Here is a 48415-nt window from a genome sequence, read left to right as displayed (position 1 = left end):
CCTCTGATGCTGCCGATAAAGCAGCTTCTGATGCGGTGAAGCAAGCCTCTGATGCTGCCGATAAAGCAGCTTCTGATGCGGTGGAAGAAACTTCGGATGTTGCGGAGTACAAAGGAATTATTTTAGAGAATCAACAGGCTTTATTTCAAGGTTATGATTTAGATAAGCTTTTGCATAAGATACAAGGGGTGCTTGAGCATAACAATTTGAAAAATGTTAATAAGCAGTTTCACCGGCTTTTTGATAAAAAAGATTCTGTTGTTTATACTTGTTCCCTTGAAAAGTCCGCTTTGGATGAAAAGTCTCAGAATGTGAAAAGAGACATAGAGCAAAAGCATAGTGAGGCTAATCAGAGTGCAGATGATACGCTTTCTTCTTCTAAAGTTTTGTATAAAGAGGGTTATGATTTTATTCGTTCTGCCAACTATGTTGAAGCTGAAAAAAACTTCTGTACTTTTCAAAGTCGTTACAAAAAAGATTCTTTGAGTGATGATGCTTTGTTTTGGTTGGCAGAATCTTTATTGGGACAAAAGCGCTATCATGAAGCGGCACAAGTTTATCTTACTGCATGGTATGCAGATAAAAAGAAACTCTATACTTCTGAAATTTTGCTAAAATTAGCAAGAAGTATGGTTGCTCTTGAGGTGAATAAAGAGGAGTGTGCTCTTTTTGCAAAAAAATCAGGACATCATCAAGTGTTAGAGTCTGTATTTTGTAAATCTGCAAAATAAGCAGCGAGGTCGTTTTTGGTGTGCGTTGGACTGGCAAGAAATCTCTTTAAAACATCGGATTTTATTCAGTGTCAAAAGGTGATTCTTGCCGTCTCAGGGGGGAGCGATTCTTTAGCTTTGATGTTTTTGGTCAAAGAGTATTTGGAAAATCTCCTTGCTCCTCCGGAAATGATTGCGGTAACTGTTGATCATCAATTGCGTAGAGAATCGGCATGTGAAGCAGAAACTGTTGCGGAAATTTGTCGTACTCATCAAATTAAACATATCACTGTGCGGTGGGAAGGCGAAAAACCAAAGACGCATATTGCTTCTAGTGCTCGTGTCGCACGCTATGATCTCTTGGTTAAAGAGGCACAAAAACAAGGTACATCACTTATTATGACAGGGCATACGCTCAATGATCAGGTTGAAACCTATCAAATGCGGTATCAACGTTGCCAAAAAAATAGAGGTGCTTTGCACTGTGCTGCTGATGGTATGCGTAATAAGGATCTTGTAGGCAGTTTTGTTGGCGTTTTGCACAGGGAAATTGAAGGCACCCGTGATAAGGGGCTTGTCGAAGGAACGAAAAAAAATATTGACGAAAAAAGCTATGGAGCTTTCTATGAACGTGGTTTATCCTGTATTCCACGTGAGGCAGTGTTGCATGGAAAAGTGCGCTTGATTCGGCCACTCCTTGGTGTAAAACGTCAAACATTACGGACCTATTTACGCTTGAAAGGAAAAACATGGATTGAGGATCCAACCAATGAAAATTATAATTTTGAACGCGTGCGTGTGCGTCATTCTCTTCATCCCGAAAAGCTGGCTGATATTGCTAAAAAAATAAATGAAGCTGCATTGCAACGTCGTCAACAAGCGCAAAATAGTGCCAATTTGATTTTAGCTCTGAATATTACTGTGCAACATGGACATTGTTTTATCGTAAAGCCTGCGCCATTCTTACAGAAACATGCCAATTTTCCTTTCGTTGTAGGGCTCTTTGCGGTGCTGATGGGAGGAGGACTTTATTTGCTCCCTAATCAGAAATTAAGCATGCTTGTTCAAAAACTCTGTCTCCATTCTCCAGAAAAAAGACGCTTTACTTATGCGGGCTCTGTTATTGAATATAATAAAGGGGGAATTGCTTTGTGGCGTGAAGGACGAAATATGAGAGAGGCTATCGTTGAACCTGAAAAAACTTTTATATGGGATGGACGCTATCAGATTACAAATCATGGATCTGAAGCTATAAAAGTTGGAGCTGCAAATTTAAAACAGCTGAAATCTTTATTAAAAAATAACCATTTTGATCTTAAAAAACTTCATTTTCCCTCTTTACAATCACTGCTTATGATCTCAAATAACAAAGGATGTGATATTCCAGAGTTGATTTCTCAAGCAGTTGTTCATAAAAATATTACCATAAAGAGGATTATGGCACCTTTCAATTGGATGTTCTCACAGGAAGATGCGGCGCTGGTGAATGTTGTAGAACCTTTTTTTAACATTGAAGTAAAAATATAAAGAAAAATTACTCTAAAAGAGAATAAACAGCTTCTCATCCCTTGGCAAGGGGCTAACAAGGTTATATGTTAAAGGAAACTGTGTAATCTATATTTGATTAAGTGGGCTGAATATGAATTCTAATTACCGCTCTCTCCTTATTTGGGGAGTTATCGCTTTGATTTTGATTGTGTCATTTTCTCTCTTTAATGGAGATAGTCAACATTCTGGGGGCGGAGAGGTCTCCTATTCTGAATTTTTGCAAAAAGTTGAGAATAATGAAGTGAAGGCGGTGACTATTCAAGGTCAAAAGTTAACAGGACAGACCATTGAACATAGAGCTATTTCAACCTATGCTCCACGAGATCCAGATTTGATACAAAAATTGGAAAGCAAAAACGTCAATGTTAAAGCTATTCCTGAAAATTCTGGAAATAGTATCTTCCTTAATCTTCTCTTTTCCTTGTTGCCTGTTATTATTATTGTGGGAGCGTGGGTCTTTTTTATGCGGCAAATGCAAAATGGATCACGTGGGGCCATGGGATTTGGAAAATCAAAAGCAAGATTGCTTAATGAAGCACAAGGACGTGTTACCTTTAAAGATGTTGCCGGGGTGGAAGAAGCAAAGCAAGACCTGCAAGAAATTGTTGAATTTTTGCGTGAGCCACAAAAATTTCAACGTTTAGGAGGGCGTATTCCACGCGGTGTTTTGCTCGTTGGTCCTCCAGGAACTGGTAAAACTTTACTAGCACGCTCTGTGGCAGGTGAAGCTAATGTACCATTCTTCACTATTTCAGGATCTGATTTTGTTGAAATGTTCGTAGGTGTTGGCGCAAGTCGGGTTCGTGATATGTTCGAACAGGCTAAAAAAAATGCGCCTTGTATTATCTTTATCGATGAAATCGATGCTGTTGGTCGCCATCGCGGTGCTGGATTAGGTGGTGGAAACGATGAACGCGAGCAGACCTTAAATCAGTTGCTTGTCGAAATGGATGGGTTTGAACCAAATGAAAGTATTATTCTTATTGCTGCAACAAACCGTCCCGATGTTCTTGATCCCGCTTTATTGAGACCAGGACGTTTTGATCGGCAAGTTGTGGTGCCAAATCCTGATGTTTCTGGGCGTGAACAAATCTTGAAAGTGCATGTGCGTAATGTGCCTTTAGCGCCTAACGTTGATCTGAAAATTTTGGCAAGGGGAACTCCAGGGTTTTCTGGGGCAGATCTGATGAATCTGGTCAATGAAGCGGCTCTTATGGCTGCCAGCCGTAATAAGAGAGTCGTGACAATGCAAGAATTCGAAGATGCAAAAGATAAGGTGATGATGGGGGCTGAACGTCGCTCAACCGCTATGACACAAGAAGAAAAAGAGCTCACCGCCTATCATGAGGCAGGACATGCTATTGTAGCGCTCAATGTCCCTGTTGCTGATCCTGTCCACAAAGCAACTATCGTGCCAAGGGGAAGGGCATTGGGAATGGTGATGCAATTGCCTGAAGGAGATCGCTATTCTATGAGTTATCGCTGGATGATTTCTCGTTTGGCAATTATGATGGGGGGACGGGTGGCTGAAGAATTGAAGTTTGGAAAAGAAAATATCACATCTGGGGCTTCTTCAGATATTGAACAAGCAACCAAATTAGCTCGTGCAATGATCACACGATGGGGATTTTCCGATCTACTGGGAAATGTGGCTTATGGCGATAACCAAGATGAAGTCTTTTTAGGGCATTCTGTAGCAAGAACACAAAATATCTCTGAAGAAACTGCCCGTATGATTGATATGGAAGTGCGTAAGCTTATTGATGATGCCTATAAAAGTGCGACAAACATTTTGAAAACAAAAAAACAAGAATGGTTTGCTTTAGCACAAGGCTTGTTAGAATATGAGACTTTAACGGGAGCTGAAATTGACGAAGTCATTGCAGGAAAACCTCCTTCACGCACACAGAGAGATGATAGTGCTGCGCTACGGGGATCCTCTGTTCCAAAAACTGGAATAGTAAAGGCAGAAATAGAAGGTAAAGATGAAAAAAACGCTGAAACAGAATCTGAAATAGAGCCTAAAACAGAGATCAATAAACGTGAGAAAAGCACTGCACAGGGAGATGTTGAGGAAAAAACAGAAAAATCCAGTGATGGTGAGCCTAAGGGAGGACAGTCTAAAAAAGCGAAAGCTGATGAGGATGAGAAAAAAGCGCAAAGCACAAAAAATAAAACAAAGTCAGTAAACAGTTCTAAAAGTAAAAGCAGTGCTGAAAAAAAATCAGATATTGTGGAACATGATAAAGAAAAATAAAAGTCTTTATAATAACGCTTGAGTGACTATGTTTGGGAGATAGTTCTCAGAAAGAATTCTTTGAAAAAGGCGCAAGCAAAGCTTGCGCCTTTAATGTAATATTGGAAAAAATATGAAAAAAAGCAAAAAATTAAGCAAAGACGTTTATATTATGAAGGATTTAACAGAGTACAACGTGTGGTTGTCTTGATAATGTCCTGAGGGGTGAGTTTATCCTTTGGTTGTTGTGTGAGGGAATTCGTTGTGGGAAGCATGTCTGGGAGATTATTGCTTTATGTGTGAGATGTAGAAGCATAATTTCTTGAGAAGAATGAGAGGTGTGTTCTAGATGGTGAATAGAGTGAGGGGCTTTAATTATTTAAAAAGATGAAGGTTTTATCAATAATCCCATTATATATGCAGAGAGCAAATTATCGTATCAAGAGGGCTGTGAGATTTTTAAAAAAAAGCCAAGGAAAGAGGGATATATTAAAGGAAAGAGGTATGGTGCAAAAATATTTTGGTACAGATGGAATTCGGGGAAAAGCCAATTCATTTCCCATGACACCTGACTTTGCCATGAAGGTGGGGATGGCTGTAGGGGTTTTATTCCGATCACAACATCAATCACATCGTGTGGTGATTGGTAAGGATACACGATTGTCTGGTTATATGTTGGAAAACGCTTTGGTTTCAGGATTAACTGCTGCCGGGATGGAAGTTTTTTTATTGGGACCTGTGCCAACACCTGCTGTTGCAATGCTTTGCCGCTCTTTACGCGCGGATCTTGGGGTGATGATTTCTGCTTCTCATAATCCTTTCTATGATAATGGAATTAAACTTTTTGGTCCGGATGGTTTTAAACTTTCAGATGATATGGAAGAAAAAATTGAACAATTAATCGATACAGACCTTTCAAAATCTTTAGCAAGTTCTGCCGAAATTGGTTACGCAAAACGGGTTGAGGGGGATATTTATCGTTATATTGAATATGCCAAAAGAACTTTGCCGCGTGATGTGCGTTTAGATTCTTTGCGTATTGTTGTGGATTGTGCCAATGGAGCCGCTTATAAAGCTGCTCCACGTGCTTTATGGGAATTGGGGGCTGAGGTTTTTGCCATTCATGATGAGCCCAATGGTATAAATATTAATCAAAAATGTGGATCAACCGATTTAAGCTCTTTAAAACGAAAAGTGCACGAAGTGCGTGCTGATGTAGGAATTGCTCTCGATGGAGATGGAGATCGTGTCCTTATTGTTGATGAAAAAGCACAAACAATTGATGGAGATCAGTTAATTGCGGTGATTGCTGAAAATTGGCATAAAATGGGACGGTTACGGTGCAATGGTGTTGTAACAACGATTATGTCAAATCTTGGATTGGAGCGTTTCTTGAACGGTAAAGGGTTACATCTTGTAAGAACAAATGTTGGAGATCGTTATGTTGTCGATGCTATGCGTCAAAAGGGATATAATGTTGGTGGTGAGGCTTCTGGGCATATTGTGCTCAGTGATTTTGGTACAACGGGTGATGGGCTGGTGGCTGCGTTGCAGATTTTAGCATGTATGAAGGAAAACCAAACCTCTATGAGCCAATTGTGTAAACGGTTTGAACCTGTCCCGCAAATTTTAAAAAATGTAAGGGTTAAAAATAAAAATGTATTGAAAAAAAATCCAGTCAAAATAGCAATTGATCAAGCAAAGCAACAGTTGGGAAAAGAAGCACGATTGGTGATACGTGCCTCTGGAACTGAGCCGGTTATCCGCTTTATGGCTGAAGGTGATACACGTGAAGTGTTGGAGACGGTCGTAACAGAGTTGATGGATGTTGTTACCCATCATGATACACGAGTGAGTGCTTGAGCTTTAAGGAATCTTGAGTCTTTTGCGGAAAGCTATCTAGCATTGACACAAGATTTTTAATAGGTGGTATGAGCTGTTTTTGCAAGCGTGTTGGTGAGCCGTGTAATGGTGAAAGGTGAGGCGCGGGAAGGTTTTCAAGATATTTTGAGAAAAGCTATTTTTGAGAGGGGATGCTCTTGAGGGGAATTTGGAAAAGTTGCTGGTTGAGGAGAGGGACAAAAGGGGATTTTCTTAGCAGGGTGTTTTGGTAAAAAAATAGGGGTGGATGGTTTGTTTTTCTGGAACAAAGGAAAAGGCCTCTCTCTCTACATGGTGGCTGGGTGTAGGGGAAACGAAAAATTTGGGATGCCTGTGCCCGTGTAGGAGGTGATGTCAAGTTATTACCTATCATGATAGGCCTGTGGGCGTTTGTGCTTTGAGAGAATGTTAAGGTATTGGGATTGCCTTAGCGTTCTTTATGATAATGTATCGACAAATTCAGACCAAAGTAGCTTTAAATAGTAAGCTAAAAAGGCAATATGCTATTATAAATCCGTGAAAAAAGCAATAAAAGAGGCATGATGCTCTTATAGACAAATATAATCTTTTATAGACGGTCATGTTTATCTTAGCTTGTGAATTTATGAGAAAGGGTTCTTAAGACACTTTAGAGGCATTTTAATCGTTCGTTTAAAAACTTGTTAAATATCGCTTCCATTTTTTTAAATGCTCTATCTCACTGGTGGTCTTACGTTTTCTTTGGGCATCATTGTACGATATATACCTATAGCAAGGTTGCACATTTTACCTGTATTGCTAAAATGAGTGACCTGAGCAGTTTTATAATTTGCTTTGTATGAATGGTTTGTTCTTTTCTGCTAATATCATTAGGAAAATCCAAAAATTTTTCTACATACGCTAACATTGGATTATTAAAGTTTGTTTCAAATTTTGCTATGAAGAAAATTCTCTTTATAAAGAACTATATAGTATCACGTTTCCGACAGAATTTTTAAAATCTCTAAGTTCAATTTTGAAGCCATTAAATATAAGTTTCGGCATAGTTTGAGCGCTTTGCCATAAATTAGCAAAACGTTCACAAAAAAATAAGCACTATGTGATAATATTTTAAAATATTAAATTCTGGGGAATTGCTTGGCAATATTATTAAATGATTATTAAACGCCTCCAAAATCGACTCTTGTCATAGGGTGTGTTACAGTGCTTGCTATGCACCTTTTTGAATTTTCTACCGATTCTTTTGCTTTTGCTAATTTCTGGGGATATTTTAAGTTTTTATAATTTTTATGCCCATATTCTTCGTCAAGTTTATCGTATTGTTCTAAACTCTCTACGCTTGTATATCTTGATATACTGATATTGAAAAAAAGCTATAAATATTACGACGAGCGTTGTGGATAAACATTTTATTACTTGAACCTTGATTTTGATAACTTAAAGCTCTACAATTAACTCGCGGCGGGTATATCAATATGTGTTATTTTTATTGATAATGTGTTGTAAGTCGCCTCTAATAACATTGTTTTGTGCTTGTGTGGATGGGATCTAAAGAGGCTGAAGTATAATTTAAAATCTCTCTAGCATTTGCGGTTTTTTTATTCTCTGGAGGGAAGATTTTATGACATCATAAAATACAAAGAAGGCGCTACAACCAATAAAAAACGAATTTTACCAAAAGTATGTAAAAGGTATTCTTAACAAGCTGACCCGTATTTTGAAGGAGGTGGTTATTAAAGCGGCCAGGCAAGAAGGCAGTAAATATGGTTAGTTATGGGGGATCTCTTATTGAGAGTCGGTAATAGATTATTATGTTGCTTATTTCGTGTTGTTTGGCAAGGGGAGCTTGATAAAGGATTGCCTTTGCAAGAACAAGGAAAAATGGAAAAGTGATTAAGATGATAGGGCGTGTGGCAAGTGCTTCTTTGTTTTATGATAACGAAAAACAAATTAAGATTGTTCCAAAGTGCTGGGGAAAAAAACTGGGAAAACAAAAGGGTGTTTTCTCCCTCAAGGGAAAGAAAACACCGTAGGGGAAATTAGGATGACAGTGTTATATATTTTAATTTGAAAAGCGGTCTTTTTTATCTTTTTTCCATAACAAATATGTTATAAGTCCGAGAAGTGGGACACTCAATTTCGCAAAAGGAAGATGGTGACTTAGGACTGCAAGGCTGGAAATCGTTGCGTCCGTCAGCAATTTGTGACGCTGTTCTTCTGTCTTTTTTTGTTGGTCATAGCGCTGATAAGCCTTAAGTAAACGGCTAATAATCAAACCTAACCCTGCAAGAAAAAGCCAAATTAAAAACATGATACTTGCGGCAAAAAGCGGTTTCATAACAGAGCATAATGCAATAAAACCAATGGTACATAAAAAAAGCAAAGACATAAAGAATGAAATGCCAATAATACCACAGCAAATTGCTTGAAGGCGTACTTGCTTGACAGTGCTTTTAAGCCCTCCACCGACAAGATGGTTTAAAAGAGGAGCGATAAACTTATGCATTGCTTAACGACGCAGTAATTGAGAAAGAATAAAACCAGCGCCTGCTGCAATCAAAACGCTTTTACCAGGATTTTTACGAACGCATTGATGCATGGTTTGTTCAAGCTCACTGATTGTGTCTTTTGCTTGATACATAATGTCTTCACCACTTTCTTTTGCTGAGTGATACAATTTTTCTGCTTTGTTTTTGGCAGTATTGAGTTTGTTGCTACCAAGATTTGTTAGTGTTGAGGTAATCTCTGAAATTTCATTGCGTAACGTTTCTAATTGTCCTTGTAAGTCTTTTTCTGAGGCTGTTTTATTGTGCTGCGTTGTTTTATTATTGGCCATGATGTTCTTTTCCTCTCTTGATCCATTTGTATTATATGGATATTGGGTGTTCATAGTGATCATTTGCATTGGAGTGAAAATTTTCACTGCTTGGGTAACGCCAAAAGTTTTTTTTGGTTCCATTCATTCTGTTCAGTTTAAAATTGTTTTTGTAAAATAAATCGCGCTTATTAAAATAGGCACTCATCCTTCAAGGATTCTATCTGTTAAAAATTTTCTTATACCTTTAAAGAAATTCAGCATAATTCTTCAGCTTATAGTGGTGAAGTTTTTTTATAAAAAACTTTTCTAAGAGGTATATTAGAATTTATTTTTTTAGACTTGTGATACGTAAAAAAAAACAGAGGTGTTGCGACTTTCACAGCAGAAGTAATGTTATTTTTATGTTTTTGCAGCTGAGAAGAGAAAATAATATTTCTGCTCTTTTCTCTATATGGCATTGATCTTGTTGATAAATATGTATTTGAGGTCTAAACGAAAACCTTCATGATATTTTTGAGCAGTTTAAAATATCGTGATAGTCCTTTTTAAAAAATTTATAGCATATTTTTAATGTGGGATATGAATACTTTGGGGCTCTGGTTGAAGAGATATGAAGATCACTTTATTTTAAGTGTTTCATGACACCTTTGCTGCTTATATTATGATGTTTTTGTCGTTCATCAAAAAATATTTTGTTGGATTTAAAAGAGCTGCTGAAATGAAATAAGCTGTCGATATTGGGAATGCAACAGGAATGATGATGAAGCATTTTTATAAGTCATGTATGGTAAGTAGAAATAGAATACGTTATTCTTATAAAGCAGAATATTATATGGGATATTGCTTGCGGGTTTATTATTTTGCCAAATTTATGTAATAAATTAATTGAGTAAGATAAACTTGTTGAATCGTTAGAGAAAAAATTTCTCGAATGATTTCTTTAGAATAAGGGAGTGCTTGAAGAATAAAACTATACTTGATTTATCAAGCTTTCTTTCTTAAAAAAATGCAAAAGTGATGTTAAAAGGCACGTGGCATTGTGGAATAGTGATGCTATGCAGGTGACTATCCAGCTGTAAAAAAGATAAGACCACAAGAGTGTGAGACAGAAATGGAATCTGAAACAGTATCTTTAGAGAATATATCTGCTGTCGTGTCAGCGCATGATTTTTCTCCTTTTTCTATGTTTATGGCTGCTGATTGGGTGGTGAAAGCTGTTATCGTTCTTTTGTTGCTTGCTTCTCTTATGTCTTGGACAATTGCTTTTGTGAAAATTATTGAAATCACTTTGGCAAAACGAAGAGTACGTTATGAACTCCAATTGGTGCTTAATGCGCAGACCCTTCCACGTTTGGCAGCTAGCTTGAAGGAAAGCAAAGGAGCCGGTGTGCTTTTTCTCAAGGAGGTCCTTAAAGAAGTGTATCTTTCTACACAACAGGTTCATTTTGCTCCTCCTGAAGAGATAAGTGAGAGAACTAGTCCAAGAACAAGTGCACAAACACTTGAAGATATTCTCTTTTATGAAAAGAGCCATCAATATGGAGATGTTTATGCTCGTGATGTTCATGAAGGTTTAAAAGAAAGGGTTCATTCGCTTTTGTCGCGCTGCTTGCTGGCTGCTACACGCCGTGTTGCATGTGGAAGCGCTGTTCTTGCAACCGTTGGTGCTATTGCTCCCTTTGTTGGCCTTTTTGCAACCGTTTGGGGAATTATGAATTCTTTTATTGGAATTGCTCAATCTCAAACAACGCGACTCGATGTGGTGGCTCCTGGAATTGCCGAAGCCTTATTCGCAACGGCTATTGGGCTTTTCGTGGCTATTCCTGCTGTGGTTATGTATAATAGCCTTATGCGTGCTTTGAATGGTTATCGCAGTGATTTAGGTGATATCGCTGCTGCTCTTGAAAGACTCTTGAGCCGGGAACTTGATAGAAAAAAACAACAGAAAAGTCATAAAAAATGAAAGCAAGCTTTAATTATGAGTGCGATACAGATGAAAGTGGGCTGCAAAGCGAAATAAATGTGACCCCTTTTATTGATGTTGTATTGGTGTTGCTTATCGTTTTTATGGTTGCTGCACCTTTGGCAACATCTGTCATTCCCGTTCAACTACCTTCTATAACGCAAGCATCTTCAGTGGTTCAGGCTGATGAGCCTCTTTATGTGACTTTACAAAAAGATCGTTCTCTTTACATCGGTGATCATCTGGTAGAGCAAGGCGCCTTGAGAGAAGCTTTGTTGAGAGAAACTAAGAAAAATTTAGAGACAAAAATTTTAATCAAAGCAGATAGCGAAATTGATTATGGTGCTATCGTAGATTTATTAAATCAAATACGCATGGCTGGATATAGTAAAATTGGGCTTGTAGGGTTGCAAAATTCTACCAATCTGGCCTCAAAAGGTATGGTAGATCATAAAACAGCAGGTGAGACAGAGGATGCTGTAAATGGAGCGGAGAATATTGTGAATCGTGAGGCGAGCATGACAACGAGCACTGCGGTAAGTCCGAACATTTCTACGATGGAAACTGTTTCCGACCAGTGATAACAGGATTGTACAGCTTTGTGGAAGGAAACTAAGTCTATTTATCCAAGTTATATAGCGAAATTGATTAGGCGACTATCGTAGTTTTATTCAATTAAATATACGCATGGCTGGATAGAGTAAAATTGGTCTTGTCGGATTGAAAAATTCTACCAACCTTTCCTCAAAAGGTGTGGTGGATCATAAAACAGCAGGTGGGATGATTGTTTGTAGATGAGGAAAGTTGGCACCATCATACTCTTTCTGTCTTTATTAGCCCAAATGTTTTGAAAGCATTCCTATACGTATCCATAAGGAGCGTTTTTGTCTTTTCTTTCCTTTTTACCTAGACGCTTAGCTGTGCTTGTAATTTGCAAGAGATATGGAAACGTTTGCAAAGGCCATGGTTTTGATTATTTTAATATAAATAGATTCAAAATAAGAGAAACTTATAATATTGGGGTTTCTCATTAAAGTGAGAAGATAATGAATTATTATTATAAATCAATATAATGTAGAGATTGTGTACATTATAACGATATGTGAGTTCTCCATGATTAGCCAATATTGTTGTTAGCGGGTAATGGGGAAGTATCCGGTGATAACAAAGTTTTATATAAGGCAAAGAATAATGGTGTATTTGAAAGCTATTGTATAGGGTGGCTAAGTGATGAGTGCAAACATTAACTTGAATAACGGATGACTGTTTGCGCAATGCGCATTCCTCGTGGGGTGGAAAAGTCTTCTTGACCACAATTGATGAGAGGATCTTTAACTTTACTGCGGTAATCACACTCAATCGTTTCGGGGGCATGGAGTACTGTGCTTGAAGGGTAAGCCAGAGCGTGGACGTATTGGTGTTTCAAAAGTCTAAGTGATCAATGAAACATAAGAGCGGTTGGAATAAAAACACTGCCTGAAATGCAAAGATGAGTATTTCTTCTTTTCCAATGGCTTCGCGTAGATCAAGATCAGGAAAGCTAACTGGCTGTTGTCCAGTAAAGCTATTTGCGCTTCTGTTTCGTAAAGTCAGCTGTCGCCTCAAGAGGCAGTTTCTTTGTCCTAGGACGTTGAATTGATAAAGTCACGAGGTTTGTGAGGAATGGGAGGAAATAGGATTTTTTGTTTAAAGGCGCATTGAATGAAAAATTTCTGAGAGTAAACACATGTTGCTATTGCGCTTTAAAAGTTACAGGTGACTTAAGCAAAAAAAGTTGTAATAATCAGCGCGTGTTGCTTTAAGAGTAGTGATTTTTTCAGTGCTTTTTAATTGTGTCCTGTTGAACCAAAACCTCCTGTTCCACGGCTTGCCATATGGTTTTGAAGGTTTTCTGTTTGTTCTGATTCAATGGCACAAACATTGACTTGAATAACAGGTGAGATGATTGTTTGTGCAATGCGCATTCCCCGTCGGATGGAAAAGTCTTCTTGACCACAATTGATGAGAAGAACTTTAATTTCACCGCGGTAATCACTATCAATTGTTCCGGGGGTGTTGAGGCATGTAATGCCGTGTTTTAAAGCTAGACCAGAGCGTGGACGTATTTGTGCTTCATAACCTGGTGATAAGTGAAAAATGAGACCTGTTGGAATAAGGGCACGTTGTCCAGGTGCAAGGATGAGCGTTTCCTCTTCTCCAATGGCTGCACGTAGATCAAGACCAGCAGAACCAGCTGTTGCGTAATGAGGAAGCTCTAAACCTTGTCCGTGTGCAAGACGCTGAACTGATAACGTTACTGAGGATGAAGGTTGAGAAGAATGGTTGTTTAAAGGTACGGTGGTCTCAGTGTGCGACATGATTAAGGTATTTCCAATATGAAATCTAAAAAATAAATAACACTTTAACAAAAGATACTCATGAAACAAGTCGATAAATGTTTGTTGATGGAGGTTGTCCCCAGAGCTTATTTTAGCTATTACTGATCCAGAATACTCCAAAACGTTATCCTATAGCGCTATTCCAAAGTGCTATCAATAACATTTCAATAATGGGCATCACTAATGATGATTTGATGATCCACTCAAAGGAGCAACATATTCGAAATATAAGTTATGTTTAAGATTTCTTAGATACTACCGATAAGGATACCCGTGGCAAAAACTAAAGCACCACCAATGATGACTTGTAAAGAGGCACGCCAAAAAGGGGTGGACATGAATTTGTTCTGGATCCAGACGATGGCTCCTAGTTCGAGAAAAACAATGATAAAAGCAATAACTGTCGCCACGTAAAAAGAATTGATCAAATAGGGAAGGGTATGGCCTAATCCACCTAATGTTGTCATAATGCCGCTGGCAAGACCTCTTTTTAGTGGTGAACCACGCCCCGATAATTTACCATCATCATGGGCCGCTTCTGTGAAACCCATCGAAAGTCCTGCACCAATTGAAGCCGAGAGCCCTATCAAAAAAGTTTGATGTGTTTCTCCCGTGGCAAAAGCTGCCGCAAAAATGGGGGCAAGGGTCGAAACAGATCCATCCATTAAACCTGCAAGACCTGGTTGAATCCAAGTCAAAAGTGTTTGTTTTTGGGTTTTTGAAGGTTTTTTTATCGTGTGATTTTCTGCTGTTGTTTTTGGGAAGAGGGGGCCCCTCTTGCTTTTTATCATAAGAGCAGTTTGATCACAAAACGAATCGATCGTGCGTGTACGCTTATGGCAAGAGAGACATAAAAGTTGCTTGTAATTTTTAAGCTCTTGGATGCCCATAGCGGTAAAAATTGCAGCTTCCTTAGAAGAATAAGGTTCTAAAGCTCTTGCATATTTTAAATAGAGTGCTGCATGCTGTTCCTTTGCTTTGAGCGCTCGAATCATCATTTTTTGTGCTGAATGAAAGAAAAAAGCTTTACGTTTTACAAATGAAAAAAACGATTTTAACATTTTCTGTTCCTTTGCACTTTAGAATAATTCTAAAACATAAGAAAAATAAACCGAAAGTCAATTTAAAAGTTAAAAACTGAAAAATTGCAAAAAGGTTGCGATGAAAAAAATGCTGGGAAGTCAAGAAAAAAATTTATCAAGAAAAAGCGAAGATGAAAGATAAGAAGAATGATGTGTAGAAAGAAATGAGAAACAATGCACTTTATTTTGCTAAAGGCGTTTCAATGAAGCGCTCAAATGTCTTGTGTTGAGAATATATGGAAAAAAATAAGTGGGTACTATCATTCATTTTGTTTGTTCAAAAGACTGTAAAAACTTTTGGAATTTAAGATGCTTCTTTTGAAGAAGCATTTTTATTTCTTTTTTAATCGTTTCTTCACATGTGAATCCTGATACCATACAATTAACGGCAAGGGGGCTATGTTCGGTGGCAGAAAAAAATCATTACATGATAATAGGTACGCTTGTTTTAGAATTTCCAATGTTGTTGTTGATAAAAGTACGCAAAATTCTTTTGTAGAATCACGTGTAAAATCGCATTGTTCTGGCATATTCTCGAGTCTAGGATGGTTCATATATTCTCATCAATCTAGTCTTTATGAATATGATGCAAAGGATGCGTATGAATGTCTGTCAAGATAAACAAGCAAAAGGCCAGTTGTGGTATGGGGGGCTTAGCAAAGTATTTTATAAAAACTAGGCATTTCTCTTTAATCCATTGATAGTATATTTTTAACTTTATGGTGTTGTTTACTTAAAAGAGTTTTTGCTTTTGTTGTTGCTTGTAAATTAAAATTCAATCTTAAGGCAGCTGTATGAGTGAGAGCAAGATCTGGGTTGAGAGCAGGAAGGAGATGGTTTAGTGCTTTGCGGGTTGTATCAGCTTTTATATGCGGAGTAAGCTTATTGCGTATCTCTCTGTTTGCGTAATCTCTGAAATGGGACTACGGCTTAATTTAGGGAGTATATAAAGGTGAAAAAAAGCTTCCATTTTTACCATCATTTTTTGAGTTAGTTTGGTTTTACGGTTTGTAAAAGTCTTTAAAGTGATGTCTTTTAAAGAGTGAAGATGCAGGCATTGCTTTACGCTTTTGTTGTTGATACTCTAGCATGAGATCCATGTTCTTCATGCAAAACAGAACGTCATTGTGTTGCACATTCGCGCGCTTTTTAAAATGCGATTTTTAAAAAAGAGATATGTTTTAAAGCATGGTATATCCATTTCATGACAGCACCTACATACTAAGGTCTACGGCTCTGTTTATGGCAATGCAAAAATCTCTGGTTATTTCGTGATTAGAGGGAATGTCTATGGCAATGCAAGATTAAAAAGAGATAGTGATTTATATTGGGTTCCCATAAATTGTGAGGTTTATGAAAGCGATAACCTTGTAGAAATTATTAAAAATAAAGCAGCGTAAATAACGGCGCGGGGCGTGGCGGCGGCGCCCTCCTTTAAACATCTCATTTTAAAATTTAATCTTCTTATAAAGGAATTGTGCTATGCAAAAAAAGTTTGCACTCACAAATGAAACGCGTGTATTTGGTAATCATACCCTTTATCGCATTAAAGCATTAAAAGACTTTGCTGATGTTAAAGCTGGTGCATTGGGTGGCTTTATTGAAAAGGAAAGCAATCTCTCTCATGATGACAATTGCTGGGTCTATGATGAGGCCATTGTATTTAAAAATGGTCATGTTTATGAAAATGCAAGGGTTTTTGGCAAGGCTATCGTTGCTGGCTGGGTATATGATAATGCCCATGTTTATGGCAAGGCTATTATTTATGATAATGCCTATGTTTATGACAATGCTAGGGTTTATGAAAACGCGCGTATAGCAAATGACGTGCATGTTTTTGAAAATGCTCATATCCATGGCATTGCTGTCATTCGTGAAAATGTCGGTGGGTCTACTAAGATAAAAACCTATATTGAACAGCTTTCTCCTTATGGATCATTAGAGATTATCTGGGTCTAATCAATAAAGCTGTGTAAATGAAAAGGACAGGCGCGGCGGGGGCGCCTGCTTTCAAACCAAATTTTTCCATTCCAAATTTTAGAAAACATTGATCACATTAGATTGTGAGGGTATCCCTATGTGCAAAAAATATGAATTAACCAATCAAATCAAACAAATTAAAGATAGACTGACTAAGCAAATTATAAATCTTTATCGTATTCGTGCTTTAAGAGATTTTGATGATGTTAAGGCTGGCGACTTAGGTGGCTATATCGAAAATGAAAGTAACTTATCTCACTATGGCAATTGCTGGGTCTATGATGAGGCTTGTGCCTATGGCTATGCTCATGTTTCTGATAATGCTAAAGTACGCCATTTGTCTCATGTGCGTGGGCGTATTTATGGGAATGCCGAGGTCTATGGAAAGGCTTTGATCACTCGATATGCTAAAGTTTATGACCATGCTTGTGTTTATGGGAGTGCTCATGTGGCGGGAAACATCTATGGCAAGGCGCATGTCTGTGATCACGCTCGCATTTATAGCAATTCCCATATTTATCAACATGCGCGCGTTTCTAATGATGTTTTTGTTTATGATCATGCTAGGATCTTTGGTCATTCAAAGGTTTCTGGATCTGCTTGTATTTACAGCAGTGCAAAAATTTATGGACAAGCTGCTATCAAAGGCTTTGCAAAAATCTATGGCAAGGTCTATAGCAAGGCCCATGTGAGTGGGCGTGCCGAGATTTACGGCTCTGTTTATGGCAATGCAAAAATCTCTGGTTCTGTCAAGGTGTGGGGGCGTGCTCATGGAAGAGCAAAAATAGATAAACAAAGCAAGGTAAAATCAGTTGCTCAAAATTATGAGGTTTATGAAAGCGATAACGTTGTTAAGATGGATAAATAGCATAAAATAAAAGGGCGTGGGGGGGCGCCTGCTTTTATGGCTATAAACGCATTATAAAACGCATTGCTATAAACATATCATAAAAGAGAGAATTCAAAAAGAAAGCCATGCCACTGATATGACGCGGTTTTCAAATATCTATATGAATCAACCATAATGGAGTAATGAAACCTGTATACAAAACGTATTAATATCGCAAGCGCTCTATTAAAGTCATGAAAACTTATCAAAAGAAACGTAAATGATGCGTATGATTTTTAATCACTCATTTGAATGAGAGAGACTATAAACGCTTTTCGTTGCTATTAAACGTTTCAATATACTGACTTTAAAATTGAGTTGAGTAAATTGAAATAACTTACATTCTAAAATCAAAACCTATAAAACAAATCAAAACGCTTGGTAGGTTTATCAAGACAATAAAAAGAAAATGCCTCTTAAACAAATGTCTTTTTAAAAACGTTCTTTTTATATTTGCAAACGCTGGTTTTCAAAACAATCTCTCATAAGACAATAAACAACTGCTTTTATCAAATGGAAGGTTTTAAAAATTATGATTAACATTCGTTTCAAACGTTTCTTATAAAGATCTCATTTATGTTTCAAACGTTTAAACGTTCATTTAGAAAGGCTTTCATAATAAGCGTATTTTTAACAAAACTTCTTTGCAAATTAATCGTTCTATATTTGGCTAGCAAAATTAAGTAAAATTCCATGCCTCATGACGTTATAACGATTTTGAAGTTTATTTGCTTATGGTTTCGTATTTTTAAGTTGCAACTTTTAAAACATTTTTTGCTCACTTGCATTATCTCATTAAAAGGCTTTTGATTTCATAAGATATAACATTGTGATTTTCATTACCTTTATTTCCTACCCCGGTAAAAAAATACCGTGGTTATAAAATCAATCGTGTCTTTAAATTCTTTATACAATTATGCCATCTTTAAAATGTTCGGTGTTATGACGATGCTGTTAAACAACTCTCTATTTTGCGCTCGCCAATTTTGGCGAACGTTAATTTGCTCTTTTATGTGATTAACAATCCAATTTTTGAAACAAGATGCGATCTTAAACGTATGTTATTGATGATTTCAAACGACTAAATTTTTAACAATGTGATTTGTGCTGTGATAAAAACGTATCATAAGATTTATAAACTGTTATGAATGATATCGGCTTTTCATTTCATTTGAATGCACCCATGCGTTATAATATTTGCATCATGATTTGCTTTTTATGGTCTATTCATAGATGCCAATCTTCTATAAAAAATGGTCAAATGAAACATGCATAAAAATGTGGATTCTGAAGAGGACTCATATAAAATAATTATGATCAACATATTGACTTTATTGTGTTTTTTGATATTATACTGAGTATTATTCTTGATCATTTGTACTGAGATAACTCAGTTGTTGTGTAATCCATTTTGATAAAATTTCTGGAAGATTCATTTCTGAATGAACGAGGTTCTTAGCTTGATTATACCTATGCGTATGAAAATTTTCTCATTTATCAAATATCTTGATTCTATAACGATAAGTTGCAACAGAAATTGTCTATAATTTTAGCTTGCAATTGCGCTATTGCCATAAGAAAAAAACTTCTTGAAAAAATTAACGCTGCTGCAAAATGATTTAATCTTTGAAAGATGAAATAAGATGTAAAGATGCGCGTAAAAAATTAGCCTAGGAGGCGCGTTGTAAAAGCCTTTTCTCAAAGACGTTGATCAATCTTTCAGTTTAGGATGTTTAATTCATGCAGAAAAACTCAGCAAAAATTTAAATAGATATAAAAAATTTCAAAAAATAGGAAAAGAAGTCTTTGCTGGTATGGGAGGAAGGAAATCATAAATATATGAGACAGTAATTTGATTTATATAGATAACTTTTAATTATTCAATGTGAATGAGAGACCTAAATATCTTAAGATTTTCTCAGGGCAAATCTATTTATTTTGAAATAAGCAAAATCTTATCTTAATACATCACTCGTGGGGTGGAGGTGAGGGTGAAAATATGATAAGAAAAATGTTTTTTTATGAACGCTTTTAAGGACTAAGGGTTTTGGCAACATCCAAGAATCAAGAACCAAGAATTAAACAAGAATTAAAAATGTGTGGCTAAGAACTAGAAATGTGTGAATGGAGCGCCAGATTGCTCTTCTTTTTCAAGTGTAAGGAGGAAAGATCAATAGATTTTATATTATGCATGGGCGTTGTCATAAAATGGGGGGAGGTTGGATGTTTTTTTAATAACGTGTGAATTGGCAACATAAGCATATTTGGTTGAGGAAGGGATTATGTAAGGAAACTGCCTTCATGAAAGAGTGCGATAAAAAAAGCGTAAGGTAATAGATAAATCTCTCCTTGTGAAAAGAGATTGCTTGAAAGGTCTTTGAAGGTAATAAAGCTGAATGAAAAGGATGTAAATGGGGAAACTGATTTGTATTTTTAAAACCTCATATGCTTTTCAAAGGAGATTATCGACTGGTTTTAGAGATTATCCCAATAGATAGACCGTAATATTTTCGCTTCTTGGGGGGCGCTATTTAGCGTATGTTGCTCTTAGAGCTTAGCTTTAGAAGAACCAGCAGTGGTGTCGTTAAGGAAGTTTTTGTTCTAAGTGTAAGGCGCTGAATTGATACAGCTACTGGTTTGCGAAGGTTGAAAAAAATACGAAAAAGGAGAGGTTTTCTGCGTTGTTGAGGGAGATTGAAAAATGAAAACTCGTGAGCATAAATGTGTGCTGCTTGGTTGTAAAAGCGCCAGAGATTCTATGTTTACTCTGCTGAAACAAAACCTCTTGGAGCATGGCTTTATGATTTTGAGAAGGAGTATTGTGCTTTGGTTTGTTCAAGCTGAGATTTAGGGGGACAAAAGCAGAAGTGTATGAGCTTGTGTTTTTAAGTTATAGCTTTTTATGGGCTGAAAGAATCCCTTTTGAAGCAATATAAAAACTCATGAGTGTGAAAAGTAGGCTGGCAATAACATTCCAACCAGCAAACGAGAGAAAAAGAAAACGCATGGATGCTTCAGAACAAGAAGGTGGATAAATGTTGTTTAATTGGTTAAGCAGTTGGTTAACGTTTGAGGTTTTTTTCATTGTATTTGAACCACAACTAAGGGGAGCTGTCCAAAAGTTATATTCAATACCTGCATGATAAATGGCTAAAACAAGACTGATGCTCATTAAGACGAAGACACATAAAAATAAAAGTTGTATCCAAGAAGACAGGCGAAAAAAACATGCCCCAAAACCTGCTAAAAGCAAAAATGGTATGGATCCGTAATAGGGAAAACGTTCTATGAGACATAAATCGCAAGGAAGATATCCGCCAAAATGTTCAAAAATAAGAGCGAGACCTATTGTAGACGACAAGCAAAATGCGAGAAAAAAAGCCCATAATCCTTGTTCTTTTCTGCTGGGTTCAAGGTGAAAATGTTTGTTTAAAAGAGGGTAAGAAGACAAAACGCAAGTCATTGAGTCGTTCCTTATAAAAGCTGTTTGTTTAAAAAAGCCATGAAAATCCCATAAATAAAAAGGAGACTAACACAACCAGTGAGAACAATCCATTTGAAATGCTGTGCAAGAAAATTCATTGCTTTTTGACCAAAATGTTTAATAAGCCACGCTAGAAAATAAAAACGAGCTCCTCGAGAAAAAATACAAATAAGAATGAAAAGTTCAAGACGCACACTCATGACACCAGCCAAAATTGTCATAATCTTTATGGGTGGGAGATGTAAAAAACCCGATGTTATCAGTAAAATGATGAGAAGTTGAAGGGTCGCAGTATTTTTCAGAGATTCAAAACTTTCAATTTTACCGTAAAATTCTAAAATGGGTTTAGCAAGAGTGTCATAGGCAAAATGTCCTATAAACCAACCGGCAATGCCTCCTAAAACAGAACAAAGAGTTGCAAGAAAAGCATAGCGATAAACCCGCTTGGGATGGATAAGGAGCATTGGAATATATAAAACATCTATGGGAATTGGAAAAACAGAACTTTCAATAAAGGCAACGAAACCAAGCCAATGTGGTGCTGTACGCCGATTTGCTAAAGAAATCGTCCAAAGCTTTAATTTGTTTAAAATCATGAGGCTTTTTATAAATTTAAGAGGTAAAAACTTTACAAATGAGGATTCTATAAATCCAGTAGAAAAAATACTCCATAAAACAGATAAGAAAATGATATGAATTCTTAAAAAATGAGAAGTCTGATGTTGACGAATCTATTCTTCTTCATATAGTGCAAAAGGGTAATCGGCAAGTTTGTCTTTTATAGAAATGTGCGGGTGTGGTGGAACTGGTAGACGCGCCAGACTCAAAATCTGGTTCCGAGAGGAGTGTCGGTTCGAGTCCGACCACCCGCACCACTTATAGATTTTCTGCAATATCATTTAATGTCTTTATTTATCTTGTTATTATAACTATTTGTTTTTATTTAATTAGTTATATTTTGTGTACGATCTGATATCAGATAGATAAAGCAAGAGATAAATGGGTAGAATTCGCAACAAAGCAGTTTATAAACATGCAAGAGGCATTAAAAGAAGCTCAATGCCTATATAGACGGTACAATCTTCATGCTGCGTTACAGTACCTCGTTATAGAAGATCAAATGTTGACACACCTTGTGAATTCGTTGCGCATTGTTCTTAATGCTCTTCATAAACATTTTGATCGTTAAATAATAATTTTTATTTCGGCTTCATCATATTGTATATCGTTTGTAAGTCTCTGCAAAACATAGCTGTTTTTTTATACCTCTCCCATTATCGATTCTCATACTAGATATTAAATCAATAATTTGTGTTTTGGGGTTAATGCCATTGCCACTCGAAGTACTAAGAAATTTTTTTGCGTAATAAATCATTGGATCTGTACTGCTCATGGACATGTTGTATGCCCATATAAAATTTTTTCATTCCAATTGTGTTCATAGCGTAAAGTATTTATTACACTGGGTAGCATTGCCCATGGCATTTCCTTGTTATACTCACCACGCAATAAATTCATAAAGCGTCCACATAAAACAACGAGTATGTGACGATGCCATACAGTGTCAAATTTGGAAGTTATATTCTGATAGCCATTATTGTACGCAAATTGGATTGCTTGGTTTTGCTTATCAAAATGCGAAAAGCCGTCATACTCTTTACTTACGTACTTCTCGTAAATTTGATTATATTGCTCTATAGTATCAACACGTGTAAATATACGCGTAAACCCAAATGACATTGATGTAGATAACATTGATATAGAAAAAAAGGCTATAAATATTAGAATGCGTGTTATGAAAAGTGATTTCATTATTTAATCCTTTTAAAATTATAATAATTAACACTCCTTAATCAATCCTCTTTGAAATTATCAATATGTGTTATTTTGTGGTGATAAAGTGTAGCAAATCGCATTTAATAACCTTGCCGTATTTGGGCGTATTATATCTAATGAGGGTAAAGTGTAGTAGAAAATCCCCGAAAATGCGGGGTTTTTTATTATCGGGGAGGGTGTATTTTATGACATCACAAAATACAGTATAGTCTTTAATATTGCGCTACAGTACCTCGTTGTAGAAGATAAAATGCTACCACATCTTGTGAATTTATTACGCGCTATCCTTAATATGCTTCAGAAGCACTTTTTAACAAATCATTATGATTCGTTAAAAAAGATATTTACCAATTTGCATACCAAGGTATTAAAATAACAAGTGATGCTGTCATTATCGCAAATAAGTATGCAGAAATCTTTAATTTAAAACGCCAAAGTAAATTAATTGGGACAGACATGACGGTGATTATTATAAATCCTGTTATGAACCATTCTACTATCATCGCTTTATTTAGATTAAAATTAAGTTCCTCTAACCTACAAATTCCAGCGTATAATATTGGTGCACCAACATATAGTATTAAAGCAATGGCAAAGAAAGCTATTTTTTTTAAAGGTGATATTAAACCTATATTATCTTGACTTTTACTACTTGTAAAAGTTTTATGATTATCTTTAAAAGTTTCATGGTAGAACTGATTGTAAGCCGCTCTCTTTTCAGGATTTTTAAGAACTTCATAAGCTTCGCAAATTTTTTTGAATTTTTGTTCAGCTTCTTTACTAGAATTATGATCAGGATGGTATTGCATAGCTAACTTACGAAAAGCAGATTTTAATTGTTTATCATTGCATTCGCAGTTCACACCAAGAATTTCATAATAATCATCTTCATTTATTGTCATTACATACTACCATATGTGTATTATTGCTATTTCTACATTACAGTTTAACTGATCCCCTTTGAATATATCAATATGTATTTTTTTGTGTTGGCAAAGTGTAGTAAATCGTATTTAATAATTTTACTGTTGGACTTGTGTGCATTGTGTCTAATGAGGGCAATGTAAAGTCGAAAATTCCCGCAGATGTAGGGGGGTATTATCGGGAGTATGTATTTTATGACATTACAAAATACAGAACAAACTCCTCAACTTAGAAAAGTGGATACCATAAAAGGCGGGTTAAAGATGTGCCTAATAAGATGACGCATTATACATAAAAATAAAATCGACAGATTGCATGAAGGTATTTTATAAGAATCCATACTTTATGTATGTGTCATTTGACTATTTTTTATACAGGATTGCCATGTATGAATAGACCATAAAAAGCAAATCATGATGCAAATATTATAACGCATGTAAACGTTCAAATGAAATGAAAAGCAGATATCATTCATAACAGGTCATAAATTTTATGATACGTTTTTATTTACTCATAGCACAAATCGCATTGTTTAAAATTTAGTCGTTTGAAATTATCGATAACATAAATTGCATGCGTTTAAAGAACACGTCTTGTTTTAAAGGTTGGCTTGTTAATCACATGATAAAAACATAAAATTATAGTTCTCAAAATTGAGAAGCGTAAAATCTAAAAATGCGATAGGTAGGCATTATAAGATACTATCATCACAATTTATACAAGGAAATTATAAGAGTAATCAGTAGCTAAATCCCTCTCGATAAGAAGCTGCTCTGTTGATAGATCAGTGTGGGGCGGGGGAATCTTTATCCTTTAAAGCTAGGAAGGGAGCCAATTCTCGTTCCTCTATAAAGCACAAACGCAGGGCTTTTTAAATAATGAATGTGTAAACTTGAAATGAAAAAATAGAGCTGTAGGAGGAGAAAACTTAAAAAAAAGAAATTATTATAAATCTAAACGTTGTATTTTTGTCAGCATATGTTCAAAATACAGTCACGTTTCCTCTCATAATAAGAATATTTCACACATGCGAGAGAAAAAATTTTACACCAAGAATGAAATTTATCAATGATGCTAGATCCACCAAGGTGAAGTAGAGTATTTTACTAATACAAAAAAACTGTCATAAAAGGAAAAATACTTATACAATCAAATCCACATACAAAAAACGGGCCCATAAGACCCGTTTCTTTATTATTTTCATGAAAGGAAAAGATCTTAGAAATCCATTCCGCCCATTCCGCCCATTCCACCAGCAGGCATTGGAGGCATTGGAGTATCTTTCTTTGGTACTTCAGCAACCATTGCTTCTGTTGTAATAAGAAGGCTGGCAATTGAAGCAGCATTCTGAAGAGCAGAACGTACCACCTTCACAGGATCAACAATTCCCAAAGCAATCAAATCACCAAATTCACCGGTTGCGGTATTGTACCCGAAAGTATCAGCGTTATTTTCTAGCACTTTGCCCACAATAATAGCCGCTTCTTCACCAGCATTGGTTGCGATTTGACGTGCTGGAGCTTGTAGAGCACGACGAACGATATTAATTCCCGCTTCTTGGTCAGGGTTAATCCCTTTCACGGTCAATGCACTTGCTGCACGCAACAATGCGGTTCCACCCCCAGCAACGATACCTTCTTCAACAGCGGCACGTGTTGCATTCAAAGCATCATCCACACGATCTTTCTTTTCTTTCACTTCAACTTCTGTTGCCCCACCCACACGGATAACGGCCACACCACCAGCGAGTTTAGCAAGTCTTTCTTGCAATTTTTCGCGATCATAGTCAGAAGTTGTTTCTTCAATCTGAGCCTTAATCTGATTGACGCGTGCTGCAATTTCAGATTTTTGTCCAGCACCATCGATAATTGTGGTATTTTCTTTAGAAATATTCACTTTTTTGGCACGTCCAAGCATATCTAAAGTGACATTTTCAAGTTTAATGCCCACATCTTCAGAAATAACCTGGCCGGATGTCAAGATAGCGATATCTTCAAGCATTGCTTTACGGCGATCACCAAATCCTGGTGCTTTTACAGCAGCAATTTTCAAACCACCACGCAGTTTGTTAACCACAAGCGTTGCCAAAGCTTCACCTTCGACATCTTCAGCAATAATAAGAAGTGGTTTTCCAGACTGCACAACCGCCTCTAATACTGGAAGTAAGGATTGCAAATTGGACAGTTTCTTTTCATGGATGAGAATGTAAGGATCATCAAGATCAGCGACCATTTTCTCAGCATTTGTGACAAAATAAGGGGAAAGATAGCCACGGTCAAATTGCATTCCTTCCACAACTTCCAATTCTGTTTCAGCGGTTTTAGCTTCTTCAACGGTAATGACGCCTTCATTTCCCACTTTTTCCATTGCATCAGCGATCATTTTACCAACTTCAACCGCACCATTGGCAGAAATTGTTCCTACTTGTGCGATTTCCGCTGAAGTCTGAATTTTTTTTGCTTTTTGGAAAAGATTAGCGACTACCTCATCAACAGCAGCATCAATTCCACGTTTTAAATCCATCGGGTTCATGCCTGCAGCAACGGCTTTGATGCCTTCTTGCACGATAGCGTGGCCCAAGACAGTTGCTGTTGTTGTTCCATCACCAGCAATATCATTGGTTTTAGAAGCAACTTCGCGCAACATTTGCGCTCCCATATTTTCGAACTTATCTTCCAGTTCTATTTCCTTTGCGACGGATACCCCATCTTTTGTGATGCGCGGTGCACCGAATGATTTATCAATCACTACATTGCGACCTTTAGGGCCGAGTGTCACCTTTACAGCATTAGCAAGGATGTCGACACCGCGCAACAAACGCTCACGCGCGTCACGACCAAATTTGACTTCTTTAGCAGCCATTTAATTTCTCCTTGAAGTTTTTTTCCTAATAGTACACAATGAAAATTGAGCGTTTTAATTAGCCCATAATTCCCATAATGTCAGATTCTTTCATAATTAAGAGGTCTTCCCCATTAATCTTGACTTCAGTTCCCGACCATTTTCCAAATAAAATACGGTCTCCTGTTTTTACTTCTAAAGGCACACGCTGTCCGTTATTATCGAGAGCGCCATTGCCCACAGCAATCACTTCCCCTTCTTGAGGTTTTTCTTTTGCTGTATCAGGGATGATAATTCCCCCAGCCGTTTTATTTTCAGATTCAACCCGACGGACAACGACACGATCGTGAAGCGGGCGGAATTGTATATTAGCCATGTTTTAAATCCTTAAAACTGAACATAATTGCATTAATCTTAAAAGCTCTTGCTAGCACTCTACAATTATGAGTGCTAACACCGTCTAAGATATAAAATCGGTTTTTCTCAATGTCAAGAATAGCTGTAAAATAATTTTTCTAATGAAGCTTCAAAGTCTTGCCTCTTCTTGCTATTTTGCGTTATTTAGCTTTTTACGAACCTGTTAACAAATCAAAGGATCTTACTTATGGTTGAAACACGTCAGGAAACAGATAGCTTTGGAACGATTTCGGTCCGTAAAGATCGTTATTGGGGGGCACAAACTGAACGTTCACTGCATAATTTTAATATTGGCAGCGAAAAGCAGCCTCTTACCATTATTCACGCTTTAAGCCTTGTCAAAAAAGCTGCCGCACTTGTAAATATGGACAAAGGTAAACTTTCTCCTAAGATTGGCAAAGCAATCGTTACAGCCGCAGATGAAGTTCTCTCCGGAGCCTTTGATACGCACTTTCCCCTTTCTGTTTGGCAGACAGGTTCAGGTACGCAAAGCAATATGAATGTCAACGAAGTGATTGCAAACCATGCCAGTATGCTTTTAGGTGGCAAACTGGGCAGCAAAAAACCTGTTCATCCTAATGACCATGTCAATATGAGCCAATCATCGAATGATTCTTTCCCCACAGCACTTCATATTGCAACCACCTTGCAAACGCGCCAACATCTCTTTCCCATTCTTGAAGCGCTTATTACCACTTTAAGAAAAAAAGAAGAAGAGTTTGCCGACATCATCAAAATTGGACGAACCCATACGCAAGATGCAACGCCATTAACCCTTGCACAAGAGTTTTCAGGTTATCGCGTAGCCCTTGAATCCAATCTTCATCGCATTGAAGCGGCGCTTACCGATGTCCAAATGCTTGCTCAAGGTGGAACAGCTGTCGGAACAGGACTCAATGCCCCGAAAGGTTTTGACGTTGCCTTTGCAGAAACGATCAGTTCACTCACAGGGATTCCCTTTAAGACGGCTCGTAATAAATTTGAAGCTCTCGCCCATCATGGGGCGCTTGCCCATTTTCACGGTAGCCTGAATGCATTAGCTGCAGATCTCTTTAAAATTGCAAATGACATTCGGTTTTTAGGCTCTGGTCCACGTTCTGGCTTAGGAGAACTAAACTTACCTGAAAATGAACCTGGATCATCTATCATGCCTGGTAAGGTTAACCCCACCCAATGTGAAGCTATGACGATGGTTTCTTGCCAAGTCTTTGGAAATCATACCAGCGTAACATTTGCGGCCAGCCAAGGACATTTTGAACTCAACGTTTATAAACCTGTTATTGGTTATAACGTTTTACAATCAATTACGCTTCTTGGTGATTGCATGCGCTCTTTTGATATGCATTGCATTCAAGGATTACGCGCCAATCGGGTTCATATTCACTCACTCATGGAACGCTCTCTTATGTTAGTCACAGCTCTTGCACCAGAAATTGGCTATGAAAAAGCTGCTGAAATTGCCAAAGCAGCGCATAAAAATGATACAACTTTGCGCGCCGAAGCATTAAAGGCAGGCGTTTCCGGAGATGATTATGATCGCCTGGTTGATCCCAAAAAGATGATTTCTTCCCAATAAAAAAACCAATTATACTTTATACAAAATAAAAAAATCTTCGTCATTACAGACGAAGATTTGAAATAAAATAAAGAAAAAACAAACTTCCTTAAACAGGTCCTTCTATCACAACGTTGAAGTGCAAGTGCCACGCTAATTATGATTATCCACAGCAGTTATTTTAAGTCCTCGCCGACATTCAATCTCTCACTCACACCCGGGCTTTTTCCACATTCTAGCTCTTCTCCAACTATTGCAAAAATCTTTGACATCAGAGATCGTTTATGAAAAATACTTTTAGCTCTTTCTTGTAGAGTTTTTCTCCATATGATTCTTCCCACTTGTGAGGCTCAAGCAAATGGTTTTTTTGATTCAACATGAAACAAACTTGAAACGAGAGAATCTTAAGATGTGCAGGATTCTATTTTAAGTGATGTAACAATAACCTATAGTTACAAATCAATAATTTATAGACTAATTTGCACAAGAAAGAACAATTGCTGAACCAAGCCTAAAGACACCAAAATATTTTGATGTTACCTTTGCTGAAACAAACAGTTTACTCACATGAATATCCTTTAAGAATAATCGCAATAAATTTGAAGCTTCCATCATAGCCATCTCGTCTATTACTATTATCACAAAAGTTTGAATATATTAGCCGTTGATCTCTTTAAAATGACCTTCGGTTTTTAGGCTCTACTCTAATATTCCAGCTTAAGCGAACGAGAAGGATAATTTACCGTTTTACATGGTGTATGAAAAACCTCATGATCGTAAAATTTTGCAACTTCAGCCCTTCTTATTTTTTGCATTACGTTGAAACAATAACTATTTGCTTGAGCATCACAAGCAACAGGAGCGTATAGATAAAAAATGATTGCAAAAAGAAATAACGTATCCCTTATCTGCAACGTCAAGGATAATCATCATATTAGAAATTAGCAAAGAATATGATGTTGTTAACAAGCATATTTAAACTATCAATTTAATATTAAATATAAATATATCAATCATAGTGGATTTTATATATGTAAAATAAACAATAAAAAGTATTTTTATAGAGGTGAAATAACGTTTTTTAAACGAATTAAAAGCCTATTCTCTATAGCATAATATTTTCTAAAATATAGAAATCTATCAAAAAATTGGAAAATTAACGTTTTATATAACAATAAATGACAATAATTGATGAGAAGTAAGTTAAAAAACTATCAAATATGTGTATTATGTTTTTATATGGATATTATTTATTTCGCAATGAATAATTAATTATAGATTTCTTAACAAATTTATATATAATACGTTATGTATTTGAAATAAATTGGGGATGTTTTTATGAACACAAAATGTTTAATTGCACTATCGATTTTCACTTTCCTTACCGCTTCAACAGCACAAGCAGCAGATACGGTAATCTTTAAGCAACCACAACCGAATGTTTCATTGTCTAATGTTTCATCACCACGTATCTCACCGGTTGATATTTCTACACCTTTTTCTTGGTCTGGTTTTTATTTTGGAGGACAAATTAGACATTCTTTCAATAAAAGCATCCTAGATTATGCCCAAGAAGCGAATGAAGGAAAATGGGCGTGGGTTGATAGAGATTTATCACCCAAACCATCAGGATTGGGAGCAGGTATTTATGTAGGTTCTAATATTGCTCTGGGAAATAACTTTGTTTTCAGTTTTGATACGGACATGATTTTGTCTAATAGGAAAGACACCCAAACGAATAATGGAAAACCGATTATAGATGAATTAGACACTATTAACGCTGCATTTAAAGAAGCAGGAATTCCTGTTATAAAACCTGCTGCGCGGGATGAGACAATACCCAACTATGGTGATATTGTCGTAAGCAGTGTAACATTGAAAGAAAAATGGTCTGGTGCCACGCGCGCACGTATTGGTTTTGCTTCCCATCGTCTTATGCCTTATATCGCGGGAGGTATAGCTTACACACAGATGCAATATATCATGTCACTTTTAGCAAAATCGCAAGAAGATTCGACGGTATTTGCTTCTGGCGATGTGTTAGATGAAACCAAAACAATATTTGGTTACACTATTGGTGGTGGTTTTGATCTTGCAATGACAGATAACATTATTATGCGTACAGAGTATCGTTATTCAGATTTTTTTAAACAGAAATTTGCAAATGATAAACTGAATATTGCCTACCAAACGCATGATGTTCGCCTTGGCATTGCTTATAAATTCTAATATCTTATAAAAAAAATTGCATTGTAAAAAAAAACCCTGTTTTTAACAGGGTTTTTTATGTTTTTCTCCTTAAAAAGACAAAAGTACTTAAACCAGTGCTAAACCGTAAAAAAATGATCACGAAACAATTCAGTTTCTTTTAAATCAAATTCCTCTTCTCTTACCATTTCCTATCGTACATTTGGAATATCAGAGTTTTTATAACTTCATGAGAGCTTTTATTTCATACCATTAGATGTTATTGTGAAATCAATGAGAACACTTATAAGAGATATTATAAAAATACGGATACTGCGTATGCATGAAAGCTTCATATGATGATAATATGACAACAGCATAAAATGGAAGGTTTCATAGGTTAATTTTTCAATTTCCTTTTCACGTCTAAAAAATAAAGCTTTCCCATTCATCTATACATAATCCGATTTTTCTCGATGTAAATTCACTTCCTTCCTCCTTATAAGATTTGTTTTATAGAAGAATAAATATATAATAAAATCAATATGTTGATTTTATTTCTTTTATAAGAATCCACACTTTTATGCATGTTTCATTTGACCATTTTTTATAGAAGAATGGAGATTGCTTAGGGCCTCACGTTTTTGTTTATCGCGTTCTTTAATAGGGTTTCACGACCCTCATGCAAAATAGAATGCCACCTGGTTGCCAATTCACGGCTTTTTTTAAGAGACAGCTCTTAAGGCACCCAAGCTCATTTTACCACGGTATCCATGAATGGTATAACAGTAAAGCAATTGAGTACTCCCATCTTTACGTTTGTGAAAAAATAAGTCGGCCCCATCATTATATTTGCTCACTCCCAATATTGCCGATAGCTCTTGCATTATGACGGTTCATAAGAGCTCTTTTTAGCCCTTTCTTCTACAGTTTTTACCCACACGACAGCTCCGTTTATAACGTGCAAATGAGTGGTTTTGATTGATTCAATCTGAGAGGGTTTAGAATAAGAAAATCTTACGATATTCCAGATTCTCATTCAATATGCAAAACAGTGAATTATCATTATAAATCAATGCTTTGATTTATAAGGGGAAGTCACTATGGTTTTTATGACTTCACACCATAATACAAGAATGAAGAGTTAGTATTCGTGGAGAGTTGGAAAGGATATCTTAGGGCTGGTTTGTTTTTTTATGCCATAAGATGTTGGTGCTTAAGCTTTTGCATGAAAACAAAATGCTGTGTTTTCTCTGTATTAAAAAATCCTGTAATCGGCTTTTGCATATTGAAATAAGCGTATTTCTGTTTGCGTAATCTTTGAAATGAGAAGACTGATCCATTTGAGAAACTCAAACCAATGCTAAGTCTTGTTATTCTCTTTGGGATGTGGAGAGAAAATCACGCAGACCCGAGAAAAAACGTATTAGTATACATCAAACTTTATTTATTGCCTATATCGAATAGGAAACTCTTAAGCCAAAGAGAAATTCTCGAGCCAAGGGGATGATGATAGGGAGCAGAAGAAGAAATCATTATGAGATAGCAGGCGCGCTCATTTCAGAATTTCTAATGCTTCTAATGATAAAGGATAAGCCAAATTCTGTTTTAGCATTATGCTTTCTTTTCATATCTTTGAACCGATGATTTGCCATATATTTCCTTTAGATTAATCTGTATGCATAGAATATAAGGAAAGAACAGAGGAATGTGACATAAGGGGCGTAAGAAGATTGAAAAAGTGGAGGCTGAGAACAGCGTGTGCTTCTATTAAATATAAAGAAGAGAAAACTTACCTAAGATAACACCATTACAGTGCTTACCGATGTGCTTATTTAAAAGAAATAACTTTTAGTATTTTCAATTTCTTCGTAATGGTATTTGTGAAGTGTATAAAATCCTTTGAGAGGCAATATGTTATTTAAAAGATGCTAAGTGGTATGGTCATTTTCTTGTTTCTGCTTAGAGTTTTTTACTTACGCGTTTGTTAAAAAAGATTTTTTAATGTAGCAAAATTCATTTTATAATGGCGTTTGTGAAGAATGTAGAGATGCCTTATGAGACGTGAAAAATCATCAATAAAAGCTCCATGTTCTAAAAAATTGAGGAACTGATGGATTTTTATAGTTTAAAAAGATTTAACACGTCTCATGTTTAAGTGTTTATTTTAGAGTTGAATATTTGATTTTTGTGTAAAAATATTTGTTAATGAATCTATGATACGCGAAAAATCAACCGCTAATAAGAAAATGATAAATATAACCCACTTCGTATAGCGTGACATCATTTTTATACTTTTATAAGTCATAACGATTTCTTGTAGAATTTCTATTTCCTTTTCTGTAAGTTCTATTTCTTTTTCTGTAAGCTCTATTTCTTTTTCTGTTTTTTTTCTAGTCATGTTTCCACCTACACAATTTTTCCCCTTGTTTGTTGTGCTTTAAAATATCTCTTGCTAGATTGGAGCTGATGATATTGAGATCTTTTTTGTCTAAATAAATGGGCATCCAACCAACACAAGAAGAAGGTTCATGGATTGTTTTTATTGCGCAACCACTGAGTAAGAGCAGCGCGCACATTAAGATCACTTTTTTGATTAATTTCATTTTCCACCTTTAGTCGTGTTGTTGATGATTTTAGCGTTTTTTCTGTTTGCTTTTGCTGTTCAAGCTTCTTTCCAAGAGTGAAAACTTTTGCTAAAATGATAAAAAAAGCCGTCAGAGCTGCTCCTGTTATCATCAGATTCTTTTTTATCCACCACATCATAGGCGCTGTTCCCGAAACCGTTTTGCTACAAAGAAAATGCCAACACAGGCGGCTAAAACCATAATGGTTGCTAAGGCCCATTGGATGGGACCATTACCTGCCAATAAGCCTCCAAGTCCAGAAAAAGAACCAATAATAGGTGTTAGAGCTTCTGCTTTGAGAAATCCCATTGGTTCTTTCGTTTCTACGGTTTGATAGTTGGGAGAAACGTAAGCACCTTTTGCCCATAACCCTGATTCTGCTGCACGACGGTGTACAAGCCCATGAAGACGTTTCCCGCCTGCTTTGGTCCACTTTTGTAATTCAGCAGGAACAGCTTCATATTCACCGTTATTGAGTTTTTTTAGCAGGGTTGAATTGCAAAAAGCTGTGGTTCCTACATTATAGCAAAAAGATACTAACGCAGCGAATTGCTCATCCGTTAAGGAAACCGTTACATTTTTTTCAACGGTATTTTCAAATTGCCTTAAATCTTGATTAAGAAGTTCTTCTGCTTGTTTTTCACTGATGATCATGTTCTTGTGAACAAACGGTTTGCCTGCACTGCTGGTATGGCCATATCCAATTGTCCATACCCCGATGGAATCTTTATAGGCATGTAATCGTAATCCTTCCCATTGTTTAATGAGTGCAAGCCCTTCTTTGGATATCTTTCTCATGTGTTTCTCCATAAAATAAAGCCTCACATTAATGTGAGGAGGGTCGACAGATTAAAAATGATTTTTTTCGCTCTTCAAGAATAGAAGAAACGTGAATCTTTTATGAAATAAAAAGGTTAGTTGGAGGAGTATTTTCCGTTAGGGGGCGGTTGTTGGGGGCTTTAGGAGGCGGAAGGTGTTGGTTTGGTACAGGCGGGGGGGGGATGTTGAGGCTTGAGGGGGGCACATGACAGTGATGTGAAAGCGTTGGAGATAAAGCTATACTTTAAGAAAAATTCTCCAAGAAGAGGCATATGATGTCATTGTATATCTAAAGTCATAAAATATGTTATGTATTTAACATTCTGCATATTCAAATATGGGTCATGGCTAAGAAGAGACTTGGAGTTTTGATATAATTTTTAAGACAGACTGATTGAAGGCGAGATGACTTAAAAGGAGAGTATTGAAAATGGGATGATTTTGATAAAATAGCAGCGTTTTGCCCTTAAGAGCGCATCTTATTCGTTATTGAACTTTTTATTTCTTACAAAGGCAAAAAAACTTGCTTATAGTATTTTCTCCCTAAGCGTAAAAAAAGAACCTCATTCTTTAATGAGTATGAAATAGGAATATGAAAAAAGCCTCAATTACATCGTCAAAGATTTGTATTCAGTAATCCTTTTTTGGTGTGGGGAAACGGAAACAGTTTTGTCCTTTGCTAGCATTAAGCTTTTTTCAAATCTCTCGGCAAGAGTTTCGCCTTTTTTGTTTACTGTTTCATGGATAGCTTCTGGATTTGATTTTAAATATTCCTTAAGACGTCTTTGCCCTTGCACGTGTTTGTAAAAACTGCTTGGAAGATATGTATCCAATTTTTCAGCAGATAAAGACGCATTAGGTTCACATAATACACCCTTAATATTATCCTGATGCAGTCTATCTAATTTAGAAGATTCGAGATGAAGCTTTTTGGCAAGGCTTAAGCTGAATATCCCGCATTCAGAAGAGCTTCGCTGAATATCCATTTCTGCGGTGGTAAAAGAATACGGGGGGAGTTGAAGAGTTTGAAGAGTTTGATTTATTTTTATCCCGAGTTTGCAAGCAGTGATATTCTGGAATGTTGTAGGTTCAAGCATAATCAAAGAAATTTTGTCATCAATAGTTTTATAATCAATGACGGCAAAGTGGACTCTGCTGCCTGAATTAACTATAAATCGGGAAGATTTTGCGCCGCTCTCAACGACTTCTTTTAGTGCGTGAGAAAACTCTTCTGCTGTAAGAGCCAATTTCAGATTCATTTCTGGATATTTGCTGTTCGCTTTTGCGACGAGAGAAGGCATCACTCTGATATCTGTATTTTCATAATAATTGTCAATCCAGCGGCCTGTGACAATATCATCCTCTAAGCCTTTAATAATATCTTTTAATTCTTCAGAGTTAGGTGCAACATGTTCTTCTTCTGTTTGGAGAGAACTTTGCGTTAAACGTGCAATAAGATCTTCTAAGGATTCTTCCGCGCTGGCTCCTTCGGGGAGAGGTGATGAACTATGGGAGTGGTCTTTTGAATCGTGTGGCTTCATACTATTAGCCTTCATATTGATAATTGATAACAATATTATTTGCTTCAATTTTGGCTAAACAATGTTTTGTTGGGCTATGGTTGAGAGAAAGACTCTTAAAAAGTGAGAAAATGAGAGCGTATTGTAAAGTTTCAAAACTTGCATAAAAAAACAGAAATGAAAGGCCTGTAGATCAAAGTTTGAGTGTATGTTAAAGATCTTAAAATAAAATCTTTAAGTGTGCTCCTGTTGATTAAACAACACTGTTTTGCCTTTTGGTTTTAAGAGGGCAAGCTGTTTGCATCTTGACCTCTTTTAAACGAATAAGCCCATAGAATCATAGCACCTCATACCTGCCCGTAAAGTGGAGTGTAGTTTTATTCCTTATGGAATAGGATATGACTAAAATGTTTATTACATCATCAGAGATTTGTATTCTGTTGCTCTTTTTCTATGTTGTGAAACAGAGGCAATTTTTGTTTCTGTTTTTACTAAGTTTTTCTCAAATCTCTCGGCAAGAGTTTCACCTTTTTTGTTTACTGTTTCATGTTCTGCATCCGGATTTGATTGGAAATACTCCTTAAGACGTTGTCTCCCTTGTAGGTGTTTGTATAAACGAGCGGGAATATAGGGATCTAATTTTTCAGCCGGTAAAGGCGTATTGGGATCGCATAGGACACCATTAACATTATCTTTATGCAGTCTTTCTAATTTTTGAGATTCAAGATAAAGTTTCTTGGAAAGGGCTAAACTGAACATCCCACATTCAGAAGAGCTTCGTTGAATATTCATTTCTACCATGGCAAAATGAATATTAGGTAATTGGTAATATTCAATGGCTGTTCGCATTCTTGATGCAAGTAAGGCGGGGAGGGTATCACGCAGTGAGGTTGGTTCAAAAAATATCAAAGATGTCTTGTCAGCGATAGTTTGATGATCAATGATCGCAAAATGAATCCCTCTGTCTTGCGCGTTCACGAGTAGTCTAGAAGATTTTACGCCGTTTTCGATCATTTCTTTTAGTGAGAGTGCAAAGTCGTCAGGTGTCATTGCAAGTTTAAGATTCATCTCGGGATATTTACGATTTGCTTGATCTACCAAGGCTGGCATCATGTAAAGATCTAAAATATCATAATAATTTTTGATCCAACTTCCATCGGCATTATGCTTTTCTAAACTTGCAACAATATCTTTTAATTCTCCACGATTGAAAGGGGTATTGTTTATTCTTTCAATATTGAGTCGTTCTAAATGGGTCGCTAGATTTTCTAGGGGGGCATGTGAATGCGCACCTTCAAGTGCGCTTGCACCTTCTGGTTCTGGTGCGCTTGCACCTTCTGGTTCTGGTGCGCTTGCACCTTCTGGTTCTGGTGCATTTGCACCTTCTGGTGTTTGTGATGAATGAGGGAGGGGGGAATCTTGTAGCTTCATAATATTAGTCTCCATATTGGTAATTAATAGGCAATATTATTTTATTCAATTTCGGCTAAACAATGTTTGGTGAGTTAGGTAATGTTTGAGAGAGAGCTTCGTAAAAGGGTGAGGCGATGAGAGAGAATATTGTTATTGTCTTTATAAGAAGGCTCAATTGAGAATTTTTTTAGTTTCAAAAAACTGAGTGTTTTTTCTATTTTTAAAATCTGTAAAAATGGTAGAGAAATCTGGATGAATTGTTATCTTTATATTTTAAGTTACTTTTATTATGTGTATTGCGTACTTCATTTCAATGAGAAGGCGTTAATAGTCCGTCTGCATAAAAAATTGAAACTAAGTCATCCATAACAGCTGTTTGTTGTACAAAAAGATCTTGTTTTTAAAAAGCTTCTTTTGAATTTCTTCCGAAGAGAAATATTGTTAATTGCTTGCTGTAAATTTTTATGTATGCCGTGTAATATCATCATTTTATGTGTGATGGATATTGGTAGGTTTGTTTATTGATCCTTAAATTTTGCGTGAATAATATGCAAGAGCAAGCCAAATGAATCTCAACTGCAGATGCAGATTGCCAAGAACAGTTGTTTTTTATCTATGTGTATTTTAGAATCTGCATCCTTTAGGGTAGGAAGGTAGGCTAAAATGTGTCGTGTGTTAACAAAAACAGCTAGATTCACCTTATTTCTGTTTATATCTTTCTCATCATTTTTGTGATGCGTTGCATGGATATCTATGGATGGCACATTTTCTGGATACTGTTTTACCCTGAATATCTCAAAAATCTTTGGCTGATGGTGATACAAATTGGGTAATACAAAAAAGATCGTCAGAAAAAGGCAAAATACACTCTCAAACATTGTTGCAAAACACAATGTTTTTACAACACTTTTTATACCAACATAAACATTTGATAATGAAATTTAGACACAAAAAAACCCTTACCGCACTCACTATTAAAGACGATTTTTTATATTCTGTCAACAGGAAAACGATAATGATTCCTTTTGGAATGTGGAAATAAATCTATAGGAAAAAGCTAATTCATTGGTTATGCAGCAAAATATGTTGTTTTAAGTGGAAATTTTTTTGATGAGGCAAAGAATGTTTTTTTTGAGAAAGGCAGCATGGTGAAGATTTGTTGCTGGTAATGTTTGGAGTGGCGTGTCGGGGTGATTCGTGATCGGTGTAGCCAGGGCGATGGTATGATGGAAGGTGGCTTGAGGAAAAATATGATCAATATATTGATTTATAATAATTTTAAGAAATTGATCTTGAATAATTGCTCTAATTATCGTGGAATTTTATCATTTGAAATTTATGTTGAATCAATCAAAGCTATGGCTCTTAATCTTAAAGAGACGTGTGGATAAGTACGGTGTATGAGAAGAATTAAAAATATCTCTTATGAATGATTTTAAGAGCCAAGGGTTGTAGCAATACCCAAGAGTTGGTAAAGTGTGTGATGGTCCAAGCGTGTTCCTGCATAAGCGTAAAAATGGTGGTGCTCTATAAATTTTATCTTATTCATTAAGGGCTTTAGCATTATACTTTTCATAATCACTGTCGTAAAATGGAGGTCACGCGCTTTAAGATATGCTTTTTTAAAAAGTACGTGAGTGAGTAACGCAATCTGTTGTGCACGACGGGCGTGATCCTTCCCGTGAAAGGGGGAAAGCACAGTGGATCTTAAGGGTGGTCTGCTAAGAGATTTTTTTTTGGGGGGAAAGGGAGGTAGAGATAGAATCTTTATCCTGTGAGGGAGAATACAACAATGGATGTTTTTAGCGAATGCTCTTTTGGCTAGAGTAGTCAAAATGTTTATAAAGGGCATTAAGAATAATGCGCAACGAACCAACAAGAGTAGAGAGAGGTTGATCTTCTATAACAAGATATTGTAATGCAGCGTGAAAATTATGTTGGCGATGCTGATATTGTGCTTCTTTAATTGCTTCTTGCATATCTTCATAGCGTTGTGTTGCTCTTTGAACCCATTGCTTTTTTGCTTGCTCATCTGAGGTGCTGTGCGTAAAACCATCATAATAGCCGTTTGGTAAACCTTTTGCGCATAAATAGTCATTTCTGATTTGCAGATATTGTTGCGCCGTGTCATATTGCTCTTTACTAATACCTGATGAATCCTCTTTATAGCTAAGCAAACAAAGACGCCCAATATAGGTTCCAACAAGCGGATTTTTTGCTTCTTCGAGGCTTAAACCAAAGCGTTTTGCACGTAGTTCAATCGCAGAGTGAGGCGGAGATTGTTTAGGGCTTTTGGCACGTGAAATTCGACCATTGGGTTCTCTTATTTTGCTTGTTATTCTCGGTCTACCGCGTTTTTTACGTATTTTCATGAACTTACCATTTGAATGAAAAAAAACTGTTTGTTGATGGGGGACAGTGATATAAAAAGCATTTGGAGCAAATACTATGGGAAAAGGAAACGTGGCAGATTAAAAAACAACACTAAAGTCATCTTAAGCGTGAAGAAAAGCAACATCGTAAAGAAAAAAATCATCTTTTTTAAAGGTGTTGTTTACCATTTCTATCTTCTCCCTATCAGTCCTATTTTTTCATTGATAGCCGATTATTTGTCTTTGAAAGATTTTTTAGCTTCTATGGAAAAATTTATAAAAAAATTGGAGAAAAAATAATACTCTATGAATATCCCTTGTTTTTTCTAATGGGATTATTGCTCTTGTTGCTTATGAGCACTTTGTGGAAATTTTTCAACTTTACCTGGGGAAAATCATGGATTTCTTCTTGGAGTTGGTTTGGTTATTGGTTTGCTATGGGGTGCTGTATCAAGATGTCTGATATGCATCATGTTGTTAAGCATTTTTTATCCTTTATAGAGTACTATTTTCTTCTATTGAGTGGAAGAGAGCTGTAAAAAAACAAACTTCTTTACCCTATTATTATAGCATAATAAGCCCAATTTTTTCAAATAAATTCATTTCTTAGCTCAAAATAAACTGTAAAATGGTAAGCGGTTTTGAGGATAATTTCTTTATTCTGTGTCCTTTATAGAAGATAAAATACTTCTATTTTTGTTGGTTGAATGGATCTTTAAATGAGAAGGGCGATAGCGTTTAAAGGTCGAGATGCAATATCGAAATAAGCTGCTTTTATCAGCACAAAGTCGCTTTTATAGGAAGAGGTAGGAGAAGCTTTTATGGAAGTTTTTATAAGAAGGAGATTTATAAGAGTAAAACTTTGATAGGGGGATTTTATAAAGGTGCAGAAGCTATATGAGATATTTCATTTCTCATGAAGCGTTTTTTAAATGAGGCCTTTTTGATTAAGAATCTTTCAAATGAAGATTGAAAAATTTTAAGCTTACTGCAGATGTTTGTCATTCTGGATAATCGGTTGCTCATTTGATTCTGTTGTTGAGAGGCATGGATTCCTAAATTCATTTCGCGACAGCAGCCTTTTGAGAGGATAAAATCTCCATGAATAATATAAATTTATAGAGCACTCTCAATCTGTAAGTTTAATATCTCATTTATGTTTAATAAACAGAGAAAACCAGCACCCTTACATATTTTGCTGATTCTCGTTATGGCGTCAACCCTTGGCATTTAAAAGTGTGCATGAGAGGCCTTGATCGGCTTTTCTTAATCTTTTTTATCCAGACGGTTTTCTCAGCTTGGAATGTGCAAAAGGAGCGTCCTTAGAGCATAGGTTTTGTCCTTTGAGGTGGGGTGATCAGGAATCTTAAGTAGAGAGAGAGGAAGCATTGGAAGAAAGGTAAAGCTGATCAGCTGCTGAAAACTGCTTGGTAAAAAGTATGAAGCTGTTGTTTCAGATTATAGGTCGGTGGGGTGAGGGCTTTGTTGAAAGAAATGGGGAAAAGGCTAGATGGGTACGATGACTGTTGTATGGAATGGTAGCTTTATGGAGGGGCTATTTTCGGTACGGGGGGCGTGTTTCTTTACCATTTTGCCCTATTTATATACTTAACGATTGTTTACGGTAGGGCTATAAAGGCACATAAGGTATACAATACTTGATCATTGAGCCTTAAAATATCCTCCCCCAAGTATTAAAGGCAAGTATTAAAGGCAGGAGGTGCCCGGAGCGTTTTATCTAAGCAAAACCCATAAGTGATCAGCAAATGGTATGTGGATAAAGTAGGTGGGGCAGTGCAGGGGAAACAAATTTATGGGGAATATCTTTGTCTCTTGGGAGGGAAAGAATATCATGATTCTTTGATTGTATAGGATTTGCTTCATTTAAAGGATGGTAAACATTGTCTTTTAAAGAGGCATGAAAATTATATATGGGAGTGTGTTGAGAGTGAGCTGTTGATAGAAGCTATTTTGTCTATAGCGCCTTGCCATGTAAGCAATGGTAAACATTCTTGTTTATAGCGAGAAGAAAAACTTTAGGCATGAGATGTTTTTTAGAGCGAATATTGTAGCTTGGTGGGGATGATAAAATATCGTCCTTTAGGGAAATAGAAAGGGGAAAATATAGGGGGGCTTTAAGCGTAGCACCTATAACGGATTTAAAAATAGACTTAAAAGATTTTATGGTATAAACGCTTGATTTATTATAAGAGAAATGTTACTCAAACTCCAGTGCGGTGTTACGTGTTATCAGATATTGAGTAAGCACTTTGAGAAGTGGGGGAGTGATTAGTATGATCACCGGTAAGTCACACCATAAAGCTGGAGACATGCAGCAAGAGGCAGATTTCGTGTTAAAACCCGTGTTGAACCATTCTAAATTGATGCGTCCTTCAACAAAAGATTACATTATTATTGTTTGCTTGGCTATCATCTTATTAGCGTTGGTTGGCATAATGATCTATATGAAACCTTTGGAATTTTTTCACATTATATCCAAAGAAGAGGCTCAAGCAATAGCCCAACAAAACTTTCAAGAAATCACTCAGGAAAGTTTGAAAAAAACTCAAGATTCCATAATCAAACATTTGCATAGTGTCGGGTGGAATAGTGTTTGGGCTTTTTTATGTCTTTTGCCGCAAATGATTTTAGGCTTTCTTTTGGTGGGATTTCCACTCTTTTTTATTCTCCTTGCTATGGTGAAACGGGAGGTGAAGGAAATGATGCAGCCAATGGAAAACAGTGTCAGAGCAGCAATGCTGGACAGTTAATCGCTCGATAAAATACGGTGGGGGGGGAAGTGACCGCTTTTTTAATAATTGGAATGTTTATTGTCGTGGGGATAGCTCTCTTTATTTCTTTGGCATTTTGTATGGTATTATTTTCTACCATAACGACAATCTTGGCACTCTATTATTCTTTGATAAAACGGGCAATCTTGTTATTTAAGATGCGCCAAAAACTAAAAAAAAGTGCAACGCAGAATTTGAGGCATGATCAGACAGAGAACAGGAAACAAAATGATGTTCTTCAGTTCAGTCCCCTTTCTTTTCAAGAAGCTTTGATCCTCTCAAGAAAAGATTATTCTATAATTTCTTCTATTGCTTTTGTTATATTTGTGCTATGCGTAGGTTTTATAGTTTTTTCAGCGTTTCTTCCAAAATCTAAGATGTTTTTGCTCAGTCATGCGCCTATATTGTTTTACATTAGTGATTTTGTCATGAGGATGATGTTTTTAGGGTGGGCATGTATTGTTGTCGCTTTACCTGTCATTTTAATTTTCCATGGGATCTTTCATTATGATATTAAAAGCATAACAAAGAAATTAAAAACTCTTGCTTGAGATAAGAATAAAATGATGTCTTAACATCAATGTGATAGAGGGGAAAAGTGAGCGTTATGATATATTTGGCTGTTTTAGGTGGAATCATTATTGCCATTTTGGTGTTTATGGTCATAATCAGGGTGCCTTACCTGGTGATCAAGAATATGAGGTTGTCCTTTAAATTATCTCAAGAATTGAAAAAGAGCACGACGCAACAAAAATATGCCATACAAAAATTGCGCGATGATAAGGAAGAAATGAAAAAACAGAATCTCGTATGCGAGACACTTGATGCAAAAATACGCTTTCTAACCTTTAAAGAATCTATCCCCCTTTATTCAAAAGAATGTAAAATAATTCTTTTTGTTTGTATCCTAATTTCTGGTTTACAATCTACTTGCGCTATCGCAAATTTTATATGGTGGAAGAGTGAGATGGTTGACTTTATCATGCTGCTAGGGAGCACTATGTGGTTAGGAGCTGTTCTCGTGGTTCTGATCATTGCAGGCATGTGTATAAAATTAACAAAAAAATTGAAAAAAACGCTTCAACAATTGGAGGAAGCTATAAGACAGCGTGATCACGCAATCCGTATAAAAAATGCGGAAGGAGAACAAAATGACGAGTAGTTTTATAACATTAATAGTATTTTCTTTCCTGTTTTTTATGATCTTAAATGTTTTAATGTGGATGCCAGTTTTTATCATTTATTACCTGTTTATCAAGCGTGCAAGGCTGTATTGCAAGGTAAAAAAAGAACTAAATTGCGTGCTGAATGAATGCCATAGAGCATTGCAAAAGATCGCTTAAAAATAAGTGTTTGATAAAAAATCTTTCTCTTGTTTGGCAAGACTATAAAAGAAGATTCTACATTTCTATGGTCATGGTAGTCTTGTTGATAATCACAACAATGGTGACAGGGGATGATGTTGTTCCTTTTAACCTATTAATGCCACTTGCATGTGCTTTTTATTTTTACCGATTATTCCTATCTTGCCTATCATTGTGACAAATCAGTTGAAAAAATGGTGCGGCATTTCGAAGAAAAGCTTGAAAAGAAAAAAGCACCACTAATACTCTACAATATGAGCGAGAGGAAAAAGTGAAAAGCAGCTATTGTTGCTATACGTCTTGCCTTTGATTTATTCCTGAAGCGGTCTGGAGTTTTATTGTGTTTTATGCTTGCGTGTTTTAAAAAGAGTGAGAGCTTTTGCTGAGTGAGAAAAACAAGCCAAGAACAGCTGTTTTTGTACTGTCTTTTAGAGTTATTCTTTTGGGTCTTTTCTTTAAGAGAGAAAATCTTATAATTTACGTTACTTTTTTGAGCCTGAAAATTTGTCTTATAAAGCGACAAAAGAATGAAAATGGATGCTTAAAGTAGAGAATGCGGTGGTAAGACGAGGAAAAAAGCCCATTTTCTTAAGGCAGAAAAGGCAAGGCGAGCCAAAAGCACGAGTTTTCGATCAAAATATTTTAATTGCGGAGATGAGGCGGCGCTTTAAAAAACTTAAGGTGGGCTGCAAAAATTGAAGAAAAAGAGGATTATTGGGCGACTAATTATTGACCAGAACACGAAGGAGAGTTTATCTATATACAGCTTCTCTATAAGAATGAGAAAGATTATCGGTAATTTGAGTGTACTCTTTGATCGGAGCCTTATGGTGGTCTTTGGTATATATATTGCCGCTTGCCAAAATGATAATACCTTATAGTTCTGTGAGACTTGGCTCTACAATGCAATTTTGAGGTAAAGAGAGGCGTAATTTTGAAAAAAAGGTTAAGTTGCTGGGCTTCTAAAGCGGCTGTTTGAGATAGCCTTGGTGAGAGAAGATGTTGAGCTTGGTCGTGTGATAATTCTGGGGATTTATTTGGATTAGCTCTCAATATTATACCTTTCTTTGGAAAAAGGAAATAGCGATTTCTCTCTGTTGGTTCCTTATTTTCTGCGTTATATAGTGACTCTGACTGTGAGGGGTGATGTTGAAGCTTTACATTTTATGACAAAAGCTTTATGGAGGGCGAGAGCTGGATGGATGATGTGAGGAGGAGCTTTGAAAAGCATTGAAAAATCTATGTGAAATGCGCTTTGGTGAGGCGTAAAACCGTGGATAAAAAAACTTAGTGATTTATCTGAATCGCTTCTCTTCTCTTTGGAAAGGAACTCACTTTCTGAAAATAATTCAGAACCTTAGCGCCTAAGATACGCAATTGCGTAATAAAAGAGATGTTTATAAAAAATTTCTCGAGAAAAAAATAGGTGTGAAAACAACAGAAGTGTACTGTCAGCGTATAAAAATATGGTGTGTGAAATCAATAAAAAACACAGCCTTGTTTTTATTGTCGCAGTTGTTAGGAACAGCTCTGATATCGGATGCATAAAAGATGAAGAAATACAAATCATTGAGATAAAAATTAATTGAATTCATGGTAAAGAAAAAAGCTTTATAGAATGAAAAGTTTTACCTCATGAAAATGGCTTAAAAATTTACACAAATGGGGGATAAAAAATGAGCAGCAATGAAGAAAATATACGATTTGATCAAGAACTACGGTCTTTTTCGCTTGAAGAAACATTTCTTACAAGCAAAAATTACAAAGTCATCTTTTGTATTGCTTTTGTTATTTCAATTTTGAGAACGGTACTCTTCGTATCAATTTTGCTTGGGTGGAAATTGATCGGATGGGAGATGGATGTCGTTACTATTCCATTTTTAATCGTGATTATTCTATCAATGCTGCTTTTTGGGGGGGTCCCTATTGCCTTTGTGATCCGTATCATTTTGACGGGGTTGTTGAAAAAAGAGATCAATCAGTTGGATCAAGCAATCAAGCAGCAAAGAAAAATCGCTTGTCAATAAAATATGCTGTAAGGGGAAGCAGAAAATGAATACGGGTTTTTTTTATTCTTATGGGTTGTCGCAGCGGTGCTTGTCACGCTTATTTCTGCTATGTTCGATATGTTGATTTGGGCATTGTATTACTCTGTCTTCAAGCGGGTGAGAATGTATTGTAAAGTGACAAAAGAATTAAAACGTGCGCGTAAACAACCTGATGTGTTTGAACAGCCCAGTGGGAAGTAGCTGATGATTAAGGTGTCAGATGAGGAAAAAGCCTTTTCTCTTTCTGATGAGGAAATTCTAACGATGGGAAGTGCAACAGCACTTTTAAAGAGTTTGGCGTGGAAGGTGGAAATTGAAGGAAAAGGCGATTATTGGGCCACCTTTTTTTACCAGATCGTGAAGTGCAGTTTCTCTATAACGAGAAACAAGTGGAAGAATTTTCACCGTTTGATCGCAGACTTTTAGGAATGAGCGGTATTTTTGCGGCAGCTTGCCAGACGATTAATCCTCATAATTCTGGGGTGTTGCCAATGGTGTTTTTGAGTTTTGTGTCCAAGGGATTGAAAATTTTTGAAGAAAAAGTAAGTGGTGCATGTTTTAAAAAAGCATTTGACGACACTTTAAAATGGACAATAGAAGATGATCGTTTGCATGAAATGTTTTGCTCTCAATAGAGTATTTCTCCTTGGGAAAAAGATTCTTTATCATAGTTAATGGATGAAGAAAAAGCGGTTTCTTATGCTCTGTTGCATCTTGGAGCTCTTGCATTGCTCGGGGATGTTGAGACTTTAGTTTCTTATAACGAAAATTTTACAGCTGGTAAGCTGCTTGGCTTTGATGAAACCATTGAAAAATCCATCTAGAACGGGTTGTACAGAGATGTACTCCATAGTCGTGGATGGCTATCAGCTTTTTAGAGTCATAGACCCTGATTTGTGCAATAAAAAATGGATTTTCCATAAAAAAATAGTTGAGGAGAAAAAGAAAGAATTAAGGGAACAAGGGTACATTGTGCGTAATGAATCATGCATCTTTGCAGCAGAGGGAGCAAAACATTCTCCTGATATTATTTATATTAAAGATGGTAAAATCAAATTTATGGATATAAAAATTAGTTAGTTTAGACTCTGCTGTTGCTGTTATTTGGAGAAACTAGTCTGATTTGAAGAAAAGTGCTCTTGTTGAAAAAAAGTAAGCGCATTGAATCGTTTTTATGTCAGAGCAAAATAAAGAGTTCTAAAAATCAAGAATAACAGAAATATTAAAAAAATAGGCTGAAAATAATTTGATTCTCAAGAATAGCAGAGAAAAATTGTTTATAAATTTACTGCTATCTTCTTAAAGAAGTTGCTGGAAGAACAGTGAGAATTATGAGCTATCATTGATTAAAGAGGTAAGGGATGAGGGGTTGAAGCCTTCGTCATTTGAGATGTGAGGAGGATAAAAAGTATCATTTGCAGCGGTGTTAAGTTTTTTTCTTTTGGGGCGTTTGTATTTTTTAAGCAGTGCCTGCCAAGTTTTGAAAGTGTCTTTACTTGCTAAACTTCAATATTATCCTAAGCATGGTAAGATTGTAATATTGATTTGAAAAATTTATGCCTTTTTTGTGTTATTATGAAAATTCGTGGAGTTTGGAGGTGAAATCTAAGGTATGTGGTAGAGCATTAAGGTAGGAAAAGTTGCTGGAACAACAGCGGGAATTGTGGGGGCATCATTCATTGAAGTGATAAAGGTTGATACTGAAGCGGTAAGAGTTGAGAGCCTGGGGGGCTGGTTTAGAGTTTATGCTGTTTGAGAGTTAGAAAAAATTAAAAAAGTGTCATTTTTGAAGGCGGTAATGCGGTAATATTGGGTTAATAAAAATACAATAACAATTAAACTTAAACAAAAGGCCCTGTTAAAAGGGCCTTTTGTTTAAGTTAATAATATGTACAAAATGTATATAATTTTATTTTAATAACTGTTTATATCTTATACTCTATGAGAAACAAGCTGTATAAAATATATAATAAGTGAACCTAAAAAACTGGCTATTGCATTCAATAAATTTTGTCCTTTTTCATATATATCATTTATTGATGCTTGTTCTGATGCCGTTCTATTATTTATTCTAAGTATATTCAATGTTTCCGATGTGTCACTTACTGGTTCGAAAAAATTTAAAGACGTTAAATGTGTTTTCTCAACAGTATAAGGAACAGCAATAGGAGAGGGCTTTTGATTGACTATACGATCAGATTCTTGAAGTGCAAGAGCTAAACCACTTGTAATTGCCCCCGCTATGAAAAAATATCTGATATTCATAGTTTTTCTCCTATTATTTATTTCCATAAATAAATATCGATATGTATCATATATAAATTCAGTTTAAATAACTATAGTAAAAATACAACAAATATAAAAAAGGATAAATTTTGTCTACAAATTGACAAAATTTACACTTAAAGGGGCTTAACGAATTCTTTCAGATTCTATTTTATGAATATTTAAGAAAAGTTTGAAAGCTCTGTAGGCAAGTGGAATCCCATAAGATGGGTGATAAAATAGCTGCTAACAAACTTCTTATAGCCCCATTGGCTAAAGTTTCATAAAAATTAGATGTGATGAAAGTTGAGTAGAATTTGTGAGGGGAGGGATGCACTCTTTGAGGGTTTGAGTGCATCCTCTACAGGTTGGAGGCGTCCTATGAGGGTGGGATGTTCTCCGTGAGGGGAAGGATGCACTCTTTGAGGGCTTGAGTGCATCCTCTATAGGTTGGAGGCATCCTATGAGGGTGGGATGTTCTCCGTGA

At 36.2% G+C, this 48415-nt stretch carries 36 protein-coding genes, 1 tRNA gene and 4 pseudogenes; 22 read left to right on the top strand and 19 right to left on the bottom strand.

Annotated features, from left to right (window positions below; translation table 11 throughout):
• From MCY_RS08820 to MCY_RS09585, 5 genes are all read left to right on the top strand, one after another.
• The coding region (locus tag MCY_RS08820) for a tol-pal system YbgF family protein (protein WP_007346404.1) at positions 1 to 731 on the top strand (731 nt) is incomplete at its 5' end.
• An 18-nt stretch (positions 732 to 749) separates the two neighbouring features.
• On the top strand, positions 750 to 2237 hold the full coding sequence (gene tilS / locus MCY_RS00475) for a tRNA lysidine(34) synthetase TilS (RefSeq protein WP_007346403.1): 1488 nt from the start codon (positions 750 to 752) through the stop codon (positions 2235 to 2237).
• 112 nt (positions 2238 to 2349) lie between these two features.
• Positions 2350 to 4515: an ATP-dependent zinc metalloprotease FtsH gene (gene ftsH, locus MCY_RS00470; protein WP_007346402.1), complete on the top strand. Its 2166-nt coding sequence runs from the start codon at positions 2350 to 2352 to the stop codon at positions 4513 to 4515.
• Between the two features lie 483 nt (positions 4516 to 4998).
• The gene (gene glmM / locus MCY_RS00465; RefSeq protein ID WP_007346401.1) at positions 4999 to 6357 is read left to right on the top strand and encodes a phosphoglucosamine mutase; all 1359 of its coding nucleotides are present in this window, start codon (positions 4999 to 5001) and stop codon (positions 6355 to 6357) included.
• Positions 6358 to 8243: 1886 nt separating this feature from the next.
• Positions 8244 to 8387 (top strand): hypothetical protein, encoded by a 144-nt coding sequence (locus MCY_RS09585; RefSeq protein ID WP_155887029.1) that lies wholly within the window; start codon positions 8244 to 8246, stop codon positions 8385 to 8387.
• A gap of 29 nt (positions 8388 to 8416) precedes the next feature.
• Here MCY_RS09585 and MCY_RS00460 read toward each other — a convergent pair whose 3' ends face one another.
• The gene (locus MCY_RS00460; RefSeq protein ID WP_007346399.1) at positions 8417 to 8860 is read right to left on the bottom strand and encodes a hypothetical protein; all 444 of its coding nucleotides are present in this window, start codon (positions 8858 to 8860) and stop codon (positions 8417 to 8419) included.
• A 3-nt stretch (positions 8861 to 8863) separates the two neighbouring features.
• The gene (locus MCY_RS00455; RefSeq protein WP_007346398.1) at positions 8864 to 9190 is read right to left on the bottom strand and encodes an ElaB/YgaM/YqjD family protein; all 327 of its coding nucleotides are present in this window, start codon (positions 9188 to 9190) and stop codon (positions 8864 to 8866) included.
• Positions 9191 to 10283: 1093 nt separating this feature from the next.
• Between MCY_RS00455 and MCY_RS00450 the strand changes: the two genes are divergently transcribed.
• Both MCY_RS00450 and MCY_RS00445 read left to right on the top strand, forming a co-directional pair.
• Complete coding sequence (locus tag MCY_RS00450) at positions 10284 to 11135, top strand: MotA/TolQ/ExbB proton channel family protein (RefSeq protein ID WP_007346397.1); 852 nt, start codon at positions 10284 to 10286, stop codon at positions 11133 to 11135.
• Positions 11132 to 11716, top strand: a complete 585-nt coding sequence (locus tag MCY_RS00445; protein ID WP_007346396.1) for a biopolymer transporter ExbD — start codon at positions 11132 to 11134, stop codon at positions 11714 to 11716. The genes MCY_RS00450 and MCY_RS00445 overlap by 4 nt, the downstream gene beginning before the upstream one ends.
• A gap of 662 nt (positions 11717 to 12378) precedes the next feature.
• Here MCY_RS00445 and MCY_RS09755 read toward each other — a convergent pair.
• The 3 genes from MCY_RS09755 to MCY_RS00435 all read right to left on the bottom strand — a co-directional run bounded on the left by MCY_RS09755 (position 12379) and on the right by MCY_RS00435 (position 14574).
• Positions 12379 to 12561 (bottom strand): dCTP deaminase/dUTPase family protein, encoded by a 183-nt coding sequence (locus MCY_RS09755; RefSeq protein WP_155887030.1) that lies wholly within the window; start codon positions 12559 to 12561, stop codon positions 12379 to 12381.
• Positions 12562 to 12961: 400 nt separating this feature from the next.
• Positions 12962 to 13492, bottom strand: coding sequence for a dUTP diphosphatase (gene dut, locus MCY_RS00440; RefSeq protein ID WP_007346395.1), 531 nt, complete (start codon positions 13490 to 13492; stop codon positions 12962 to 12964).
• A 269-nt stretch (positions 13493 to 13761) separates the two neighbouring features.
• Positions 13762 to 14574: a VIT1/CCC1 transporter family protein gene (locus tag MCY_RS00435; protein ID WP_007346394.1), complete on the bottom strand. Its 813-nt coding sequence runs from the start codon at positions 14572 to 14574 to the stop codon at positions 13762 to 13764.
• 1238 nt (positions 14575 to 15812) lie between these two features.
• Here MCY_RS00435 and MCY_RS09810 point away from each other — a divergent pair.
• From MCY_RS09810 to MCY_RS00425, 3 genes and pseudogenes are all read left to right on the top strand, one after another.
• Positions 15813 to 15995 (top strand): annotated as a pseudogene (locus MCY_RS09810) (hypothetical protein); the annotation flags it as partial.
• An 82-nt stretch (positions 15996 to 16077) separates the two neighbouring features.
• Complete coding sequence (locus MCY_RS00430) at positions 16078 to 16554, top strand: hypothetical protein (protein WP_007346392.1); 477 nt, start codon at positions 16078 to 16080, stop codon at positions 16552 to 16554.
• A 118-nt stretch (positions 16555 to 16672) separates the two neighbouring features.
• Complete coding sequence (locus tag MCY_RS00425; RefSeq protein WP_007346391.1) at positions 16673 to 17443, top strand: hypothetical protein; 771 nt, start codon at positions 16673 to 16675, stop codon at positions 17441 to 17443.
• 2911 nt (positions 17444 to 20354) lie between these two features.
• Here MCY_RS00425 and MCY_RS00420 read toward each other — a convergent pair.
• Together MCY_RS00420 and MCY_RS00415 are read right to left on the bottom strand one after the other, a co-directional pair.
• Positions 20355 to 20927: a disulfide bond formation protein B gene (locus MCY_RS00420; RefSeq protein ID WP_007346390.1), complete on the bottom strand. Its 573-nt coding sequence runs from the start codon at positions 20925 to 20927 to the stop codon at positions 20355 to 20357.
• A gap of 11 nt (positions 20928 to 20938) precedes the next feature.
• Complete coding sequence (locus tag MCY_RS00415) at positions 20939 to 21544, bottom strand: YqaA family protein (RefSeq protein ID WP_007346389.1); 606 nt, start codon at positions 21542 to 21544, stop codon at positions 20939 to 20941.
• Between the two features lie 194 nt (positions 21545 to 21738).
• On the opposite strand from MCY_RS00415, the gene MCY_RS00410 reads away from it, so the two are divergent.
• Together MCY_RS00410 and MCY_RS09805 are read left to right on the top strand one after the other, a co-directional pair.
• Positions 21739 to 21823 (top strand) — tRNA-Leu (locus tag MCY_RS00410).
• 107 nt (positions 21824 to 21930) lie between these two features.
• Positions 21931 to 22137: pseudogene (locus MCY_RS09805) on the top strand (hypothetical protein); the annotation flags it as partial.
• A gap of 200 nt (positions 22138 to 22337) precedes the next feature.
• On the opposite strand, the gene MCY_RS00405 reads toward MCY_RS09805, so the two are convergent.
• The 4 genes and pseudogenes from MCY_RS00405 to groES all read right to left on the bottom strand — a co-directional run bounded on the left by MCY_RS00405 (position 22338) and on the right by groES (position 26925).
• Entirely contained in the window at positions 22338 to 22760 is a 423-nt protein-coding gene (locus MCY_RS00405; RefSeq protein WP_007346386.1) for a hypothetical protein, read from the bottom strand.
• A 692-nt stretch (positions 22761 to 23452) separates the two neighbouring features.
• Positions 23453 to 23686, bottom strand: a pseudogene (locus tag MCY_RS09800) (DnaJ domain-containing protein); the annotation flags it as partial.
• A gap of 1240 nt (positions 23687 to 24926) precedes the next feature.
• Positions 24927 to 26570 (bottom strand): chaperonin GroEL, encoded by a 1644-nt coding sequence (gene groL / locus MCY_RS00395; RefSeq protein ID WP_007346384.1) that lies wholly within the window; start codon positions 26568 to 26570, stop codon positions 24927 to 24929.
• Between the two features lie 58 nt (positions 26571 to 26628).
• A complete protein-coding gene (groES, locus tag MCY_RS00390) occupies positions 26629 to 26925 on the bottom strand; it encodes a co-chaperone GroES (RefSeq protein ID WP_007346383.1) in 297 nt (98 codons plus the stop codon).
• Between the two features lie 228 nt (positions 26926 to 27153).
• On the opposite strand from groES, the gene fumC reads away from it, so the two are divergent.
• Positions 27154 to 28542, top strand: a complete 1389-nt coding sequence (gene fumC / locus MCY_RS00385) for a class II fumarate hydratase (RefSeq protein ID WP_007346382.1) — start codon at positions 27154 to 27156, stop codon at positions 28540 to 28542.
• 1317 nt (positions 28543 to 29859) lie between these two features.
• Positions 29860 to 30750: an outer membrane protein gene (locus tag MCY_RS00380; protein WP_007346380.1), complete on the top strand. Its 891-nt coding sequence runs from the start codon at positions 29860 to 29862 to the stop codon at positions 30748 to 30750.
• 575 nt (positions 30751 to 31325) lie between these two features.
• On the opposite strand, the pseudogene MCY_RS09795 reads toward MCY_RS00380, so the two are convergent.
• From MCY_RS09795 to MCY_RS00355, 6 genes and pseudogenes are all read right to left on the bottom strand, one after another.
• A pseudogene (locus tag MCY_RS09795) lies at positions 31326 to 31608 on the bottom strand (integrase arm-type DNA-binding domain-containing protein); the annotation flags it as partial.
• 1267 nt (positions 31609 to 32875) lie between these two features.
• Complete coding sequence (locus MCY_RS00375; RefSeq protein ID WP_007346378.1) at positions 32876 to 33109, bottom strand: hypothetical protein; 234 nt, start codon at positions 33107 to 33109, stop codon at positions 32876 to 32878.
• A gap of 128 nt (positions 33110 to 33237) precedes the next feature.
• Complete coding sequence (locus tag MCY_RS00370; RefSeq protein ID WP_007346377.1) at positions 33238 to 33474, bottom strand: hypothetical protein; 237 nt, start codon at positions 33472 to 33474, stop codon at positions 33238 to 33240.
• Positions 33471 to 34133: a lysozyme gene (locus tag MCY_RS00365; protein ID WP_019224276.1), complete on the bottom strand. Its 663-nt coding sequence runs from the start codon at positions 34131 to 34133 to the stop codon at positions 33471 to 33473. Before MCY_RS00365 ends, MCY_RS00370 begins: the two co-directional genes overlap by 4 nt.
• A gap of 629 nt (positions 34134 to 34762) precedes the next feature.
• Positions 34763 to 35695 carry a YopJ/AvrA family T3SS effector serine/threonine acetyltransferase gene (locus MCY_RS00360; RefSeq protein ID WP_007346375.1) on the bottom strand — a complete coding sequence of 311 codons (933 nt, stop codon included), beginning with the start codon at positions 35693 to 35695 and terminating at the stop codon, positions 34763 to 34765.
• Between the two features lie 393 nt (positions 35696 to 36088).
• Positions 36089 to 37105 (bottom strand): YopJ/AvrA family T3SS effector serine/threonine acetyltransferase, encoded by a 1017-nt coding sequence (locus tag MCY_RS00355; RefSeq protein WP_007346374.1) that lies wholly within the window; start codon positions 37103 to 37105, stop codon positions 36089 to 36091.
• Between the two features lie 1154 nt (positions 37106 to 38259).
• On the opposite strand from MCY_RS00355, the gene MCY_RS00345 reads away from it, so the two are divergent.
• Positions 38260 to 38478, top strand: coding sequence for a hypothetical protein (locus MCY_RS00345; RefSeq protein WP_155887031.1), 219 nt, complete (start codon positions 38260 to 38262; stop codon positions 38476 to 38478).
• Positions 38479 to 38889: 411 nt separating this feature from the next.
• On the opposite strand, the gene MCY_RS00340 is transcribed toward MCY_RS00345, so the two are convergent.
• The gene (locus MCY_RS00340; protein WP_007346372.1) at positions 38890 to 39459 is read right to left on the bottom strand and encodes a hypothetical protein; all 570 of its coding nucleotides are present in this window, start codon (positions 39457 to 39459) and stop codon (positions 38890 to 38892) included.
• 2294 nt (positions 39460 to 41753) lie between these two features.
• Between MCY_RS00340 and MCY_RS00330 the strand changes: the two genes are divergently transcribed.
• The 7 genes from MCY_RS00330 (at position 41754) to MCY_RS00305 (ending at position 46743) form a co-directional block, all read left to right on the top strand.
• Positions 41754 to 42230, top strand: a complete 477-nt coding sequence (locus MCY_RS00330) for a hypothetical protein (protein ID WP_007346371.1) — start codon at positions 41754 to 41756, stop codon at positions 42228 to 42230.
• Complete coding sequence (locus MCY_RS09575; protein ID WP_193352223.1) at positions 42202 to 42408, top strand: hypothetical protein; 207 nt, start codon at positions 42202 to 42204, stop codon at positions 42406 to 42408. Before MCY_RS00330 ends, MCY_RS09575 begins: the two co-directional genes overlap by 29 nt.
• 528 nt (positions 42409 to 42936) lie before the next feature.
• Positions 42937 to 43413 (top strand): hypothetical protein, encoded by a 477-nt coding sequence (locus MCY_RS00320; protein ID WP_244427293.1) that lies wholly within the window; start codon positions 42937 to 42939, stop codon positions 43411 to 43413.
• Between the two features lie 1878 nt (positions 43414 to 45291).
• Positions 45292 to 45642 (top strand): hypothetical protein, encoded by a 351-nt coding sequence (locus tag MCY_RS00315; protein WP_007346368.1) that lies wholly within the window; start codon positions 45292 to 45294, stop codon positions 45640 to 45642.
• A gap of 353 nt (positions 45643 to 45995) precedes the next feature.
• Positions 45996 to 46298: a hypothetical protein gene (locus MCY_RS09330; protein ID WP_007346367.1), complete on the top strand. Its 303-nt coding sequence runs from the start codon at positions 45996 to 45998 to the stop codon at positions 46296 to 46298.
• Between the two features lie 39 nt (positions 46299 to 46337).
• Entirely contained in the window at positions 46338 to 46487 is a 150-nt protein-coding gene (locus MCY_RS09570) for a DUF6990 domain-containing protein (protein WP_007346366.1), read from the top strand.
• 31 nt (positions 46488 to 46518) lie between these two features.
• Positions 46519 to 46743 carry a hypothetical protein gene (locus tag MCY_RS00305; protein ID WP_007346365.1) on the top strand — a complete coding sequence of 75 codons (225 nt, stop codon included), beginning with the start codon at positions 46519 to 46521 and terminating at the stop codon, positions 46741 to 46743.
• An 852-nt stretch (positions 46744 to 47595) separates the two neighbouring features.
• On the opposite strand, the gene MCY_RS00300 is transcribed toward MCY_RS00305, so the two are convergent.
• Positions 47596 to 47928, bottom strand: coding sequence for a hypothetical protein (locus MCY_RS00300; protein ID WP_007346364.1), 333 nt, complete (start codon positions 47926 to 47928; stop codon positions 47596 to 47598).
• Between the last annotated feature and the right edge of the window lie 487 nt (positions 47929 to 48415).

The organism is Bartonella rattimassiliensis 15908 (genome assembly GCF_000278215.1).
Lineage (GTDB): Bacteria > Pseudomonadota > Alphaproteobacteria > Rhizobiales > Rhizobiaceae > Bartonella > Bartonella rattimassiliensis.
The sequence above is the reverse complement of the archived record's forward strand: the minus strand, read 5'-3'. Positions and strand labels throughout refer to the sequence as shown.

Excerpts from the sequence above, each read along its gene's own strand:
- ftsH (WP_007346402.1), top strand. The coding sequence starts at position 2,350 with ATGAATTCTAATTACCGCTCTCTCCTTATTTGGGGAGTTATCGCTTTG.
- glmM (WP_007346401.1), top strand. The coding sequence starts at position 4,999 with ATGGTGCAAAAATATTTTGGTACAGATGGAATTCGGGGAAAAGCCAAT.
- MCY_RS00460 (WP_007346399.1), bottom strand. The coding sequence starts at position 8,860 with ATGCATAAGTTTATCGCTCCTCTTTTAAACCATCTTGTCGGTGGAGGG.
- MCY_RS00455 (WP_007346398.1), bottom strand. The coding sequence starts at position 9,190 with ATGGCCAATAATAAAACAACGCAGCACAATAAAACAGCCTCAGAAAAA.
- MCY_RS00450 (WP_007346397.1), top strand. The coding sequence starts at position 10,284 with ATGGAATCTGAAACAGTATCTTTAGAGAATATATCTGCTGTCGTGTCA.
- MCY_RS00445 (WP_007346396.1), top strand. The coding sequence starts at position 11,132 with ATGAAAGCAAGCTTTAATTATGAGTGCGATACAGATGAAAGTGGGCTG.
- dut (WP_007346395.1), bottom strand. The coding sequence starts at position 13,492 with ATGTCGCACACTGAGACCACCGTACCTTTAAACAACCATTCTTCTCAA.
- MCY_RS00435 (WP_007346394.1), bottom strand. The coding sequence starts at position 14,574 with ATGTTAAAATCGTTTTTTTCATTTGTAAAACGTAAAGCTTTTTTCTTT.
- MCY_RS00430 (WP_007346392.1), top strand. The coding sequence starts at position 16,078 with ATGCAAAAAAAGTTTGCACTCACAAATGAAACGCGTGTATTTGGTAAT.
- MCY_RS00425 (WP_007346391.1), top strand. The coding sequence starts at position 16,673 with ATGTGCAAAAAATATGAATTAACCAATCAAATCAAACAAATTAAAGAT.
- MCY_RS00420 (WP_007346390.1), bottom strand. The coding sequence starts at position 20,927 with ATGACTTGCGTTTTGTCTTCTTACCCTCTTTTAAACAAACATTTTCAC.
- MCY_RS00415 (WP_007346389.1), bottom strand. The coding sequence starts at position 21,544 with ATGATTTTAAACAAATTAAAGCTTTGGACGATTTCTTTAGCAAATCGG.
- MCY_RS00405 (WP_007346386.1), bottom strand. The coding sequence starts at position 22,760 with ATGAAATCACTTTTCATAACACGCATTCTAATATTTATAGCCTTTTTT.
- groL (WP_007346384.1), bottom strand. The coding sequence starts at position 26,570 with ATGGCTGCTAAAGAAGTCAAATTTGGTCGTGACGCGCGTGAGCGTTTG.
- groES (WP_007346383.1), bottom strand. The coding sequence starts at position 26,925 with ATGGCTAATATACAATTCCGCCCGCTTCACGATCGTGTCGTTGTCCGT.
- fumC (WP_007346382.1), top strand. The coding sequence starts at position 27,154 with ATGGTTGAAACACGTCAGGAAACAGATAGCTTTGGAACGATTTCGGTC.
- MCY_RS00380 (WP_007346380.1), top strand. The coding sequence starts at position 29,860 with ATGAACACAAAATGTTTAATTGCACTATCGATTTTCACTTTCCTTACC.
- MCY_RS00375 (WP_007346378.1), bottom strand. The coding sequence starts at position 33,109 with ATGACTAGAAAAAAAACAGAAAAAGAAATAGAGCTTACAGAAAAAGAA.
- MCY_RS00370 (WP_007346377.1), bottom strand. The coding sequence starts at position 33,474 with ATGATGTGGTGGATAAAAAAGAATCTGATGATAACAGGAGCAGCTCTG.
- MCY_RS00365 (WP_019224276.1), bottom strand. The coding sequence starts at position 34,133 with ATGAGAAAGATATCCAAAGAAGGGCTTGCACTCATTAAACAATGGGAA.
- MCY_RS00360 (WP_007346375.1), bottom strand. The coding sequence starts at position 35,695 with ATGAAGCCACACGATTCAAAAGACCACTCCCATAGTTCATCACCTCTC.
- MCY_RS00355 (WP_007346374.1), bottom strand. The coding sequence starts at position 37,105 with ATGAAGCTACAAGATTCCCCCCTCCCTCATTCATCACAAACACCAGAA.
- MCY_RS00340 (WP_007346372.1), bottom strand. The coding sequence starts at position 39,459 with ATGAAAATACGTAAAAAACGCGGTAGACCGAGAATAACAAGCAAAATA.
- MCY_RS00330 (WP_007346371.1), top strand. The coding sequence starts at position 41,754 with ATGATCACCGGTAAGTCACACCATAAAGCTGGAGACATGCAGCAAGAG.
- MCY_RS00315 (WP_007346368.1), top strand. The coding sequence starts at position 45,292 with ATGAGCAGCAATGAAGAAAATATACGATTTGATCAAGAACTACGGTCT.
- MCY_RS09570 (WP_007346366.1), top strand. The coding sequence starts at position 46,338 with ATGGATGAAGAAAAAGCGGTTTCTTATGCTCTGTTGCATCTTGGAGCT.
- MCY_RS00300 (WP_007346364.1), bottom strand. The coding sequence starts at position 47,928 with ATGAATATCAGATATTTTTTCATAGCGGGGGCAATTACAAGTGGTTTA.